Here is a 42,722-nt window from a genome sequence, read left to right on the forward strand (position 1 = left end):
TATGACTAATGAAAATTGATTACGATATTGTAATTATTGGCGGTAGTATTGCCGGATACCAAGCAGCCCTAACTGCAAGCCAACTACAGGCTAAAGTTGCCTTAGTACAGCCACAAGTCAACTATGAATTGAATTATCATTATCCACTCAGCGAATTGGGTAAAAGATCCCAGCAGTGTTTTGATCTAGCAAATCTTGGCATTATTACCCAAAAAGGAAATACTGCACCGGATATTTATCTGGATAAGCAGATTAATAATACTGCAGTACCAAAAAAACCGGAAATCCCAATCCATCAAAGCATCTGCACCTATTCTTACAAGCAAGCGATGTTGTCTGCTCAAGGTATTGCAGCAAATTTCAACCAAATTAATTCTGTTGCTAATTTAGCAGCCCAAGGAGTAGATGTAATTATCGGTAGTGGTAAATTTCACACTCAACCACTAAGTTTTGCAGTTAATGACCGCATTTTAAGCTCCCGTACCTATTTACTAGCTAGTGGTTCATGTCCCCAAATTCCCAATATTGAAGGTTTAAAAACCACAGGTTATGTCACTTTAACTAATATTTGGCAATCTTTAGAAAAATCAAACCTCCCCAAAAATTGGGTGATTTTAGGTGGTTTACCTCAAAGTGTGGAAATTGCTCAAACTTTAGCCCGTTTAGGTTGCAGCATCAATTTAATAGTTAACCATCCTAGTGTTTTTTCTCATCTTGATCCAGAAATAGCCCAATTATTGATAGCAGAATTAGAAGCTGACGGAGTGCGAGTTTTTAACCAAACAATAGTAACTCAAGTGCGGCAAATTGAAGATAAAAAATGGGTTCAAGTGGGAGATAAAGCCATTGAAACTGATGAAATTTTAGTTGCAAATGGACAACAGCCAAATATAGAGTCTTTGAATTTAGCAGATGTAGGAGTAAAGTGGCATCCACGCCGTTTAATTGTCAACGAAAAATTACAAACTACAAATCAACGCATTTACGCTTGTAGTGATGTCATAGGTGGTTATGATATTGCTAATATCGCTAATTATGAAGCGAAAATTGCTGTTAAAAATGCGCTTTTTTTGCCAAGACTTGCAGTTAATTATGCTTGTATTCCTTGGGTAATATCTTCTCAGCCAATGGTAGCACAAGTTGGTTTAACAGAACCACAAGCTAAACGCCGATATGGTAAAAACCAGGTTTTAGTTTTAAAGCAATATTTTAAATCAATAATAGCGGCACAAATTAAAGGCGAAATTACAGGTATTTGTAAATTAATTGTTTTAGAAAATGGTCAAATTTTGGGATGTTCTATATTAGGTGCAGAAGCAGGAGAGTTGATTAACTTAATTGCTTTTGCAATGTCCCAAAATATTAAAATTGAGAATTTAGAAAATTTAGCTGTTGCTTATCCTAGTTTCTCAGAAATATTAGCACAAACTGCAAGAGGATGGAGTCAGCAAAAACTCAATAAAAATCACATTTTACAAGAATTTCTCCAAAGTTTCTTCCATTTTCGACGTGATTGGAATTTATAATATTGGGGAATGGGGAATGGGGAATGGGGAATGGGGAATGGGGAATGGGGAATGGGGAATGGGAATAGGTAGGGGCGAAGCATTCGGGCGATAATTTATCAGTTTTTTCCCAGGTTTATCTTCCGAATGCTTCGCCCCTACGACTACTCCTATTATTTATCCTTTTCAACATTGCGTTTGAGAGTTTTTTCTATGAGAGAAACACTACCGATACCTTGAAGAACACCACGGGCAACTAAACCTAAACCACGACCAATAATTTTAGTGAGAATGAAAACAATACCACTACCTAAAAAAGATAATAAAGATTGTATACGAGGTGCGATCGCATCCCGAAGTTCTAACAGTAATGTCACTACTAAGGAAATACCGGAAAGTTCTGCTAACTCCTGGTTACGTGGGGCATAAATTGAAATTTTAGCAATACCACGAGGTGCAAAAACAAATAACTCATACCGACTTTCAAAAATTGCTTGGGGTTCATTTACATAATTATTTAACCTGTATTTCCAAGATAAATTATTTCTAAACCGTTCAATTTCTCTTGTCGAAATTAAGTGACGATCATAAAAATTTTGTTTTATAGATTCTACATCCGCCAAAAAATTGAGCAATGGTTGTAATACACCATTAGCAATCTGAATTAATAAATTTTCTAAAATCATTGATGCTTGGGAGTTTGCTGCTTCAGTACCTGCTGGATATGATGTATTATCAACATACAAATCTGTGTGCCAGAGTAGATAAGCAAATAATTCTATAACCAAGGGAATTTTATTCAAGATTTCAGTTTCTACACCTGCGGAATTATTCAATAAGAAATTGGCTATTTCTATGTTTTTATCACCTATAGTTATCCGTGAAAACTTGCCATAAAAATCTGTAATGGCTGATTGCCATAAATTATTGAGTAATTTAGCTTTTAACTCTGGTAATTGATTATTTTCAATTTTTGAACTACGTAATTCATCTAATTGTTGAGATATTTTTTGCAAGATGAGATAAAGTAATTCTCTTTTTTTTTCTTCCCGGAGGATATCAATTTCTAAAGGTATATCGGTAAGATTTTGTAAAGGAAATTGGAGTTTATGAATACAAGATGCAAATAATGTCGATTGTAGTGCTTTTGCATTCAATAAAGGCGGTAAAATAGTTTGTATTTGTTGTGATTCTGGTTTACTAATGGTCTTACTAAGGTAAGAAATGGGTGGTGGTAGTGGTTGGGGAGTTTGTATTGGTTGTCTTTCCTCTGGTGCAGCTAATAAATGATTAACTAGCCAACGCGCAGCTAACATTTCCCGGCGTTGTCCGGCGAGAATAGCTTTATCTAATAATGGTAATCCAGGTATTTTTAATTGTGCGGTAACTGCGGTGAGGGTGTTATTAATGTGGCTAATTCCTGACAAACGGAGGTTATTTCGCAGTTTAGTAAAAGGTAAATGAGATGATGGAGGATTTATTCCTGGAGTTAGCAACCAATAATAACCACCCGATGCTATTTCTTGGATAGTGGGGACTAATTCAGAAATGGATATACCTTTGGGACAATAGCCATTTACGCCCATATTTTTTGCTGCCAATAATAGTTCTGGTGTAGATATAGAACTCAGCAACAAAATAGGTATATGAGGGTATAAAGCTTTGAGTTGTCGACAAAATTGTAATCCTAACTGCTGAGATTCGGTAGAACTCCCATTGCCTAATTCTAAAACTATTAAATTAACTGGGTTTTGATCAGGTGTAATTATTTCTAATAACACCTGTAAAGCTGCGGTATCGGTGGAGACATCCGCTACTACTTGTAGGTGGGGAATTGTTTCTAAAGCTACCCTTAATCCTAGACGAAAGATGGGATCTGGGTCAATTAACAATAAATTTAAGTGTAAAGGGCGATCGCTCATACTCAGGTAATCTACAGATAGACTTTCCAACTATCAGTTGTCAGTGAAAAAAGGCAAGATGCAAGAGGTCTTTAATTCTCCCCATCTTCCCATTTCCTCACACTTCTATCATCTATCATCTATCACCTGTGTTTATTCTGGGTTACGGTGTCCAAAAAAGTTAATAGTGTAACCACTAATTTTAACGCCTGTTTGGTTCTCAACTTGTTGAATCAATTCGTGCGGTAGTTCTATATGTACATCCAGAATTTGATTTGTATCCATACAGTTGACGTGGCTGTGGGCATCACTGATATTTCCGTATAAACGCCCATCACAATGTTCAATACACTCAATAATACCCTGACTGGATAAGGCTTCTAGATTTTGATAAACAGAAGTATGGCCGATTTCTTTATTTTGTTGATTCAAGCGATCATAAATTTCCCTAGCGGAAAGATGTTCATCTGCTTGCCAAAGTAATTCCAGTATAAAACGTCGCTGACGGCTAACGCGCATACCCAGCAGTTGACACCGATCTATGGCATCTTCTAAGGAACGAATTGCTTTTGTAGAAATAGCTGGCTTGTGCATATTTCAGTTGTAACTATAGGGATATTCTTACTGTTAATTAACCCTTCCAAGACAATTACTGTTTTTTATACAGAAGGATCTTAAACACATTTTTTGCTTATACCTGTGTTGTTGACGCTAAATGCTCTATTAATCACAGGTAGAAGCAAGTTTAGCCTTTGATTAACAGTTGCTTTGTTAAATCCTAACTCTAAAACAAACTCATTACAACTTTAGCTTAAAAATGCAGTAAATGTCCAGGTAAGGAGGTGTATTTTAGTTAACATTCTATAAAAACATAAGTAGTCAATAGACGGTAGCGTCAATGCCCAAAAACTGCTACTGTGGATTCTCAATACCCAATTTGAGCCATCAAAAAAGCAGCAAATCAGTCAATGACAATCACAATCACCATTAATAACGATTCCATTAACAATCTGGATTTGTCACCTGCATTCACGATAATTGAACCGCTGCTGCAAGAGAAATCCATTACATCCCAAGAACAGCAACTGCGCTTTGAAATTAACTACGCACAGGAAGCAAATGATCCAAGAGAATTTTCAGAAATTCCAGAAGTACGATTATGGTTTGTGCGTCTAGATGCCAAATATCCTTGGTTGCCATTTTTACTAGATTGGAAAGCTGGGGAATTTGCCCGTTACTCCGCCATGCTAGTACCCCATCAGTTTAGTTCTAAAGAAGGGATACAGTATAACCCTGAAGCCTTAGAAATTTTTTTGATGCACAAAATTTTTATTTTGAGTGATTGGCTAAAACAGCAAAATATCCCCACTCAATTCCGGCTTAAATCTCTAGCGCAAATACTAGGTTATGAATTAGAAGATGGTTTCTTTGAAATGATTGAAACAAGATAAGAATTTAGGAGGCAGGAGTCAGGAGTCAGGATTTAAGAAGAGTTCAGATTAATTTTTATGCTCCAATCCCAAGTAAAATTCAAAGTTCAGAGAGTGGGAGAAAAATGAATTAAAAATTATTAATTAATTTTGAATTTTGAATTTTGAATTTTGAATTGGAGCAAAGCGACTCAACCTCCCCAGATTTTTTCTAAAACAGTTGCAGGTGGAATATCTGCCGTTTTACCAGTAGGAGATTTAATAGCGAGGAATTTATCACTTTGTGGTAATAACTTGCCAGGTTCTGTAGAACCCAGTAGGACGATGGTAAAGGTTTGCACAGCTACAGCAAGTTGTAGTGGCGCACTTTCAATAGATAGCATCAAACTAGCGCCACCAATTATGGCAGTTAACTTGCCAACATCATCAGGAAAAATCACTTTAATTCCTGGGCAAGATTCCAGTAAAGATAACACAAATGGCTCATCATCAGTTTCTTTAATAACCACCACTGGTAAATTTGCTTGTTTGCGTTGGCAATCTTGGATAATTTGTTGCCAACTGGCCAGAGGATAGTTTGTATTTTCACTATCAATTTGGGACAACTTGCCAGAACCACCGTAAATCAGGATATAACCTGTTTCATGTATTTCCAAGCGTTTTTGTTGCTGTTGCGCCCATTCAATATCTGGTTTCAGGATATTTACTGATAAATCTGGGCAAAGTGTGTTAATTTTTAGAGGTTTCAATAGGTCATGATACATCGCTGCTATATATTGGGATGTATTTACAGATACGGTACTGGTAAGAAAACCTGCACCTTTGCCTTTAAAGCCGATGCGTGTGGGAATTCCCGTCAACCAGAGAAACAAACCTAAAAACCAGCTTTCTCCAGCAGTAATAGCAATATCATACTCGCGATCGCGAATCGTACCCACCAAGTTACCCCAATCTGCTAGACTATTACGATCTTTGTAATCAAAGGTCAATACCTCATGAACTGACTGGCTGACTCGGTAGGCAGCCTTTGACCGAGGTTCCACAACGACATCTATCTGCGCGTTGGGATAATAACGCTTCAGATCATCCAAAGTGGGAAAAAAGAGAATTTGGTCGCCAATTGAACCAGGTACAAAAGCTACTACTCGCATAAATAATAATATTTATTGACGCTTATCGCTCCTTATTTTAGGGGAATATCGGTAAGATAGTTGGACTTTCAGATTGTTAAATTAAACAGGCTGTTCTTGAGTAGGGGGAGATGGGATCTGATTCAAGATTCCTGGTTTTGAATTTTTTGATTTTCCGACCAAGATACTATATGGGTCTTCTTCAAATGTACCGTGCATCGTCATCAGCATAGCCTGAATTAATGCTTTGGCTTTGAGTAGTATTTCTTGAAATTCCATTTCTGGATCAGAAAGTGCCACGATACCGCCACCAATACCAATAGAAGTTCCATTAGGAGTGAAAATAGCAGTGCGAATAACTATATTCAAATCACTTGCACCATTCAATCCTAAAAAACCAATCGCTCCTGAATATACTCCCCGTGCTTCTTGTTCCAGGTGATCAATAATTTGCATGGTTCTGATTTTAGGCGCTCCTGTCATTGATCCTCCTGGAAATGCTGCTCGAATACAATCTACTGCTTGCAGGTTTGATGGCAAATGTCCGCGAATTGTTGTCACTAGTTGATGTACAGTAGCGTAGGTTTCGACATCCATTAATTTTGGTACATGAACACTACCTACTTCACAGACCTGTCCTAAATCATTACGTAATAAATCGACAATCATCAGATTTTCTGCTCTGTCTTTTTCGCTGTTTCGCAGTTTTTCTCGCAGGATAAAATCTTCTTCGGGGTTTTTTCCTCGTCGTAGCGTTCCTTTAATAGGCTTAGTTTCTACCCACCCTTGACGATCAATTTGCATAAATCTTTCTGGAGAAGAACAGGTGATCGCTATTTCACCAAAGCGCAAAAATGCAGCATAAGGGGCAGGATTTATCTGCCGTAAATGACGATAAAATGCCAATGGATCAGGTTTAATATCCGTGTGTAGTTGATTTGTGAGACAAACTTGATAAGTTTCCCCTTCATGAATTTCTTGTAAACAATGGTGAATATTATTAATGTAAGTTTGGTAAGGACGACTTAAATAGAACTTAATTTCCTCACCATTAGCTTGTGCTACAAGAGGAGGAAGAGGAGGTAAATTTTCAAGTTGTTGTTGGATGGCATCAAACCAAATTTCTCCCTGTTCCCTTGCTCCTTTTTTGATTAATTGCAGCAAATAAATACATTGTTCTTGATGATCGATAGCAATCAAGCGATCGGCAAATAAAAAAATTGCATCTGGCAAAGGTGAAGAATGTACTAATTTTCCGCCACATTCTGCTTTCAGTTCATAGCCAAAATAGCCAACAAATCCACAGTTAAAATCAAAAGGTAAATCATCATTTTGGCAACTCCGGTGGTCAATTTCTCGTTTGAGAAATTCAAAAATACTTTCGGTGCGACGAGTTACCCTATCTGACTGTGTGATCATGAGTTCTTGGTTTTGGGTACGGTAACGCACCAATAAACTGTTTTTCCCATTCCCATCACCCATAAAAGAGAACCGAGATAGACCAGTTTCTATGTAACTACTGTCTAACCAAAAACTATTTGGTGCTTCCTGAAATAAATGAACAAATATCTGTTCTGTATTCGGGCAAATATCTAACTTTCGCGTCTGAAGTTCAAATTCTTCTGGCTTTTTACAAGTATAATTAACAGCATCATCGACAGAATTTTCTCCTATCCACTGCTTTTTTTCTAAACGGATTGCAGATTTTTTTAAATATTGAAATGTGATATTTTTAAAATTTTCTAATAATTTTTTTCCATATTCTGTACAAATAGACTCTGGATGAAACTGCACACCCCAAAATGGTAAATGACGATGGCGTAAACCCATCACTAAACCTTCTTGAGTCCAAGCAATTTTTTCTAAACAATCAGGTAATTTATCTGCAACTAATAAGGAATGATAGCGCACCGCAGAAAATGGACTAGGAATATCTTGAAACAATTCCAAACCATGATGATAAATCTTACTAATTCTCCCATGTCTAACTTCCGGGGCATGAATAATTTTACCACCATTTAGGTAGGCAATTCCTTGATGTCCAAGACAAACTCCCAGCAATGGCACATCTAAATTATTTTCAATGATTTGTTGGCAAATTCCAAAATCTTCTACTATTTCTGGACGACCTGGACCTGGAGAAATGACAATGTTGTCAAAGCCAATTTTTTTCAATTCATCCCAGTTAACTTCATTATTGCGAATTACCAGAGGATATTTACCATTTATTTCAGCAATCATCTGGTACAAATTGAAGGTATAAGAATCGTAATTATCAACAATTAATGTTTGCATATTTTTTAGAGATTATTGTTAATATTCAAAAGCTCTGTGTCGTTTCCAAATTCTATTCCCAACGCTTTAGGTATAGTTGAGTTTATCCATATCTTAAATTACTAAGTAGTACATTTGAAGCTATAATTGGCGCTTATTATTTAGATAATAGTTGTGATGTTGAACCACTCCGTGCTATTGTTGAACACATTATTTGATTCCGTATCAGAACACACAGGGGGAAATTCATAAATTACCCCTAAGTAAGAATAAGGTTTGTAGTAGTTAAAAATTAAGAAAAGTTGTGTATTTATTAATTCCCGCCGCAGGTAGCGGCAAAAGAATGGGTGCTGACCGCAATAAACTCTTACTACAGGTACACTCAAAATCATTAATTGCTTGGACTTTGTTAGCTGCGGAAGCTGCAAGTGCTATCAGTTGGATTGGGATTATTTCCCAACCTCATGACTGGGAAGACTTTAAGGGTATTATGGCTGATTTGAAGCTCACTAAACCAGTTGAATTTATTCCTGGTGGGAGTACCCGGCAAGAGTCGGTTTACAACGGCTTGCTGGCTCTCCCAGAGGCTGCTGAACAAGTATTAATTCATGATGGGGCGCGATGTTTAGCTACACCTAATTTACTCAATGCCTGTGCGGAGGCTATTCGTCATTGTCCTGGGTTAATTGCGGCTGTACCGGTGAAAGATACCATTAAAGTTGTGAATGAAAACGGCATAATTGAAAGTACACCCAACAGAGAACAACTTTGGGCGGCTCAAACTCCCCAAGGGTTTGATGTTAAACTATTAAAACAATGCCATACTGAGGGTGTGCGGCAAGGTTGGGAAGTGACGGATGATGCAGCTTTGTTGGAAAAATGCGGGATTGAAGTGAGTATAGTACCAGGAGAGGAAACAAATTTAAAAGTTACCACTCTTCAAGATTTAGCGATCGCTGAATTTATTCTTAATCATAGGGAAGAGGGAACAGGGAACAGGGAACAGGAAACTACTTAATTATCCTTCTGCCTTTTGCCTTTTGCCCCGAAATTTCTCAATATGCCCAGGAAAAACATAGATATAGCTATCAAAATAGAAGCGATTTTGTATTTAAAGGGTAAACCTTTATCTTTGAGTGAAATTGCCGAGTATGCTGGGTGCGATCGCCCTACAGCGGAAGAAGGGATAATTGAACTCATGGATAATTATGCCCGTCGAGATAGTGCGCTGGAAGTTGTAGAAACTGTAAATGGTTATAGTTTGCAACTGCGGTCAGATTTTCATGATTTAGTACAGACGTTGATACCTGTAGAATTAGGTGTAGGAGCTTTACGGACTTTAGCGGCGATCGCTCTCAACAGTCCTATTCTCCAAAGCGAATTGATTGACCTCCGGGGTTCAGGTGTATATCAACACGTTCCTGAATTAGTAGAATTAGGATTTGTTCGCAAACGCCGAGAAGGTGATTCCCGGTCATATTCATTACAAGTCACCCCGAAATTTCATCAATATTTTCAAATCGATCAACTGCCTCAAATCATCCCCACAAACGAGAAAGAACAACAGCTAGAACTAGAGTTAGAGGGAACTGGGGGGGGATAGGGGACTAGGGACTGGGGAGATGGGGAGAAAATTCTTTACCTGTTACCTGTTACCTGTTACCTGTTACCTGTTCCCTGTTTTGATAAATGCGCTAGGCTTGTACTATGGTTTAAAGTAGAATTAGCAACTAAGCTAGAAGAAATTGCCAATGGTGTTTGATCCTGACTTTTTGAATGACAACTCTTCTGAGGAACACACTAATCAGCTTCTGAACGATCACCTGGGAGAAAGCCCGAATCCGTTATTGAAATATTTACAGCATCAATCTCCCGATGTTCTTGCGCGTGTTGCCCAGTCTGCCAGCCCAGAAATTAAACAAATCATCTCCCAGAATGTCCAAGGGCTAGTAGGGATGCTCCCACCAGAGAGTTTTAACGTCCAAATTACTACAGACCGGGATAACTTAGCAGGGCTGTTAGCATCAGCAATGATGACTGGGTATTTCCTGCGCCAGATGGAACAAAGAATGCAATTAGAGAATTTGTCTAATCAATAGTTATTAAGTACAGCCGTAATTAATCACGGCTGTACTATAAACTAAATTTAGGGGGAAGTTCCTGAGCGCACTTTTAAGGTTTGAGTTCTGCCATTACGGTTGACTTCGATTTCTAGAATGTCTCCAACTTTACTAGAATCAACGATCTTTTGTAATTGGGCTGTAATTTGTACTGGTTTACCGTTGATTTTTTGAATCACGTCTCCGGGAAGTAGTCCTGCTTGTGCTGCTGGCGAATCTTTAAGAACTTTCTTAATTGCAATACCAACATCGGGCTGAATGTTGAGTTTCATGTTCTGATTCAGCTGCTGTTTTTTGCCCGGTGAAAGGTCTAGCATTTCAATGCCCAAAAAAGGGTGATCTGCTTTTCCTTTGGTAAATAGTTCATTAGCTATGCGGACGGCGGTTTCAATGGGAATGGCAAAACCAAGTCCTTGAGCATCAGTGCGGATAGCAGTATTAACGCCAATAACTTCACCTTGGGCATTTAAAAGAGGTCCACCTGAGTTACCGGGGTTAATTGCGGCATCAGTTTGGATAAAGCTAACGCGTTTATCGGGAATGCCTACTTGGGCGCTAGTGCGATCAGTGGCGCTAATAATACCAATAGTTACAGTATTATCTAATCCTAAAGGATTACCAATAGCGATCGCCCATTGACCTGGGATTAATATTTGTGAATTGCCTAACGTAACTGTAGGTAACTTATCCGCAGGAATTTTGACTACTGCTACATCGGTGACAGTATCAACACCCACTACCTTACCTTCAAAAATTCGACCATCTTTGAGGGTAACTTGTACTGTATCTGTCTGTGTAACTACGTGAGCATTGGTTAATAATAGACCATCTGCACTTAAAATAAATCCTGAACCCGTACCGCGCTCAATTCGTTCTTGAGGAATTGGTTCTTCATCTTCCCCAAAAAAATGCCGCCACATAGGATTTTTTAAAGCTTGAAAAATTGGATTTGCCACTTTACGAGTAGCATTAATTCGCACCACCGCAGGACCTACTTTCTGCACAGCAGTAGCAATAAAATTGACATTATTGCCACCAACAGAATTCCCCATAGACCCGGAAGGATAAGCAATCACAGATTCTGAAGGTACAGATGCTGTGACATTTTTGAACTTTGGAAACGAGCTATTGTATGGCAAATATCGACTACTAAAAACACCAAGACTACCGCCAATAGCCACTAAAAACATATAAACGGCTAATTGCTTCACAGATAACTTCATATTAATTAATTAAGAATAATTGCGTTCACAGGGAGACGTATTACTAACTTCTAAGTTTAGTCAAGTAAATCATAAGTGAGGAGATAAGTTTACATCACTTTGAATACATAATTAGGGATGATCTCAAATCAAGCAAAAAAAACATCCATCTTTAAAATTCTCCAACTAAAATTTAGAATTAGCTATCTCTAAACTAGTTGAAATGACTTTTCCTGATCGTCCAATGTTTCTCTGTAGCTTAGTTAGCACTTTGGGGCTAATATCCATGCTGCTGCAACCGCCAAGTGCTGCTGCTGAACCAAGTTGTCCAACTCCTGCCCTATCTCGCATCCAAAAACATCAAGTTACTCGTAACGAGACTTTAGAGAGCATAGCCCAGCAATATAAGCTTATGCCAGCAACAATCATTAACATGAATCCATCCGTAAATAATGGCACAGTGACACCTGGTACTCAACTGCAAATTCCCCCCTTCAATGGAGTTGTAGTCCAAGTACCTAATGGTCAAACTTGGCGACAAGTAGCCACAAAATACAAAATTCGTCCAGATACATTGTTTGAGACCAATGGTTGTCAACAAAACCCTAGAGTTGTATTTGTGCCAGTTATACCAGGGTTAACAGCAAAACCGAATCAAATTATTACTACTTCCCCTGTACAAACTGCGACATCAGCCCAAATAACTGGATATCCTTTAGCTAATTCTACAACTGTGGCCTTAGCTTATGGGTGGCAAATTCATCCAATTACAGGTAAAGTTTTCTTTCATAGTGGTGTAGATTTAATAGCACCAGTGGGTACACCTGTGCAAGCGATCGCACCCGGTGTTGTAGTATTTGCTAAAGACCAAGCCAGCTACGGCAAATTAGTGATTATTAACCACGCAGACGGACTACAAACTCGTTATGCTCAATTGGAAACAATTCAAGTTAACTTGGGACAAAATATCAAACAAGGTGACATATTAGGTACTGTAGGTGCTACAGGCCAACCAACTTCTAGAGAACCACATCTACACTTTGAAATTCGTGCTAATGAACTTCTAGGATGGACAGCAAAAGATCCAAAAGAGTATTTAATTAGGTGACAGGTGACAGGTGACAGCGAAGAGAGGAGGGGAGGTTAAATAATTTAATTACCAATTACCAATTACCAATTACCAATTACCAATTACCAATTACCAATTACCAATTACCCATTCTGTTGATTTAATGATGTGCATTCCGGCGGCTGCAAATTTTGCAAATGTGGCGTTAGCTTGTTCTGTGTAGTCAACAACACCGGGAACAACAACGGGTGAAGTGCAATCTTCTAACAGATAGATTTTTTTGGTTAGGGTGCTATCTACCTGTTGAATTTCTGTTAAAAGATCATCAATTGTCCAAGCAACACAATGACTTTTAGCTTGTCCACCAATAATCACAGCATCATAATTTAAAAGTTGTTGAATTAAATTTTTATTCTTTTGTCCAATGGGCTTGTCATCAAATCCTATTAAAACTTCTGGACGTAAAATAGAATAATTTTCTGTTAAGGGATTTTCCCCTTTTAATTCAAATTGGGCTTGAGTTTTACGGGAGATACTGTGAAAAAAGATGGCTTCTTCCACTGCTGAAACCAAAGCATGACCAATTCCGCCTAACATAGAATGATAAGGCCAAACAGTTAGAGGATATTTACCATCCTGGCTGAGTTGTTTAACATAATGAAAAGCCTGTTTTTTTAATAATTCATAATCGCCAGTCACACTATTAGCAACGGCTGGATTAACTTGCCAAATACCTTGTTCAATATCTGTTGGTGTAATATTAGTAGCTGCTGGTGTGGGGTGTTCTCCATTGGCATTTATCCAAAAAATAGGATGGAAAATTTGCATAGCTGTGTGAGTATCTAAGGTAGGGATAATTTTTGTGATTATTCCCAAGTGACGATAAATAAAGGCACACAATCTTTGATTATCATCAACTGCACCAGTTCCGGTTTTTCCACCTACATATAATTCAAAATCAGGAATACAAAAAGTGTTTTGGACATCAATTAATAATAGACAAATGCGAGTTTTATCTGTTGATGCTGGTAGGATATTATGTTGTTTTGTCCATGCTTCAGCTTCAGATGCCCGTTGTTGATAAGGTACACGATAGACTTCACCGATTTTATTGAGGTTAAAGTGGGGAGGGAGGGGAAATTGAGTTGGGGTAGTCATCATATATTCAAAGTTGGGAAAATGATATGGATTTAAGATAATGATGAAACTGTAGATGTAAGTATTCAGCTATAGCAATCCTTCATATCCAGATCCCCGACTTCACGAGATCAATTTATCATTTATGGACACAATAAATAAAAGAAGTCGGGGATCTTATCGCCTTACCTGAATTCTTATCTGTAGATTATAAATTAACTTGTATAATTTTAGCAGAGGCAATTGCTTATGGTATTTTAGAGCTTAATTAAACCCTATTAACACCACAATAATGATTAAAAAAACAATAGGCTTAGAAAAAAACTTGTATGATTATTTACTTTCAGTTTCCTTACGAGAGCCAGAAATATTAACCCAGCTACGCCAGGAAACCGCCGAATTACCAATGGCTATAATGCAAATTTCCCCCGAACAGGGACAGTTTATGGCGTTGTTAGTTAAATTGTTAGGAGCAAAAAAGACTTTAGATATTGGTGTATTTACAGGTTATAGTTCCTTGGTGGTGGCTTTGGCTTTACCCGCAGATGGTAAAATTGTCGCCTGTGATGTGAGTGAAGAATATACCAACATAGCTCGGCGTTATTGGCAACAGGCAGGAGTAGCAGATAAAATTGACTTGAATATTGCCCCAGCTTTAGAAACTTTAGATCGGTTACTGACAACAGGTGAAGCAGAAAGTTTTGATTTTGCGTTTATTGATGCTGATAAAGGTAACTATGAAAATTATTATGAGCGATCGCTGCAACTAATTCGACCCGGTGGACTAATTGCCATTGATAACGTGCTTTGGTCTGGGAAAGTGGCAGATCCCGAAATTCAAGATAATCAAACTAAAAAAATTCGCGTTTTTAATCAAAAATTACATCAAGATTCACGAATTACCCTAAGTTTAGTTCCCATAGCCGACGGTTTGACATTAGCCAGGAAAAATTAGGGGAGTGATAACGGATAACTGTCCTTGTGGTACGCTATCTGCTTTAGATAGCGTTGAGGTACAGAAGATGTCGAAGCTGCGGGTGGGGTTGCTGTTTGGTGGACGTTCTGGAGAACATGAAGTTTCAATAATTTCTGCACGAGCGATCGCAAAAGCCTTGAGTGCAGAAGAAAATAGTCATAAATACGAAATTCTGCCTTTTTATATCCAAAAAGATGGCGTTTGGCAAGCTGGGGAAATAGCACAACAAGTTTTAACATCTGGTGTCGCTAGAGAAAATCCCTCTTTAACTCCTAATTTATGGCAATTTCCCCCACAAACAGCAGAAATTGAGCTTTGGTTTCCTATTCTCCACGGTCCCAACGGTGAAGATGGGACAATTCAGGGTTTACTAACTTTAATGCAAGTTCCCTTTGTGGGTTCTGGGGTTTTAGGTTCAGCAACGGGGATGGATAAAATCGGCATGAAAACCGCTTTTGCCCAAGCTGGACTACCCCAGGTAAAATATAAAGCCGTAACTAGGGCGCAAGTTTGGTCTAATGCTTGTATATTTCCGAAATTGTGTGATGAGATAGAAGCAACATTAGACTATCCCTGTTTTGTCAAACCTGCTAACCTGGGTTCATCGGTAGGAATTGCCAAAGTGCGATCGCGTCAAGAATTAGAAGCAGCTTTAGATAATGCTGCAACCTATGATAGACGCATCATCGTCGAAGCTGGAGTTGTTGCTAGAGAAGTAGAATGTGCAGTTTTAGGTAACGATAACCCCAAAGCCTCTGTTATTGGTGAAATTACTTTTGATAGCGATTTTTACGATTACGAAACTAAATATACCCAAGGTAAAGCCGACTTATTTATTCCTGCACGTCTACCAGAATCAGTTGTTCAACAAATTCAAGAAATGGCATTACAAGCATTTACAGCCGTTGATGCTGCTGGTTTAGCGCGGGTTGACTTTTTCTATGTAGAAGCTACTGGTGAAATCTTGATTAACGAAATTAACACCCTCCCAGGGTTTACATCCACAAGTATGTATCCTCAACTATGGGCTAATACTGGTGTTTCTTTTACCGAATTAGTAGATCAATTAATTCAACTAGCAATTGAAAGACATTCTCTGAACAAATGAGATCAAGTTCCAGATATATCCTCGACTCCATAAAAGCTGATTTTTTGCGAAGGTTAGGTAAAAAATGCTCTTTTTAGCAAAAAGCTACCTTTAAACCCCATTATCCTACTGATAGTTAACGCTTGTGTCTTCTAGTACAATAATCTACTAGAGGATACAAGAACAAATCAATCATGGATAGTCACAATGCAAAGCCAGAAACAACGGAAGCTACAAAAAGCACTTCAAAAGAATTAAAAAATACCTTCCCAGCTAAAAACCTGTTAGTAAGGTATTCTTGGTTATTCTTCTTGAGTTTTTTAGCAATTCCCCTGGGAGTGGGAATTTTGAGCTATTATCAGCTAATTTATGTTGGCTACGTGCCACAAATAGAACCAGAAAAATCCGCAGAAGTAGTCAGTGAAGAACCAATCACAACATCTTCTAATCACAGTAATCCTACACCTTTATGGTTAATGTTAGCGATCGCTCTGAGTTGTGCATCTGGTTGCTGGATAATTTTTCGCTTACTCAAACTTCCCCAAAGGGTTTAAAAAAGGTTGTGAATTGTTGATATTAGTCAAAATAGTTTTAAAAAATTCTCCTCAATAATAACTGATAAAAAGTGCCAACTTGGCAACCAATCAGTAAACGACCCGGTTAAATTATTAAAAGATAAACGAATTTACGGGTGTTGTTATCAGGGGCTAATACCATTAACAATGAATTTTGAACAAAAGCTTTTTATAAAATTGTTTTTAGGGAAATGTTCAACAATCTACTAAGAATTTTCTGGACTATATAGTTCAGATATAAAAACAATAATTAATCAGGTTTCACATTTGCTGCAACAGGAATTATTCGCATCATATAGACGCTATCATTAACGTACAATTTACCCCCCTAAATGACGGGTAGCGGCTATAAACAATATTCCTGAACGCCCCAGCAGCAAATGTAGAGTAGGAGATTAAAGGCGATTGGTATGCCTTCTCCTACTCTTCTTTTATTTATCGGTAATTCATAATTGGAATTTAAACTAAGCGATATTCAAATTAATTCGCACAATCACATCGTTGAAATCTTTGTCACCACCGTTTGGTAAATCCTCAAAGCCAAAGATGTTATTTCCTAACAAACGAATATGATCTACTTGATCAGCATTAGCTCCCAAAAATGGGAAGTAAACTGCTGGATCATTATTGGGATTACTATCAAGTAAAGCATCGGGTTTACCATTAACAATAATAAATGGTGCAAAGATAGAACCTGGTTGGAAAATTCCTGTGTAAGTTGCCGTACCTTGGTTATTAACTGTCAAATCAATACCTGCTACACGCCCACGAGTTGCGGCTTCAATATAACCAGCTTGTCCAGCAAAAATATCGGCTTTACCATCTCCATTAGTGTCAATACCGCCATTTTCATCAGTGACTTGATAGAAGCCAATAAAATTATTAAAAGCTGCTTCTCTATTCACTACAAAATCAGCTTTTACCTGACTTGTGACACCGCGTAAATCAATCACTTCTCCTTGGAATTTGCTTTGTAAGTTTGTACCTAGAGGTAATGAATCATTAGTGGGCTGAATCTTCACTACTAGATTATTGAAGTCAGCAGCATTATTACCAGAGCCATCTTTCCAAGCCAGAGAAAAGTTATTATTTCCTAAATCTTTAATCTTTTGCATTAAAGGATCAGAAAATAGGATATCTGTGAGTGGGTTAACTCCAGCTTTCACCGCATCATTTGTACTATTTTTTAGTAAATAAAATCTGAAGTTATCACCAGAATTAAATTCCAGCAAATGTGTCAAATTGTTGTTATTAAAACCATTGGGGAGATTAGCAATAGCAGAGAAAATTACCTTTGTTCGCTCTAAAGCTGCTTGGGTATAACCTGGCGCTCCTGGTGCAATACCGTTGATTTTACCTTGAGCATCATCAACAGTAAATACTCCCAATTCATTTACAAAATGAGAATTTTGTCCAGTTAGGGTAACTTGCAGTTGGGATTTAGCAATGCTATTTGTAATATTAAAGATATCATCACTAATTTTTGAAAGTGTGACGCTTGGTTCAATATTTCTCGGTTTGACATCTAGTAAAAATGTGTCAGTTACACTTACTCCATAATTATCTGTAGCGCGGACATCAATTGCCCAACTGCCAATATCTGAATTTTTTGGTGTACCGCTAAAGGTGCGAGTGATAGGATCAAAGCTTAACCAAGTGGGAAGAGAATTACCATCAGCTAGGGTGGCAAAGTATGTTAGAGGGTCATCAGGATCAATTTCAATGAAGCTGCTTTCAGCAAAGGTAAAGCTAAAAGGATTATCTTCTGTAGCAACTTGATCGAGAATTGTATTTTCTACTCCTGGAGGGGTGTTAATGCCTTCAATTGCATCAGTAAAGGTTTGCAGATCCCATTCAGGACTAGCATTCCAAATGCCCACCGTCCACTTTGAAAATGCTTCCCAAGGTGATATTGCAGTTGATGTTTCGCTAAATGTTTCAACCGGCGGATCAATAGGCGTTTCGCCGAATGTCTCCACAGGTGCTTCGCTGAATGCTTTAACGGGCAGATCAATAGGTGTTTCACTGGATGTTTCAATGGTGGGAACAGCAAAAGTATTTGCAATTGTGCTTCTTGCCTGGAATTGAGGAGCATTATTACTGATTGGTGGATTTAATGTATTTTTAGTAGATTCAATGATTTTGTTCCAGATATCACTAGAAAACTTGCTAGCCGCATTCCATGCTGCTATAACTTGATCGGTTAAAAATGGAATACTGTAAATGTACGTTCCTAACACAATTCTCGATGCTTCAGTAGTACCTCGAAAAGTTAAGGCTTTGGCAAATTCAGGATTAATGTGGGATACAGCAACTTGAAATGCAAAATAATCTGGATCTGGTAAATAGGTGAAGAAAAAGTTGCTCAAATTGCTAGATAATTGTTTCGGACTCATTAATAGCCCAGTTGGTTTTTTGAGGAAGCCCTTTTTTATATTGGTAGCGTCATATATATCATATATGTTGGTAGCGTCATAGCCCACCTTAAGAGATAATACTGGTAATAAGTGAGTATTAGCAACGCCGAAAAGACTAGAAGGATCGCGAGGATCAAATGACAAATAATCAGACAAAACGTATGAACCTGGAAGATAATTAAGTCCAGCCATACTGACGACATCGGAGGAAGTAATGTAGTGTGTCGTACTGTTGATATTAGCTTTCGGCGTACCAGATGAATTAATTCCAGGACTGTTAAAAGTGACAACTTTTCCTAAATTACCTGTGTAGTTAGAAGCGATCAACTGGGTTAAAGCACCGCCCAAACTATGTCCCGTTAAATTAGGTCGAAAAATGACTCCACCATTCTCAGGCTGACTGACTTTTTTTAGCCAAGTTTCTACAGCATTTTTATTAGCGATATACTGATCGAATCCTACACCATTAGGATTTGCGTCACTGAATACATCCTGTCCAGTTGCAGTCCCTCTACTGGCGAGTATAGGAGCTTTTCCCAGATCGTAAATTGTTCCTATTGCATCTCCATCAGCTATTGTGGCGTTGTTAGCACTGGTAAGTTTAAGCGAAAAATTTTCATTGGAAGTTAATCCAACTGCTTGAAAATCTGATTTTGGATCATTAAAAACTTGATCGACGTAATAGCCCAAATCACCATAGGGGGAAGAGTTGATGTCGGGAACTTTGTCAACATCTTGTTCTTTATCTTGTTCTTTTTCCCAGTTTCGATAGGCAGTATCTTTAGCAAAGATTTCTAAGTCTTGATCGGAAACGCCTCTTTCTCCAAAGACTGTTACGGCAATTTCTTTGGTTGTTTCTCCAGGTGCGAAAGTTAATGTTCCATTAATTATGGATTGATAATCTTTAGCGTCTTTCTGTCCTGTAGAGTTGACAAGTTGATCAGATGTGGAATAAACAATAACTACATCTTGATTACTGGGCTGTGAGAGGGTTACTCTAAATTTAATAACTGTATTCTGATTCTCATTAACTGAAACATAGGCATCACTCACTGATACAGTGGGGATATCATCATTGGTGATAGTTCCTGTAACAGCCGTAGTTGTACCAATTGCATATCCTGTTCCAGTTGCTAAAGTGAGGGCTACTGTCTCATCAGCTTCAACTGTAGTATCTTCTGTAGGATCTATTTCTACAGTAGCGATCGCAGAACCAGGAGCAAAGGTAACAGAGCCAGTAGAAGCGGTGAAGGATGAGCTTCCAATTGGGGTATAGTCAGTATTAAAAGTTGCAGTACCTCCCACATTGTAGTTGACCGTGAGGGCATTGGTAGTAGCTCCAGTGCGGGTGAATGTGTAAACAAGATTTGGAGTACCATCTTCTATAACCGTAGTGGGATTGACTGTTAAAGTGATGTTAGGAAGAAGATTGTCGTTATCAATAATTGTCAGTGTAGCTGTAGTCTGAGTCCCTAATGTTGCACCGCCAGTAGGGTTACTCAATGTCAGATTAACCGTTTCATTTCCTTCAATTTGGGTATCATTAATGATGGGAATAGTGACGGTTTGGGAAGTCTGTCCACTATTAAAAGAAACCACAATTGGCGTACCGTTGTAGTCTGATGACTGTGTAGCTGTGCCATTACTGGGTGTGACTTTAACCGTAACAGTACCATCACTGCCATTAGTGCGCGTTAAGGTAATGGCTTGGACTGTTGTACCATTTTCGTTAACACTATAGGTACTGCGGCTAAAAGCGATCTTACCCGAACCTGTTTCTGTGGAGAGTGTTAGTTGATATTGAATGGGAGACTCATTGTAAATTATGTTGACAGGATCAACTAAAATATCAGTACCATCTCCAGAAAGATCAACAAAATAAGTTCCTGCTCGGAGATTAACTTCCACGCTGCCAGTTGTAGAAGGGACACCAATACTGAAAGAGCCAAGATTTGCACCGCGATTTCCCTGCACATCTTCAACTGGAGTGGTAATATTCAGAGTTGCCTGACCAATATTTTTAAGAAAAGTGAGGTTAAAATTAACCTTAGCATCGTTAGTGAGAGTAAAGGCGTAGTTGTCCTGATTAGCCTGAGTAACGCCATAAACGCTACCCGAATCAAAAAGCGTTCCTTGACGAGAAAGAGTATTATTAACTCCCAAAGTACCTAGTTGTGTGCGTGCAGGATAGGAGGTTGCCTGAAAGGTATTAGTCTGAGTATCAGGGGGCGAAAATTGTAATCGGGAATAGTAGTAAACCGGACCGGTAGCAGGAACATTGCTAAATTTTAGATAATAAGCACCAGGGTCAAGATTCAGAAAGTACAGGTCAGAGTAGAGGGGAGAGGTGGAATTAACGCTATTACTCAGTGTAGCGATAGGAGTATTATCTGCTTTGAATATCTGAAGATCACTACCATATAGAAAAAGTCCATTTTTCTGAGTGAGTGAGAATTGATAAAAAAGAGGTGCGGTAGATGTGTCACCGACTTCTCTCTCAAAATCTATATTCTTCCTTATGAGAAATCCTAATGTTGTGGTGTTGTAAGTTACATCGCCTAGATTGATTGTACTGGGGTTGTCGTTATCAACAATAGTCAGTGTAGCTGTACTTTGAGTACCCAGAGTAGCACCACCAGTAGGGTTACTCAATGTGAGATTAACCGTTTCATTACCTTCAACCAGGCTGTCATCAACAATAGGAATAATAACGGCTTGACCAGTCTCTCCAGGATTAAAGGAAACCACAATTGGCTGACTGTCGTAGTCTGATGGCGCTCTAGCAGTGCCATCGCTAGGTGTGACTGTAACCGTTTGAATCCCATAGGGATAAGTGCGTTCTAAGGTAATGGAGGCTGCTGTACCATACTCTTTAACGGTGTAGGTGCTGCTGCTAAAGGCGATCTCTTCTATAAGCGGTTTTGGATTTAGATCGTCAGTAATATTCAATACTTGATCAGTCCCTGTAAGGTAATATTGACCATTTCTATAATCAAGAATAAAACCTTCCAAAAAAAACCTTTGCTGTTCTACCTGAATAACTTGACCATTAAGCGCAATAACTCCATGATCATCTTCAGCCTTTAAAGCCCGCAAAGTATCAGCATCCAAACTCTGTCTCTGTACCAACGCGGCAAAAATCGCCCCTTCATCCCCCTCACTATCCACCTGATTAACCTGAGCATCTACAAAATGCCCATATTCTTCTAATAACGTACCGATTAAAGTTTGTGGTGTTGCACTTGCCACAAAAGCATCTGATAAATAAATCTTATTCGTGCTAATGCCATAAGCCCCATTCGCATTCCCCAAAATGCTGCTACTAATTACCTCAATATTAGGAAATTGACTAAAATCACCTTTGCGCCATTGCGATCGCAGCTTGGCTACATTAGCATAGTTATATGCTGTCCCAAAAGCTGTATCAAAAAGAGTCCAAAAATTGTCTAACTCCGCAAATTGACTCAGATTGGTGTAGGTCATAGCAAGACCTAAATTAATGCTATCTTCAAGAACTTTGAGATTAGTAAGACTTGGATTAGTACCCAGCATACCGAGTTTATTGGCTATATCGAGAGTATTATCGGCATTGTCAACGGGAATTGGTTCTAAAGAAATAGCATTAGACATAAATGAATTACTCAATTGCTACTGAAACACTTCAACAAGATTATATAGTGTCTTGTCTGTATACGCAAGTAATTAGGGCTACACCATACAAGCTAGGAGCAATCAAATCAGATTCCTATAATTGATCATTGGAAAAAGCTAAACTTGATATTAATAACTAATTCTTAAATTAAAAAAAATTAGTATTTTTTAAAAACTCTAAAATGGCAGCATTCACCACAGCAGAAGCACCTGTGGATGCGTCATGATAACAATTTTCCAGAATTTGAAAACGAGAATTAGGGATATGATGATGTAATTTCTCACCGTGACTAACAGGAAACCAACTATCTTGATCACCCCATAAAATTAGAGTAGGACATTCAATAGCACTAAGATTATTTTGAATTTTATTTAACATATTTGGCTGTTTCGCTTGCAAATTCTCAATCTCTCGTGCTGCTATTTGTAACTCTTCTGCAACTTTCACCAAAGTTCCTGGAATTTCAATAAACGGGTAAGTTAGCCAATAGATATCTTCTTGGGTGAGAATAGAAGGATCAAATAATACTCTCCGTCTTTCTATAGCCATAACTTCTCTAACTATAGGCGCAAACACATAAGCCAGACGTAAAAAATCAATTGTATGGATAACTTCTAATGGTGTTTGTGCCAGTAATCCCATCACCCAATGAGGTAATGTTTGAGCAAAAATAGGCGCATTCATGACTACTAAACGCCCAATTAATTGAGGATTTTCTCCAGCTAATGCTAAAGAAACTAATGCACCTAAAGACTCGGCAACAATCACAGGTGGTTCATCACATAAAGCTGCAATAATTCTTTCTAACTCAATTACTTGATGACCATTTTCTTCTCGACGTGATAAAGGTTTTTCTGAAAAACCATAACCTTTAGCATCAAAACAAATTACCCGAAAATATTGAGATAAAGGGTTTATACAATGTCGCCAATTATAACTCCAACTACCCAAACCATGTAATAAAATTAGCGGTCTACCTGTACCTTTTTCGCCATAAGCGATTTTTACTGGATATCCATTGGCATCAGTAATAATTAGATTTTGCTGCCCTTTGGGAAAGTTAACTTGCCACCAATCTTTCATCTTTTTTGGTAAATGTAATGTATATCTAATAATTAAATGTCCATTTAACCATTAATTAAAGCGGTTAACAACATTTTTATGATAATTACAGGTAATGCGACTAAAACAATGGCAAGTAGAAATAAGCCAACGAAAAGAGCAATGATAAATCCTTGATCCGCTTTCTTTTTTTCACCTGGAGATTTTAAATAATCTTCCAATAAATTGAGGTTATAATTATTTGCTCTCCAGGCAAAATCGAACAAGTCTCCCAACATCGGGATAGCGCCTACTAAGGCATCAATAATGATATTTACAATCATTCTGCCCAAAGTTGCTCTCGACACACCAAGCCGCGCTGATTCAATGATAATGTAGGTAGAAAATATCAATCCCAAAACATCACCACCAACAGGTATTAATCCGATAATTGGATCTAAACCAATACCAACTTGAGTTCCAGGAATGGTAATAGCATTATCTAAAACTTTACTAATTTGACGTATACGTTTTAATGTTGCTGAATAGCCATCAGCTTCAATAGAAATTTCATGATGAGAATTAGACATTTTTGGTAATTGGTAATTGGTAATTGGTAATTGCGTTATTTAGTTCCCTTGTAGCCTTTTCCCGATTTTTAATTGAATAGATTCACCAACAATTACATTTAACTGGTTGCCAACAAGGAGAACAAAGGCACTTATCCATAACCACAACATTAATACTATGAAAGTTCCTACTGTGCCATAAACTTTATTATAATTTCCAAAGTTGGTAACATAAAGGCGAAATAAGGCGGAAACTAGCGCCCAAAATATAGCGGCTAAAATTGCCCCAGGTATCAATGGTGTATCAGGTTTCCACACGCTAGGACCATAACGATAAACTAGGCTAAATGTAGCAGCAACAATAACCAAAGCTAAAGGCCAAAGTAGCAATTGCCAAAGAGGTAATAAAAATCCTAAATAAGCATTACCACGTACTAGCATACCCAAAAGTAAATCACTAATAAATACTAAAAAAGAAGCCAGCATTAAAAGTAAAATAGTCCCAAAAGTTAAACCAAGAGAAATGAGTTTGGCTTTCCAAAAAGGGCGTGTATTTTCTGGGGGAACTTGTTCGATTTGATCAAAGGCAGTCATAGCGGTACTGACTGCACCAGAAGCTGTCCAAATAGCGATCGCAAAACTAAAAGAAAATAACCCAGAATTTTTAGAGTTGGCAATTTCTTTTGTAGCAAATTCACTAATTAAAGTCCAGGCTTCTTGAGGTACAATATGACTCAGTTGTACTGTTAATTGAATAAAGGTGTTTCGCAAAGATTCTGCAAATAAACCGATAGCTGTCAACACTGCTAAAACTGCCGGAAATAGCGATAACATAGCATTAAAAGCAATTTCTGAAGCCAGTCCTAAAAGTCTCCTTTCTACAGTTCTGGCAAAAGTTTTCTTGAGTGTACGCCAATTAAGGTAGCGAAAAAACCTTATAAAATGGTAATTAAACATATCTTCAACATATTGATTTAGCGAAGTTATGGCAGAGTTTCTAATGGTAACTTATTCTGTGATTGGACTGTAAGTTTAAATTTCATACTTGATTTAGTTTCTGTTCCTAATTGGGTATTTATTCTATCATTTTTAATTTGCCATTTTGATTGTAGGTATTCTGTGATGACTTGCGATCGCTTCTCAATAATATCTTGTGGTTCTGTGAGTTCTTGGTTAACTGTAACTTCTAGATTTAAATTAGGTGTTTGCTGCAAAATTTGTCCAGCACGATCTAAAAATTTGGTATTAGCTGGTGTTAATAAGGCTTGATTTTTTTCAAAAAGTATAGTTCCTAAAGAAGTAGCTATTCTCTGCATTTTCACTTTAGCAGACTGATAATCAAGTTTATTTCTAATATTATCTGCCATGAGAATTTGGGCATCTCTATCAATATCGCGTTCACTCAGATATACTAACTGAATGCTTAACGGTTCAAGGGAGCTAGTAATTAACTGGTAATCAATCAATTGTGCTGGATCAGGCAGTTGAATATCACGTAAAGCAGATTCAACCTCTTGCATAAAACTTGCTTGTAACTGAGCAATAGTAATAACTGGTTCAGTCGGCTTTTCTTCAGCTACTTGCCGTAAAAGTTCATTTGATGCAGTAGGAATTTCAATCAGCTTTAATCCTAACAATTCTGATGGTTTATTTAAACGTTCTGCTAACAGTTGAATATAATTATTTTGTTCTTCTGTTGTATATTCTTTACTACTAAATACCTGAAGTTGAATTATCAATTTATTATTTTGCTGTAAAGTGGAAATATTACTAATATAAGAACGTGGTTCACCATTTATAAAATTGGCAAATTTCTTCTGCCATATTTCTGTTGCTGATCCACGAATCTGATTTTCTTGTTGTTGCAAAGTAATTTCTCGCCGGAGTTGATTGAGAGATTGATTGAGAGGAAAACTAATTAAGCCAATGGTACTAAAAATTAATAAAAATCTTCCTGGCAGACCTCCAATTTTTTTGATTTGATTGTATGCAGGTAATTGTTCTAAAATATGCTGCATCCACAAACTTTCTTTGTCAGTTGTACGCCATTCCTTAACTTTTATTCGCACCTCATCATTATCAATATGTAGCCCCAAAAAAACCAGCATAGCTGTAAAAGTAATCGCCACTAAGTTGGTAAAAAACAGTAATCCACCACCGCTAGCTACCTGCAAACCTTTAACAGAATCTAGAGTGATGGCTATACCAATACCATAGCCAACTACACACAAGGGCGGCATTAAGGCCACGGCAATAGCCACACCAGGAATAGAAGTTGCAACCCCTCTTGGTTCTTTACAAATTGCCACTGAACCCACTGCACCAGAAAATAAAGCAACTACCAAATCTAAAATATTGGGACGAATTCTGGCAGCAATTTCGCTAGTCATTTCTTTAAATGGTAGTAAAGATACAAGTAGCACTGCAAAAGAAATGGCTACTATGCAACTTATGACCAGATTGAACAGCGCCCGCATAGCTAAGATGACATCACCTGCTGCTAATGCTAGTCCATTGGCTAAAATACCCCCCATTAATGGAGAAATTAACATTGCTCCAATGATTACGGCTGGACTGTTCAACACTAATCCCAGGGTAGCAATACCAGCTGCAAACAACACCTGAATCCAATAACTGACATCCTCAAGGGTTACGGATCTGCATATATCCAGGTATACTAGTTCTTTACGGGCTTGACTAATTCCCAAGTTGTTTGCAAACTTATCTCTAAACATAATTTAAGTGCTGATAAAATTCTGTCATCGGTGGCAATAAACAACGTTAATTTTGTTTCTAGTCTACTACTCTATTCGTTTTATTAAAAAGTTTCATTCCAAATAATACAAAAACCTGCTATGAGTCAAGATTTAACACAACAGTGGTTAGGCGAAATTCAAGCCCTGAAACAGCAGATAACCGAATTGCAACAAAAACGTGATGAGGCTTGGGAAAGTTCACAAAAATGGCGACAATTATATAACACTGAGTCAGAACAACGTCGTGCAGATGCCAAGATATATCAACAGGCGATTGCATCTATAAAAGCTGAACTTCGGAAATTACAAGGTATAAACGCTGAAAACATTACTGAAACTACTACAACGAATATTGACCCAGAATTGGCAGACTTAAAATCTGTGGAGGAGTTCAAAGCTAAAGTTATGGCCGTTACTCAAGAACGAGATCGTTTAATTCACGCTTTGAAAACAGAACAAGAAAATCACGCCCAGACTCGCAATAACCTAACCACAGCTTTAGGTGATACTATTGATAGTTTGGCAAAGGCGCGAGCAGCAGGGGAAACAAAGAAAGGAGAGGAAACTCGTGAAGTGGAGGGCTGACAGGTGTAGGTTTTTAAATAGAAAAACTAAGAGGTTTTTTGATGAATTTTTCTAAAAATTTCTAAAAATCGTAGTTATTGCTACATACAATCGGGAAAACGATAGTTAACATTAAAAAAATCTGGTACTGGAAGAAAGCATTTTAAGAACAACTTTTTGTGTTCTGTGTTTATCTTCTTATCTTGCGAAACACCGCATATAGGAGTCTATCTTCTTCAGAAATTTACCTGAGTTTAATAATATCAAATTTCGCTAGTCTAATCTTTTAGGCTCATAATTTCTCTCACAAGATTGAGGCAGGTATTAACAAAATCCTGTCATTATGCAACCTAAGCTAAACGCAAAGGAGTTTGCCATGATTCGACAAATGTGCTGGTTATCTAAATCTAGCGGCGATGGAGAGAAAATCCTGCATTTGCAGATTTCGCCTGGTCAACCTTGGCGGCCTTATACGGCGTTTCCTCAATTTTCAGTTCCAGATTATCAAATACCAGGTGGTTCTAAGGGTTGGGCAACTTATCAAAAACTGTTAAAAGCTGGCTGGAGTTTAGTTCCTAGCGCAAGGGCAAATGAGTTTAGCAGTAACTTTGCAGAGTCAACAGTGCAAAATTAATAACCTTTGGGTAAACCTTCACCACGGGGATCTGCTGCTCCTTCTAAGGTATCATTTTCTGTAACAGCGATACCTTCGGTGAGCGTAGCTATCGCATTTGCATTACCCCAAGGTGCGGTTTCTCTGATTTTCTGTCCCCGTCGGCGTAAGTCTTGCAAAGTTAACGCATCTAAACCCCAAGACTCGACACGCAACTCATCGGGTAGCCACTGGTGATGTATGCGTGGGACAGATACGGCTGCACCAACATCCATTTTGTATTCCAAAACATTCAAGATAACTTGCAATACTTGGGTGATGATGGTGCTACCTCCAGGCGCACCTACAGCTAAACGTAGGCGGTTGTTTTCGGTGACGATGGTGGGTGTCATACTGGAAAGTGGTGTTTTCCGAGGGGCGATGCTGTTGGCTTCGTTACCAATTAAACCAAAGGCGTTTGCTACTCCTGGTGCTGCTGCGAAATCATCCATTTCGTTGTTTAAAACTATCCCTGTTCCTGGTGTGACTATTCCTGCACCAAAACCTAAGTTGATGGTGAAGGTTAAACTGATGGCGTTTCTGTCTGCGTCAACTACGTTTAAATGACTGGTTTCTGTTTTTTCAGGAATTTTTGTTGTTTTCAGTCCTGGTTTTATTTCTGTGGATGGTGTCGCCTTTTTCATGTTAATTTGTTGGCGACGTTTTTGGGCGTAATTTTTGCTAATTAGTTCGGAAACGGGAACTTTAATAAAATCAGGATCACCTAAATATTGTGAGCGATCGCTATAGGCAATTTTCATAGATTCTACCATTAAATGGATCGCGTCGGGGTGATTCCATCCTAATGATTTTAAGTCTGTGTCACCAATAATATTTAACATTTGTAATAGATGTACACCACCTGATGATGGAGGTGGCATAGAACAAACTCTAGCTTTTCGGAAGTTGCCACAAACGGGAGTGCGCCAAATTGGTTTATATGATTTTAAATCTTCCAAAGTAATTAAACCGCCATTTTTCGCCATATCAGCAGCGATAGTTTGAGCAATTTTTCCGGTGTAAAAACTTTGAGGATTTTCAGAAATAGCTGTTAACGTTTTAGCTAAATCAGTTTGAATTAATCTTTCACCGGGTTGATAATATTCACCGTTGCGAGTGAAGATTTTACTAGCTGCTGGGTTGTTGAGAATTTTAGGTTTACGGTCTTGAAAACGGGCAAGAGAACGCCAAGAGATTCTATCACTGATGATAAAACCATTTTTAGCAAGTGCAATTGAGGGTTTAACAACTTCCTGCCAAGGTAACTTACCATAACGACGATGTACTTCATACATACCCGCTACCGTTCCCGGTGTTGCTACTGCTAAATAACCGTTTGTACTTGCACCGGGAATAACTTTACCATTAGCATCTAAATACATATTTCTGGTTGCTTTTATGGGTGCGCGTTCCCGAAAATCTAAAGTTTTAATTTCGCCTGTTTTTTGAGAATGAAATAATAAGAAACCACCGCCACCAATACCTGCGGAAAAAGGTTCAACTACGGAAATAGCAAAGGTTGTAGCCACTGCTGCATCTACCGCATTTCCGCCTTTTTTTAATATTGAAAGTCCGGCTTCACTGGCTAAGGGGTTGGCGGATGTCACCATTCCGTTTTTGCTTTTTAAAGGTACGCTAATGGTGGCTGATACTGCTTGGGTGGTGAGGATAGCAGTCAGGGAGATGAAGGAGATAATGAGGTTTTTGATTTTGGTGATGGTGGGCATTTTTACGGTAGATTAAGTAGTGACAAAAACATAAATTTGCCAATATTTATTAAAAATTCAGCATTATTTTGAACAGAGATGTTTTAAATATGATGTAATTATTACATGGAAAAAGTACAAAAACCAGTCAAATGCTAAAATAGTATTGATTTATGGCTATTGGCAAGAGTTAGATTATGAACTCATTTGAACGTATAACTATTGAAGGATACCGTCGCTTATTTAATGTACAAATAGATATGCGAGATCGTCCTCTGACAGTCATGATTGGTGCTAATGGTGTAGGTAAAACTTCTCTATTAGAAATTTTCTCCCTTTTAGCAGCATCAGCAAATGCTCAATTAGCAAACAAAATTTCAGAATTAGGTGGATTACCTGATATTATTACCCGCGATAAAGCTAATAGTATAACCATTTCTTTATCCATGAGCGTACCTGGGTATGCACCACTTGATTACCAACTGGAAGTTGCACTAAAAGGTTTCACGTATGAAATTGCGCGAGAAACACTAACTGAAAATAATCCCTTAGTTTTAGAACCATTCAAGCACATTGATTCACTTGGATTGGATGTGAAGTATTTCAATTTTGAGGATGAAAAATTATTACGTCCAAATTGGGATCATAATCCCCTGGAAACTTCTCTTGCTCAAGTGCCAAAAATGTATCAAGAGCCTGAGAATCTACGTAAAAGATTAGCATCATGCACATTTTACGGTGCATTGAATGTTGCTCCTAAAAGTCCCGTGCGTTTACCACAGTCAATGCGTCCTGCAAGCTTACCAGGTGCGAATGGTGAAGATTTAGTTTCCTGTCTTTATTATTTACGAGAAACTGACTCAGAACGATTTGAAATTATTGAAGATACCCTTGCTGCTGCATTTCCAGATTTTGAAAGATTGAGTTTTCCTCCTGTAGCAGCAGGAACTATCACAATGACTTGGAAAGATAAAAATTTTTCCCGTCCTTTGTATATGCACCAACTTTCTGAAGGCACTTTGCGGTTTATTTGGTTAGTGACATTGTTACAAAGTCCAGATTTAACTGCCGTCACTCTTATTGATGAACCAGAAGTTAGTTTACACCCAGAATTATTGCAACTACTAGCTCATTTAATGCGAGAAGCTTCACAAAGAACTCAATTAATTGTTGCCACTCATTCAGATAGATTAATAGGATTTTTAGAACCTAAAGAAGTTTTAGTTTGTGATGCAGAAGATGGTTTAACTACTATGACATGGGGTGATACTTTTAAATTAGAACATTGGTTAGAAGATTATAGTTTAGATCAACTTTGGGCGATGAATTTAATAGGTGGTCGTCCATGAAAATAGCTATTTTAGTTGAAGGTGAAACAGAAAAAGCTTTTAAGCAAATTTTATCGGATTTTCTCAAATTGCGTTTACCACAAATGCCCAAACTTAAGTTTATTCCTCAGAAAGGTCGTATTCCTAAAGGAGAAAAACTTAAAAGGGTCGTTGAAAATTTACTAAATCAAGATGATTATGATGCGGTAATTGCTTTGACTGATGTTTATACAGGAACTAATGATTTTCAAGATGGGGCAGATGCTAAAGCCAAAATGAAAAATTGGGTAGGAAATAATCCTAATTTTTATCCTCATGTAGCACAGCATGATTTTGAAGCTTGGTTATTACCTTATTGGTCAACAATTCAGAAATTAGCAAAATCTAACAAGTCAGCACCAGGAGGTTTACCGGAAAAAGTGAATCATGGAAATCCACCATCTTATAGAATTAAAGAAGTATTTGAAACAGGTAAATGTCAACGCAGTTATAGTAAAATCCGTGATGGTGCGAGAATTTTGAAAGATCAAGATTTGATAGTTTCTGTGAATCAATGTTCTGAATTAAAAGCGTTTATAAATACTATTCTTGAATTATGTAAGGGAGATTTAATTCCATGAATCAGGAAATTATGATATTAAGTAAAGAAGACCAAAAGGTTTTTATTGCAGCATTACTTAAACCACCTCCACCCAGTTTAAAATTAAGGAATGCTGCTAAACGATATAAGAAATATGTACTCAAATCACTGAAACAGTAATTTATCAATTGTTTATCTGTTAGCTACCATACCCGCAAGTAACATTAATTTCCTTGCGGACTTTTGAATTTTCCCCTATTCCCTGATATAATACCAACTAAGTTGGAAATATACAAACTATGCCACAGGACTTATCACCCCTTTGGATATCGCTGAAAACCTCATTTTTAGCGACGTTCATCACCTTCTTTTTAGGTATCGCTGCTGCTTATTGGATGTTGGGATATCGGGGTAAAGGGAAATCTATAATTGAAGGAATATTTGTTGCACCGTTGATTTTACCCCCTACAGTTGTGGGTTTTTTGTTATTGCTATTTTTTGGTAAAAATGGTCCTGTTGGTAAACTAATGGAACCTTTTAACCTAACTATAGTATTTACTTGGTATGGTGCAGCTATAGCTGCAACTGTGGTTTCTTTCCCATTAATGTATAAGACTGCATTGGGAGCTTTTGAACAAATTGATGCTAATTTATTGCGAGTTGCCAGAACTTTAGGCGCTAAGGAATTTACAATATTTTGGCGAGTTAGTTTACCTTTAGCTTTTCCTGGTATTTTAGCAGGTGCAACTTTAGCTTTTGCTCGTGCTTTAGGTGAGTTTGGTGCAACTTTGATGTTAGCTGGTAACATTCCTGGACAAACGCAGAATATCCCGATGGCGATATATTTTGCTGTGGAAGCTGGGGATATGAAAGAAGCTTGGTTTTGGGCAATTATTATCGTATCAATTTCTTTAACAGGAATAATTTTAACTAACTTATGGCAAGAAAAAAATCATATAATTCGACGGACAGATAGAACAGAAAATAAACAGATCGTATCAGAAAATCAATCCTGTGATTTACCTTCTAATTTATCTAGATCCAGTCTATTTTTAGATATTGAAAAAAAACTAGCCAGCTTTCATCTTCAAGTTGCCTTGAATACGGATAATCAACCTTTAGGATTATTGGGAAGTTCTGGTGCAGGTAAAAGTATGATTCTTCGTTGTTTGGCAGGTATAGAAACACCAACCAAAGGAAGAATAGTATTAAATAATAGAGTTTTATTTGACTCAGAAAAAGGAATTAATGTTCCTATTCGTCAGCGAAAAATAGGGTTTTTATTTCAGAATTATGCTTTATTCCCCCATCTAACTGTCGCGCAAAATATCGCTTTTGGTTTACCCAAAGAATTATCAAATGGAAATATCAAATTAGAGATAGAAAAACAATTAATAGCCATGCACTTAGAGGGTTTAGGAAATCGCTATCCTCACCAACTTTCGGGAGGACAACAACAACGGGTAGCTTTAGCCAGGGCTTTAGCAAGTCAACCAGAAGCGTTACTTTTAGATGAGCCATTTTCTGCCCTTGATACACACTTGCGAAGTCAGTTAGAACAACAAATGACAGAGACTTTAGCTGAATATTCTGGTGTGACTTTATTTGTTACTCATAATATGGAAGAAGCTTATCGGCTTTGTCCCAATTTATTAGTATTAGAAGATGGGAAAGAAGCCCATCATGGTTCTAAATATGAGATTTTTAAACATCCTGCTACTATGAATGTTGCCAAAATCACTGGATGTAAAAACTTTTCTCATGCTGCTTTTATATCATCCCAAACAGTAGAAGCAATTGATTGGGGTTGTACTTTGGAAGTTGTAGAATCCATTCCTAATAAATTATCTCATATTGGTATTCGCGCTCATCAAATTGTTTTCAAAAATGACCCAAATCAAGAAAATACTTTTCCCTGTTGGTTAGTTAGAACCAGTGAAACACCGCACCGCATGACCTTATTTCTAAAATTACATTCTCCTGCTAATAATCATCATGAATATCACTTGCAAGCAGAAGTTTATAAGGAAAAATGGGTGACAATTAAAGACAAACCTTTTCCTTGGTATGTGCATTTAGATCCTGTGCGGTTGATGTTGATGGAATAAGTTAATTTTCAGATCCCCGACTTCTCCAAGAAGTCGGGGATCTTGATGATCATTTCAACAACAAATAAAATAACTGTCCATCGCTGACTGTCACACCTGCGCGATCGCCAGCTACATCTCCTGTTCCTAAATAATAATCTACCCTACCAGCGCCTTTAATAGCACCACCTGTATCTTGATCTAAAACAAAACGGCTAACTGTACGATTTTCTAATTCACCTTTTTTATTAACAAAAGGAAAAGGTGCGCGAATTAAAGCTAAAGCACCAGGAGGCATTAAAGATTTATCAGTAGCTATAGAACGTTCTGGAGTCAGAGGTACACCAACAGAACCCTGTGCTGTTCTACCATAGGTTTCTCTAAAAAAGACAAAGCTATTATTACGAGGAAGATAAACATTTAAATCTTGGGGATATTTTTGGAAATACTCAAAAATTGTCGGCATGGTTACGCCATTTTCTGGTAATTTTCCCGCCTCTACTAATGTCCGACCTAAACTTTTATAATTATAAGCTGTATTGCCGGCATATCCTATAGTTGTAATTGTTCCATCTGTTAATTTTAACCGTCCAGAACCTTGAATTTGAACAATATAAGGTTCAAATCTATCTCGAAACCAAAATAACTCTAAACCTCTTAATTTACCTTTTGCACCTTGTAAACCATCTGCACCTTCTAATTCTAATCTTGTAGGATGAGGCCTAGACCAAGATCGTAAATTGGGAGGTAAGCGATAAACAGGATATTTAAATTCTTTGGTTGGTTTTCGACTAGCTAAATATAATGGTTCATAATAGGCAGTAAATAAAACTGTACCTTGACTATCTTTACCGATAGATTGATAATAAATAAACTCTTTTTCAATAGCGGCTTGTAATTCTAAAGCAGAATTAGTTGATAATAGTAATTGCCGGAATCTTTGCAAACTACGATAAACTCTATCTTTGGTAATTCCAGGGATTTTATACCTTTGATAAGCAGCCGTAGCACGACCTGTTTTTAAATATTTTAAACTCTGATCAATAGATTTGATTAACGCTTTTTTATCTGCTATTTTCTCCTGTTCATTACCATAAATTCTGTTGTCTAAACAAGAAGCATCACTTTCACAACAACCAACTGGTAATCTTTGTACAAGTACAGGTAAATTTTTAGGGGTTTCAGTTTTCAAAGCAACTGGTAAATCCCACTTGGTTATTTGACATTCTGGAGAAATGCTATCTTTATTTTTTATCGCTGGCATTTCCAGGAAAAAAATCGTGAAAAAAAACGGTAAGCTAATTGTAGTGTTGAATATCTTTTTCATACAATTCATCTATTTGTAAATTCATTGGTAATTAAAAACCTTTTCCCAGTCCCCAGTCCCCAGTCCCCAATCCCCAGTCCCCAGTCCCCAGTCCCCAATCCCCATTACCTACTGTAGCAATTAAAAATCAACCGCCCATCCCAAAGGAAAGGCGGTTTTTGAATCTTGGTTTTTAAACGAAAATTCGGATCAGCTTATGATTACAATGAAGAACCGACTCCTGCGTAGGCTCCATAAAAGAAAATGCCTACAACAGTAATTACACCTAAACCTGCGATTGTAGCGACAACCCACAGGGGAATTCTCCCACTTCCAGACACAGTTTTCTCCTCGCTTACAAACAAATCAACAGAATTGAACGATGAGGTTCCAGTTAGTTAAAGAAGTAACTGGAGAATAGAATACCTAGAACAAAAATCAATAGTAGTCCCAGGTACAAAGAAGTACGGTTTAATTCAACCGGTTGTTGATTAGGATTCGGTGATCTTTCCATTACTTACTCCTAGCGTTGAATAAACTGCATTGCGGCGATCGCGCCTAAAAAGAAGACAGTTGGCACACCTAAAGTGTGAACTGCAAGCCATCTGACGGTAAAAATTGGATAGGTAACTGGTTGATTGATGTTATTGCCGCTTGCCATGATTTCAAACTACTTTCCGATAAATGTTTCTACTTGCTTTTTAGCTTCATAACGGTTGCTGACGATTGGCACTTCTTGCCGTACCTGAGTGAAATATTCATTAGGACGGGGTGTACCGAACACGTCATAAGCCAGTCCGGTGCTGACAAATAACCAACCAGCCACAAATAAAGCGGGAATGGTGATGCTGTGAATTACCCAGTAACGAATACTGGTAACAATGTCCGAAAATGGACGCTCTCCAGTGGTACCTGACATTTAGATAACTACCTTTGCAAAAACTATTATTGAGTTTATTATCCTACAAAGTTTAGAAAGAGTTACAAGTTGCAACGTTCTTCTCAGAAAAGGTTATCATCTCTTAACCCAATGTGTAACTAAGTAGCTACATCTGGGGAAGATGGTTGTGCTTGGGGGTTATATTTGAGCAAAATACCGCGATCGCCGATAATAAAACCTTGATCGGGGCTAAAAAATACAATCTTGTATAAGTTAGCTGCTACCCCTTCTACCTCACGGTCTTTTTCCCAGGTTTGACCACCGTCAGCACTGCGTAACAAATTACCACTACCACCACCAATCCAGATTTCATCCGGTGTGCGATAGGCCAAATCTAGTAAACCCCAGCTAGTAGCCAACTCTGGATATTCTACCTCTAACCACTCATCTGGTTTAGCTGGATCATTAAATTGAACTTGACCACCCCGTGCTAACAACCACAACTGGCCTTTGTCAGCAAAACCCATATTTTCTAAACGACGGGAACTATTACGGTTATGGGGTTCCCAAGCATTTTGTCCTGGTTCCCAAACTGAGTAAAAGCTACCTTTAGCAGAAACCGCAATATACTTACCATCGGGCGATCGCTCTAAGTTACGCACCACACCAACGGCCGCTTCTACTTGTGCCTTCCAGTTTTTACCACCATCGGTAGTTTTATAGATTGCTCCCACATCAGTAACCATTTCTGCTGTGTTTTCACCCAATGCTGTGATCATAATTGGGCTACCAGGTAGCTTTTCATTCAAGGGCAAACTAGACCAAGATTTACCTTCATCAGTCGTATGTAGCAACAAAGAAGGTTCTCCAACTATCCAACCTTCTTGACCTGCAAAACTTACAGAGTCAAATCGAGATTTTGGATCTTCAACAGCCAAGTTGAGAGGTTGCCAAGTATTACCACCATCATTGGTTTCCAACAGAGTAGCATTACTACCAACTAAATAACCGTGGTTAGGGTTATCAGTAAAAGCAATGTCGAATAGTTTCGCTTCTGTTGGCACATTAATTATTTGCCAGGGATTATAGCTGATAGAAGGAACTTTGCTACAACCTATACAGGCTAGGACTACTATGAGCGCAGCAAATATTCCTTGCCACCTTTTTACAATTGAACGCATCAGTATTTCTTAGTTATTTCTAAATTTGAATTAAGGGAACAGGTGACAGGGAACAGGGAACAGGTGACAGGTGACAGGTGACAGTGGAAGAAAGCAAAAGGCAAAAGGCAAGAGGTAAGAGTTAATTAATTTTCCCCAGTCCCCAGTCCCCAGTCCCCAATCCCCAATCCCCAATCCCCAATCCCCAAAGAGGTCTTATTGTAAGCCGTAAAGACTGATAAAAAACAAGAAGCCAAGAGCTAAAGCGCCAAATATTAAGATGTTCTTTTGGGTTGGTGTCAGTTTATTTACACCCAAGCCATAACCTAAGTTTTCTTTGAAACCAGATGCTGTACCAGCAGGTCCAATATTGGCAAAAGCTACCTTTTTGGCGGTACAAACTGGACAACGCCAATTGATAGGTAACTCTGCAAAAGCCGTCCCTGCTGGGATATCATATTTGCTGTCTCCCAACTCAGGTTCATAAACATAACCGCAGGAGCGACACTCATAGCGGTCTAACTCCTGAGTTTCAAGAGCTTCTTCAGCTTGTTCGCTCATGGCTGGATTCTCCTAGAGAGGAAATCTTAAAGATACGTTACAAATTATGACATAATTGTTAGGCTTTTATATCACTAACCAAAAAGGAATCAAATACTCTCAGTATAGAGTGGTGATTTTATGTAAAAAGAAGCTAAAATTTGCCGCAAAAATAAAATTACCGCCATCTGTGAAGCACCTTCCGCTTTCAACAAACAGATCAAAGGATTTACTATGGATCCCTGCGTTTTGGTTTATGGGAAAGTGCGATAGCGAAGCTGACCGAAGGTATCGCCTTTTTCAGAAATGAGAGAGTGCGATCGCTTTTCTTTAGTTGTGGAAGAGCGATCGCCTTTCTTTAGTTGTGGATAGTGCGATCGCTTTTTTGGGAATGGGGGGAAGTGCGATCGCCTTTTTTGAGAATGGGAGGATGTGCGATCGCTTTTTTGAGAATGTGAGGAGGTGCGATCGCCTTTTTGGGAATGGGAGGAGATGAGATCGCTTGTAGTGGGGGTTTGGGAAGTGCGATCGCTAACTACTTCAAAACATTTAACTCCAGAAAATGTTGTTTAATAATGTGTCAATATCACGATCAAACTGCCATAAATCAGGAAACTCATACTGTGGATAATCTTCTCGGACTTCCTTAAGTACATCTTGCCAAATTTCGTCAAAAATTTCCGGCAAATAATTTTTAAGACTAGGTGATTTTGCTAAACGTCGTTTAATTTGCTTGCGTTGTTCTCTAATAGTTTTTTCCCAACCATTATAATCATTTGTTAAGGAAAAATATAACCGCTTCAAAATATGTGATAATAATACATCCAAACGACTTTCCAATTCATCTCGATAAGATCGCCCCAAATCCTCAATCTCCTCTATTAAATTCTCAATATCCACATTGTCAAAGTCCCTAGCTTTTAATTTAGCTATAGTCTCTTGAGTCCAATGTAAATAATCAGATTCATATAAGGATTTTTTGGCAATTACTTGAGTCATTGATTTGTAACTCCTTCAATAAATCCAATATTATATTAACATCAGAAATGTTGAAATATTAGGTATTTCTTGGAAATGTGCCAACCAAGCGTAGTAGAAGACACAATTCCCTACAGAACCAAGGGAGCAGCCGCAGTTTTCATTGCTGAATCAGGAATTAATGCTACTGGTATCGTCGCTATGGGCTATTTGGATATTAACGTAGTGGATAGCGGTAGTCCTGTTCTAGAGGCAGAAAATTATTTTTCGGTAGCAATAATATGTAAATCTATTTTTTTATCTCTAATTAAATCCATTAATCGCTGCGTAAAAGAGCCTTTAATAAATCTTTTCCAGCGAGGTTGCTGACTCTCACCAATCACTATTTGAGTGATGTGATGAGTAGCAGCAACCTGAGCAATTGTTTGAGCGACATTGCTACTTTTGACGTGCAGAAATTCACCATCAAATTCTCTACAAAGTTTCTCACAAGTATCAATATGTAAACTTTCTTGTTTAGTGAGAAACCTTTCCGGATCAGCAATAAAGACCGTATAAAGCGGAGCATTCATATAACTGGCAAGCCGCGCCCCACGGCGTAACAATTGTATAGAATTTGGATAAGTAGATATACATATTAAAACTCGTTCATGGATATTACAACTTTGTCCAATAGCAGTCGAAGTATTTCCTTCTTCCTCAACAGTATCAGCTACTTCTCTTAATGCTAATTCTCGCAAAGCAATCAAATTACGCCGCTGAAAAAAGTTTTGTAAAGATTGCTCAATTTTATCAGCAGCATAGATTTTACCTTCACGCAAACGCTCTTCTAAAGTTTCTGGTGTCACATCAATAACAACTACCTCATCGGCTTCATCTAGCAGACGATCTGGAATACGTTCTCGCACCACAACACCCGTAATTCTCGCTACTACATCATTTAAACTTTCCAAATGTTGAATATTGACAGTGGAGTAAACATCTATGCCGGCTGCTAAAATTAATTCAACATCTTGATAGCGTTTTTCTCTAATTGAACCAGGTACATTTGTATGAGCTAATTCATCAACTAAAACCAGTTGAGGAGAACGGGCTAAAATTGCCTCGCTATCCATTTCTTCCAGGTTAATACTTTTATGAATTATGATTTTTTTAGGAATTACTTCTAATCCTAGAGCTTTTTGTGCTGTTTCTTTGCGTCCATGAGTTTCTAAAAAGCCAATGACAACATCAATCCCATCTTGTTTAAATTGATGTGCTTCCTCCAACATTTTATAAGTTTTCCCCACACCAGGAGCCATACCAATGAATATTTTATGCTTTCCCCGTCGCGCAGGGCGGATATAAGAACTATCAGGGTTCACGTCCATACAATTTTGCATAAATTAGGAGTTAATGATTGTTAAACTGCTGTTACTGTGGCTTTACAAAAACAGTTAATTAGTCATCATGTAAAAATTTAGCAGTCAGGACTCAGAATAAGGGACTTCCAAGAAATAAATTACCTAAATAAACGAACCACAGAGGCACAGAGGACACAGAGAAATGAGAGTTTGAGAGATTTTTTCGTTAGGTAGTTGAGTATTTTTTTATTTGGAAGTCCCTAATTGTAAAATCCAAACTTTAAAATCAAAAGTCGTATAATCAAGCATAAGTGTATTGTTATTCAAAATCCCTGTGTACGAATAGATTTAATCTCCCAATATACCCTTTGACAAATTATCATTTTTACCAAAACTCGAAAATATAGAATATAATCATTTGCTAACATCAGCTATGCTTGGCTTCAGATATATCAAAAGGTGTAATCATATACTACACAACAGTAGGAGTGTAATAAAATTATCATGGTTTTTTATATTTTTGCACGTATAAATTTTGTGAATCTATTAGACCTCACCGAAAATAAATGTAGAAACGTTCTATAGAACGTCTCTACAAGGGTTTCAAACCACGCACATTTAATTATCACTATATGTCTATTGTATAAAAAGATAATGCTAATACCATTTTTTTTATGTGAAACTGCACAAAATAATGAAATCGATTAATTCATCTGTGTTTATCTGCGGTCAGTTCTGCCTAAAATCTTATTCTATACAGCCTCATTTTAATTTGGTATAACTAACAAAATAAATGAGCAAGCGTAAAATTGAGAAATTCTTACAGCAGTTTTCATGTATTTAGACCACAATCAGAGTTAATGTATTTATTTGTTCATTAACAGTAAGTTAGGTATTATTTTTCAAAATTGACTGGCTATAACTTCAGTATAATCGAGTAAAAATTATATGGGACAAGGTTTTTTACAAATTGCGTTAACGCTATGTATTGTCATAGCTATTACTCCCAGATTAGGAAAATACATAGCCCGGGTTTTTTTGGGAGAAAGCACAATGCTTGATGCCATCATCAACCCCATAGAGAAAATTATCTATATAGTGGGGGGTGTCGGTAAAAAAGAGGAAATGACAGCTTGGCAGTATATTCGGGCAGTAATATACAGTAACCTGATTATGGGGATTTCTGTGTATGCACTCATTTCCTTTCAGAGACTTCTACCTTGGAACCCCAATGACTTAGGAATGCCTACATGGGATTTAGTGCTACATACTACTATTTCTTTTATAGCTAACACTGACCAACAACACTATATAGGGGAAACAACCCTAAGCTATTTCAGCCAAACAGCAGCTTTAGGTTTTTTAATGTTCACCTCAGCTGCAACTGGTTTAGCCGTAGGAATTGCATTTATTAGGGGTTTAACAGGTAGAAAACTAGGTAATTTTTATATTGATATTACCCGTGCTATCACGAGGATATTATTACCACTGGCCATTATCGGTGCGATCGCACTCATTGCTTTAGGTGTACCAGAAACACTAAAAGAAACTTTAGTGGTTCAAACCTTAGAAGGAGGAACTCAGTATATACCTAGAGGACCAGTTGCTTCCTTTGAAATTATTAAAATGTTAGGTGAAAACGGTGGTGGCTTTTTTGGTGCTAACTCTGCCCATCCCTTTGAAAATCCTAATGGCGCTACTAATTTACTAGAAATTATTGCCATGATCGCTATTCCCTCATCTTTAATTTACACCTACGGCGTATTTGCCAACAATCTTAAACAAACCTGGTTATTGTTTTGGATGGTATTTATAATTTTTGCCATTCTCATCTGGGTGACAGCAGTTGGTGAACTACAAGGAAATCCCCTCATTAACCAAGCATTAAACACAGAATTACCAAATTTAGAAGGTAAAGAAGTAAGGTTTGGCTGGGCAGAAACAGCGTTATGGGCAATCACAACTACTGCAACTATGTGCGGTGCAGTTAATGGAATGAATGATTCCTTCATGCCCCAAGGCATATTTTCCACTTTATTCAACTTATTCGTGCAAATTGTTTGGGGAGGACAGGGAATAGGAACAGCTTACCTATTCATTTATCTCATCCTCACCGTGTTCATAACTGGGTTAATGGTAGGACGCACCCCCGAAATTTTCGGGCGGAAAATTGAACAAAAGGAAATATTTCTGGCCAGCATCATCCTGATGATTCACCCGATTATGATTTTGATTCCTAGTGCGATCGCTCTAGCTTATCCCATCTCCCTATCAGGAATTAGTAACCCCGGCTTTCATGGTATTTCCCAAGTAGTTTATGAATATGCCTCAGCCGCAGCAAATAATGGTTCTGGCTTAGAAGGCTTGAAAGACAATACTTTATGGTGGAACTTAAGCGCCAGTTTCAGCATTTTAGTAGGGCGTTATATTCCCATTATCGCTATCCTCCTTTTGGCTGATAGTATGTCCCGCAAACCTAAAATCCCCGAAACTCGTGGTACTCTCAAAACCGATTCTTTACTATTTACCACCGTCACCGCTGGTGTAACCATAATTTTAGCAGTCCTCACCTTCTTCCCAGTTTTAGCTTTAGGCCCCATCGCTGAAGGTTTTAAACTAGCCTCTGGAAGTTAAGAAACTGGAAACTGGGGACTGGAAACTGGGGACTGGGGACTGGGGACTGGTGATTGGTGACTGGTGATTGGTGACTGGTGACTAGGAAAAATTTCTTTACCTAATCCCTAATCTCCTAATCCC

38 protein-coding genes and 1 pseudogene are annotated in these 42,722 nt (G+C 37.9%); 18 read left to right on the plus strand and 21 right to left on the minus strand.

Annotated elements, in window-relative coordinates:
* Positions 1 to 8: 8 nt before the first annotated feature.
* A complete protein-coding gene (locus VB694_RS16710; protein WP_323361460.1) occupies positions 9 to 1,526 on the plus strand; it encodes an NAD(P)/FAD-dependent oxidoreductase in 1,518 nt (505 codons plus the stop codon).
* A gap of 152 nt (positions 1,527 to 1,678) precedes the next feature.
* On the opposite strand, the gene VB694_RS16715 is transcribed toward VB694_RS16710, so the two are convergent.
* Both VB694_RS16715 and VB694_RS16720 read right to left on the minus strand, forming a co-directional pair.
* Positions 1,679 to 3,427 (minus strand): DUF3685 domain-containing protein, encoded by a 1,749-nt coding sequence (locus VB694_RS16715; protein ID WP_323361497.1) that lies wholly within the window; start codon positions 3,425 to 3,427, stop codon positions 1,679 to 1,681.
* 132 nt (positions 3,428 to 3,559) lie between these two features.
* Positions 3,560 to 4,000: a Fur family transcriptional regulator gene (locus tag VB694_RS16720; protein ID WP_323361461.1), complete on the minus strand. Its 441-nt coding sequence runs from the start codon at positions 3,998 to 4,000 to the stop codon at positions 3,560 to 3,562.
* A gap of 374 nt (positions 4,001 to 4,374) precedes the next feature.
* Here VB694_RS16720 and VB694_RS16725 point away from each other — a divergent pair, with 374 nt between their 5' ends.
* Positions 4,375 to 4,857 carry a CRR6 family NdhI maturation factor gene (locus VB694_RS16725; protein ID WP_323361462.1) on the plus strand — a complete coding sequence of 161 codons (483 nt, stop codon included), beginning with the start codon at positions 4,375 to 4,377 and terminating at the stop codon, positions 4,855 to 4,857.
* A 170-nt stretch (positions 4,858 to 5,027) separates the two neighbouring features.
* Here the strand turns inward: VB694_RS16725 and VB694_RS16730 are convergent, their stop codons facing one another.
* Together VB694_RS16730 and pabB are read right to left on the minus strand one after the other, a co-directional pair.
* The gene (locus VB694_RS16730) at positions 5,028 to 5,987 is read right to left on the minus strand and encodes a glycosyltransferase family 9 protein (protein WP_323361463.1); all 960 of its coding nucleotides are present in this window, start codon (positions 5,985 to 5,987) and stop codon (positions 5,028 to 5,030) included.
* Between the two features lie 81 nt (positions 5,988 to 6,068).
* Entirely contained in the window at positions 6,069 to 8,261 is a 2,193-nt protein-coding gene (gene pabB, locus VB694_RS16735; protein ID WP_323361464.1) for an aminodeoxychorismate synthase component I, read from the minus strand.
* A gap of 98 nt (positions 8,262 to 8,359) precedes the next feature.
* Here pabB and VB694_RS25330 point away from each other — a divergent pair.
* The 4 genes and pseudogenes from VB694_RS25330 to VB694_RS16750 form a co-directional block, all read left to right on the plus strand.
* Positions 8,360 to 8,471: pseudogene (locus VB694_RS25330) on the plus strand (ribonuclease III); the annotation flags it as partial.
* A 73-nt stretch (positions 8,472 to 8,544) separates the two neighbouring features.
* Positions 8,545 to 9,258, plus strand: a complete 714-nt coding sequence (gene ispD, locus VB694_RS16740; RefSeq protein ID WP_323361465.1) for a 2-C-methyl-D-erythritol 4-phosphate cytidylyltransferase — start codon at positions 8,545 to 8,547, stop codon at positions 9,256 to 9,258.
* Positions 9,259 to 9,300: 42 nt separating this feature from the next.
* Positions 9,301 to 9,843: an SMC-Scp complex subunit ScpB gene (scpB, locus tag VB694_RS16745; protein ID WP_323361466.1), complete on the plus strand. Its 543-nt coding sequence runs from the start codon at positions 9,301 to 9,303 to the stop codon at positions 9,841 to 9,843.
* Between the two features lie 148 nt (positions 9,844 to 9,991).
* Positions 9,992 to 10,339: a DUF760 domain-containing protein gene (locus VB694_RS16750; protein WP_323361467.1), complete on the plus strand. Its 348-nt coding sequence runs from the start codon at positions 9,992 to 9,994 to the stop codon at positions 10,337 to 10,339.
* Positions 10,340 to 10,386: 47 nt separating this feature from the next.
* On the opposite strand, the gene VB694_RS16755 is transcribed toward VB694_RS16750, so the two are convergent.
* Positions 10,387 to 11,583, minus strand: coding sequence for an HhoA/HhoB/HtrA family serine endopeptidase (locus VB694_RS16755; protein ID WP_323361468.1), 1,197 nt, complete (start codon positions 11,581 to 11,583; stop codon positions 10,387 to 10,389).
* Between the two features lie 202 nt (positions 11,584 to 11,785).
* Between VB694_RS16755 and VB694_RS16760 the strand changes: the two genes are divergently transcribed.
* Entirely contained in the window at positions 11,786 to 12,670 is an 885-nt protein-coding gene (locus VB694_RS16760) for a M23 family metallopeptidase (RefSeq protein ID WP_323361469.1), read from the plus strand.
* A 90-nt stretch (positions 12,671 to 12,760) separates the two neighbouring features.
* On the opposite strand, the gene VB694_RS16765 is transcribed toward VB694_RS16760, so the two are convergent.
* Entirely contained in the window at positions 12,761 to 13,789 is a 1,029-nt protein-coding gene (locus VB694_RS16765; protein ID WP_323361498.1) for an isochorismatase, read from the minus strand.
* A 271-nt stretch (positions 13,790 to 14,060) separates the two neighbouring features.
* Between VB694_RS16765 and VB694_RS16770 the strand changes: the two genes are divergently transcribed.
* The 3 genes from VB694_RS16770 (at position 14,061) to VB694_RS16780 (ending at position 16,385) form a co-directional block, all read left to right on the plus strand.
* Entirely contained in the window at positions 14,061 to 14,723 is a 663-nt protein-coding gene (locus tag VB694_RS16770; RefSeq protein WP_323361470.1) for a class I SAM-dependent methyltransferase, read from the plus strand.
* 67 nt (positions 14,724 to 14,790) lie between these two features.
* Positions 14,791 to 15,852 carry a D-alanine--D-alanine ligase family protein gene (locus tag VB694_RS16775; protein WP_323361471.1) on the plus strand — a complete coding sequence of 354 codons (1,062 nt, stop codon included), beginning with the start codon at positions 14,791 to 14,793 and terminating at the stop codon, positions 15,850 to 15,852.
* A 173-nt stretch (positions 15,853 to 16,025) separates the two neighbouring features.
* The gene (locus VB694_RS16780; RefSeq protein ID WP_323361472.1) at positions 16,026 to 16,385 is read left to right on the plus strand and encodes a hypothetical protein; all 360 of its coding nucleotides are present in this window, start codon (positions 16,026 to 16,028) and stop codon (positions 16,383 to 16,385) included.
* A gap of 485 nt (positions 16,386 to 16,870) precedes the next feature.
* Here VB694_RS16780 and VB694_RS16785 read toward each other — a convergent pair whose 3' ends face one another.
* From VB694_RS16785 to VB694_RS16805, 5 genes are all read right to left on the minus strand, one after another.
* Positions 16,871 to 22,453, minus strand: coding sequence for a Calx-beta domain-containing protein (locus VB694_RS16785; RefSeq protein WP_323361473.1), 5,583 nt, complete (start codon positions 22,451 to 22,453; stop codon positions 16,871 to 16,873).
* Between the two features lie 169 nt (positions 22,454 to 22,622).
* Positions 22,623 to 23,558: an alpha/beta hydrolase gene (locus VB694_RS16790; protein WP_323361474.1), complete on the minus strand. Its 936-nt coding sequence runs from the start codon at positions 23,556 to 23,558 to the stop codon at positions 22,623 to 22,625.
* 44 nt (positions 23,559 to 23,602) lie between these two features.
* The gene (locus tag VB694_RS16795; protein WP_323361475.1) at positions 23,603 to 24,106 is read right to left on the minus strand and encodes a DUF4112 domain-containing protein; all 504 of its coding nucleotides are present in this window, start codon (positions 24,104 to 24,106) and stop codon (positions 23,603 to 23,605) included.
* A gap of 39 nt (positions 24,107 to 24,145) precedes the next feature.
* Positions 24,146 to 25,042 (minus strand): YihY/virulence factor BrkB family protein, encoded by an 897-nt coding sequence (locus tag VB694_RS16800; RefSeq protein WP_323361476.1) that lies wholly within the window; start codon positions 25,040 to 25,042, stop codon positions 24,146 to 24,148.
* Between the two features lie 26 nt (positions 25,043 to 25,068).
* Positions 25,069 to 26,820 (minus strand): DUF389 domain-containing protein, encoded by a 1,752-nt coding sequence (locus VB694_RS16805; RefSeq protein ID WP_323361477.1) that lies wholly within the window; start codon positions 26,818 to 26,820, stop codon positions 25,069 to 25,071.
* Positions 26,821 to 26,940: 120 nt separating this feature from the next.
* Here VB694_RS16805 and VB694_RS16810 point away from each other — a divergent pair, with 120 nt between their 5' ends.
* Together VB694_RS16810 and VB694_RS16815 are read left to right on the plus strand one after the other, a co-directional pair.
* Positions 26,941 to 27,426 carry a hypothetical protein gene (locus tag VB694_RS16810; protein WP_323361478.1) on the plus strand — a complete coding sequence of 162 codons (486 nt, stop codon included), beginning with the start codon at positions 26,941 to 26,943 and terminating at the stop codon, positions 27,424 to 27,426.
* 355 nt (positions 27,427 to 27,781) lie between these two features.
* The gene (locus VB694_RS16815; protein ID WP_323361499.1) at positions 27,782 to 28,039 is read left to right on the plus strand and encodes a hypothetical protein; all 258 of its coding nucleotides are present in this window, start codon (positions 27,782 to 27,784) and stop codon (positions 28,037 to 28,039) included.
* On the opposite strand, the gene ggt is transcribed toward VB694_RS16815, so the two are convergent.
* A complete protein-coding gene (ggt, locus tag VB694_RS16820; RefSeq protein ID WP_323361479.1) occupies positions 28,036 to 29,784 on the minus strand; it encodes a gamma-glutamyltransferase in 1,749 nt (582 codons plus the stop codon). The two genes, VB694_RS16815 and ggt, sit on opposite strands and share 4 nt — an antisense overlap.
* A gap of 176 nt (positions 29,785 to 29,960) precedes the next feature.
* Between ggt and VB694_RS16825 the strand changes: the two genes are divergently transcribed.
* The 4 genes from VB694_RS16825 to modB all read left to right on the plus strand — a co-directional run bounded on the left by VB694_RS16825 (position 29,961) and on the right by modB (position 33,779).
* Entirely contained in the window at positions 29,961 to 31,112 is a 1,152-nt protein-coding gene (locus tag VB694_RS16825) for an AAA family ATPase (protein WP_323361480.1), read from the plus strand.
* A complete protein-coding gene (locus VB694_RS16830) occupies positions 31,109 to 31,711 on the plus strand; it encodes a DUF4276 family protein (RefSeq protein ID WP_323361481.1) in 603 nt (200 codons plus the stop codon). Before VB694_RS16825 ends, VB694_RS16830 begins: the two co-directional genes overlap by 4 nt.
* Complete coding sequence (locus tag VB694_RS16835) at positions 31,708 to 31,851, plus strand: DUF1778 domain-containing protein (RefSeq protein WP_323361482.1); 144 nt, start codon at positions 31,708 to 31,710, stop codon at positions 31,849 to 31,851. Before VB694_RS16830 ends, VB694_RS16835 begins: the two co-directional genes overlap by 4 nt.
* A gap of 119 nt (positions 31,852 to 31,970) precedes the next feature.
* Complete coding sequence (gene modB, locus VB694_RS16840) at positions 31,971 to 33,779, plus strand: molybdate ABC transporter permease subunit (protein WP_323361483.1); 1,809 nt, start codon at positions 31,971 to 31,973, stop codon at positions 33,777 to 33,779.
* A gap of 49 nt (positions 33,780 to 33,828) precedes the next feature.
* Here modB and VB694_RS16845 read toward each other — a convergent pair whose 3' ends face one another.
* The 7 genes from VB694_RS16845 to VB694_RS16875 form a co-directional block, all read right to left on the minus strand.
* Positions 33,829 to 35,085 carry a murein transglycosylase A gene (locus VB694_RS16845; RefSeq protein WP_323361484.1) on the minus strand — a complete coding sequence of 419 codons (1,257 nt, stop codon included), beginning with the start codon at positions 35,083 to 35,085 and terminating at the stop codon, positions 33,829 to 33,831.
* A gap of 200 nt (positions 35,086 to 35,285) precedes the next feature.
* Positions 35,286 to 35,405 carry a photosystem II reaction center protein J gene (locus tag VB694_RS16850; protein ID WP_190561572.1) on the minus strand — a complete coding sequence of 40 codons (120 nt, stop codon included), beginning with the start codon at positions 35,403 to 35,405 and terminating at the stop codon, positions 35,286 to 35,288.
* Positions 35,406 to 35,458: 53 nt separating this feature from the next.
* Positions 35,459 to 35,578: a photosystem II reaction center protein L gene (locus tag VB694_RS16855; protein ID WP_081462709.1), complete on the minus strand. Its 120-nt coding sequence runs from the start codon at positions 35,576 to 35,578 to the stop codon at positions 35,459 to 35,461.
* A 9-nt stretch (positions 35,579 to 35,587) separates the two neighbouring features.
* Positions 35,588 to 35,725, minus strand: coding sequence for a cytochrome b559 subunit beta (gene psbF, locus VB694_RS16860; protein ID WP_013190556.1), 138 nt, complete (start codon positions 35,723 to 35,725; stop codon positions 35,588 to 35,590).
* A gap of 9 nt (positions 35,726 to 35,734) precedes the next feature.
* The gene (psbE, locus tag VB694_RS16865) at positions 35,735 to 35,983 is read right to left on the minus strand and encodes a cytochrome b559 subunit alpha (protein WP_323361485.1); all 249 of its coding nucleotides are present in this window, start codon (positions 35,981 to 35,983) and stop codon (positions 35,735 to 35,737) included.
* Between the two features lie 119 nt (positions 35,984 to 36,102).
* On the minus strand, positions 36,103 to 37,125 hold the full coding sequence (locus VB694_RS16870; protein WP_323361486.1) for a photosynthesis system II assembly factor Ycf48: 1,023 nt from the start codon (positions 37,123 to 37,125) through the stop codon (positions 36,103 to 36,105).
* Between the two features lie 195 nt (positions 37,126 to 37,320).
* Entirely contained in the window at positions 37,321 to 37,665 is a 345-nt protein-coding gene (locus VB694_RS16875; protein ID WP_323361487.1) for a rubredoxin, read from the minus strand.
* A gap of 313 nt (positions 37,666 to 37,978) precedes the next feature.
* Between VB694_RS16875 and VB694_RS16880 the strand changes: the two genes are divergently transcribed.
* Positions 37,979 to 38,140, plus strand: a complete 162-nt coding sequence (locus tag VB694_RS16880; RefSeq protein ID WP_323361488.1) for a hypothetical protein — start codon at positions 37,979 to 37,981, stop codon at positions 38,138 to 38,140.
* Positions 38,141 to 38,193: 53 nt separating this feature from the next.
* Here the strand turns inward: VB694_RS16880 and VB694_RS16885 are convergent, their stop codons facing one another.
* Entirely contained in the window at positions 38,194 to 38,643 is a 450-nt protein-coding gene (locus tag VB694_RS16885; RefSeq protein WP_323361489.1) for a DUF29 domain-containing protein, read from the minus strand.
* A gap of 239 nt (positions 38,644 to 38,882) precedes the next feature.
* Complete coding sequence (locus VB694_RS16890; RefSeq protein WP_323361490.1) at positions 38,883 to 39,992, minus strand: sensor protein KdpD; 1,110 nt, start codon at positions 39,990 to 39,992, stop codon at positions 38,883 to 38,885.
* Positions 39,993 to 40,913: 921 nt separating this feature from the next.
* Between VB694_RS16890 and kdpA the strand changes: the two genes are divergently transcribed.
* Positions 40,914 to 42,599 (plus strand): potassium-transporting ATPase subunit KdpA, encoded by a 1,686-nt coding sequence (kdpA, locus tag VB694_RS16895; protein ID WP_323361491.1) that lies wholly within the window; start codon positions 40,914 to 40,916, stop codon positions 42,597 to 42,599.
* The last annotated feature ends 123 nt before the right edge of the window (positions 42,600 to 42,722 follow it).

This window comes from Anabaena sp. UHCC 0451, assembly GCF_034931405.1.
GTDB lineage: Bacteria > Cyanobacteriota > Cyanobacteriia > Cyanobacteriales > Nostocaceae > RDYJ01.

Bases quoted from the DNA above. Each gene is read 5' to 3' on its own strand.
- ggt (WP_323361479.1), bottom strand. From the start codon at position 29,784: ATGCCCACCATCACCAAAATCAAAAACCTCATTATCTCCTTCATCTCC.
- VB694_RS16830 (WP_323361481.1), top strand. From the start codon at position 31,109: ATGAAAATAGCTATTTTAGTTGAAGGTGAAACAGAAAAAGCTTTTAAG.
- VB694_RS16760 (WP_323361469.1), top strand. From the start codon at position 11,786: ATGACTTTTCCTGATCGTCCAATGTTTCTCTGTAGCTTAGTTAGCACT.
- VB694_RS16715 (WP_323361497.1), bottom strand. From the start codon at position 3,427: ATGAGCGATCGCCCTTTACACTTAAATTTATTGTTAATTGACCCAGAT.
- VB694_RS16810 (WP_323361478.1), top strand. From the start codon at position 26,941: ATGAGTCAAGATTTAACACAACAGTGGTTAGGCGAAATTCAAGCCCTG.
- VB694_RS16870 (WP_323361486.1), bottom strand. From the start codon at position 37,125: ATGCGTTCAATTGTAAAAAGGTGGCAAGGAATATTTGCTGCGCTCATA.
- VB694_RS16800 (WP_323361476.1), bottom strand. From the start codon at position 25,042: ATGTTTAATTACCATTTTATAAGGTTTTTTCGCTACCTTAATTGGCGT.
- VB694_RS16785 (WP_323361473.1), bottom strand. From the start codon at position 22,453: ATGTCTAATGCTATTTCTTTAGAACCAATTCCCGTTGACAATGCCGAT.
- modB (WP_323361483.1), top strand. From the start codon at position 31,971: ATGCCACAGGACTTATCACCCCTTTGGATATCGCTGAAAACCTCATTT.
- VB694_RS16790 (WP_323361474.1), bottom strand. From the start codon at position 23,558: ATGAAAGATTGGTGGCAAGTTAACTTTCCCAAAGGGCAGCAAAATCTA.
- VB694_RS16780 (WP_323361472.1), top strand. From the start codon at position 16,026: ATGGATAGTCACAATGCAAAGCCAGAAACAACGGAAGCTACAAAAAGC.
- VB694_RS16750 (WP_323361467.1), top strand. From the start codon at position 9,992: ATGGTGTTTGATCCTGACTTTTTGAATGACAACTCTTCTGAGGAACAC.
- VB694_RS16755 (WP_323361468.1), bottom strand. From the start codon at position 11,583: ATGAAGTTATCTGTGAAGCAATTAGCCGTTTATATGTTTTTAGTGGCT.
- VB694_RS16875 (WP_323361487.1), bottom strand. From the start codon at position 37,665: ATGAGCGAACAAGCTGAAGAAGCTCTTGAAACTCAGGAGTTAGACCGC.
- kdpA (WP_323361491.1), top strand. From the start codon at position 40,914: ATGGGACAAGGTTTTTTACAAATTGCGTTAACGCTATGTATTGTCATA.
- VB694_RS16825 (WP_323361480.1), top strand. From the start codon at position 29,961: ATGAACTCATTTGAACGTATAACTATTGAAGGATACCGTCGCTTATTT.
- psbF (WP_013190556.1), bottom strand. From the start codon at position 35,725: ATGGCAAGCGGCAATAACATCAATCAACCAGTTACCTATCCAATTTTT.
- VB694_RS16855 (WP_081462709.1), bottom strand. From the start codon at position 35,578: ATGGAAAGATCACCGAATCCTAATCAACAACCGGTTGAATTAAACCGT.
- VB694_RS16835 (WP_323361482.1), top strand. From the start codon at position 31,708: ATGAATCAGGAAATTATGATATTAAGTAAAGAAGACCAAAAGGTTTTT.
- VB694_RS16710 (WP_323361460.1), top strand. From the start codon at position 9: ATGAAAATTGATTACGATATTGTAATTATTGGCGGTAGTATTGCCGGA.
- scpB (WP_323361466.1), top strand. From the start codon at position 9,301: ATGCCCAGGAAAAACATAGATATAGCTATCAAAATAGAAGCGATTTTG.
- VB694_RS16765 (WP_323361498.1), bottom strand. From the start codon at position 13,789: ATGACTACCCCAACTCAATTTCCCCTCCCTCCCCACTTTAACCTCAAT.
- VB694_RS16885 (WP_323361489.1), bottom strand. From the start codon at position 38,643: ATGACTCAAGTAATTGCCAAAAAATCCTTATATGAATCTGATTATTTA.
- pabB (WP_323361464.1), bottom strand. From the start codon at position 8,261: ATGCAAACATTAATTGTTGATAATTACGATTCTTATACCTTCAATTTG.
- VB694_RS16805 (WP_323361477.1), bottom strand. From the start codon at position 26,820: ATGTTTAGAGATAAGTTTGCAAACAACTTGGGAATTAGTCAAGCCCGT.
- VB694_RS16725 (WP_323361462.1), top strand. From the start codon at position 4,375: ATGACAATCACAATCACCATTAATAACGATTCCATTAACAATCTGGAT.
- VB694_RS16890 (WP_323361490.1), bottom strand. From the start codon at position 39,992: ATGGACGTGAACCCTGATAGTTCTTATATCCGCCCTGCGCGACGGGGA.
- VB694_RS16720 (WP_323361461.1), bottom strand. From the start codon at position 4,000: ATGCACAAGCCAGCTATTTCTACAAAAGCAATTCGTTCCTTAGAAGAT.
- VB694_RS16730 (WP_323361463.1), bottom strand. From the start codon at position 5,987: ATGCGAGTAGTAGCTTTTGTACCTGGTTCAATTGGCGACCAAATTCTC.
- VB694_RS16815 (WP_323361499.1), top strand. From the start codon at position 27,782: ATGATTCGACAAATGTGCTGGTTATCTAAATCTAGCGGCGATGGAGAG.
- psbE (WP_323361485.1), bottom strand. From the start codon at position 35,983: ATGTCAGGTACCACTGGAGAGCGTCCATTTTCGGACATTGTTACCAGT.
- VB694_RS16795 (WP_323361475.1), bottom strand. From the start codon at position 24,106: ATGTCTAATTCTCATCATGAAATTTCTATTGAAGCTGATGGCTATTCA.
- VB694_RS16770 (WP_323361470.1), top strand. From the start codon at position 14,061: ATGATTAAAAAAACAATAGGCTTAGAAAAAAACTTGTATGATTATTTA.
- VB694_RS16775 (WP_323361471.1), top strand. From the start codon at position 14,791: ATGTCGAAGCTGCGGGTGGGGTTGCTGTTTGGTGGACGTTCTGGAGAA.
- VB694_RS16845 (WP_323361484.1), bottom strand. From the start codon at position 35,085: ATGAAAAAGATATTCAACACTACAATTAGCTTACCGTTTTTTTTCACG.